We start from the raw sequence: 57,671 nt of genomic DNA, 5'->3' as shown, positions 1-57,671 counted from the left end.
CGCGCGAACGAGGCCGTCAGGAAGAAGGCCGAGATCATCAGGAAGACGTCGACGCCGCCCGAGACGCGCCCGAACCACACGTGGTACACGACCACGAGAAGGATCGCCAGGGCGCGCAGACCGTCGATGTCGGCGCGGTAGGTGGCGCGGTCCCCGGGCCCTGCAGAATCCATCGGCCTCAGGCGAGGTGATTGTTCCACATCGACAGCGCGGATCCGATGGCCATGTGCATGTCGAGGTACTGATAGGTGCCCAGTCGACCACCGAAGTGCACGTCGCGCTCACCCTGGGTGAGGTCGCGGTAGGCGAGGAGCCCTGCCCGGTCGTCGGGGGTGTTGACGGGGTAGTAGGGCTCGTCCTCGCGGGTCGCGAAACGGGAGAACTCCCGCATGATCACGGTCTTGTCCGTCGGGTACCGACCCGCTCGTTCGGGGTGGAAGTGCTTGAACTCGTGGATGCGGGTGTACGGGACATCCGCATCGGCGTAGTTCATAACGCTCGTCCCCTGGAAGTCGCCGACCTCCAAGACCTCTTCCTCGAAGTCCAACGTCCGCCACGACAGCTCGCCCTCGGCGTAGTCGAAGTAGCGATCCACCGGCCCCGTGTACACGACGGGGACCTGGCCCACCGTCGCCTTCTTGTTCAGCGGCTGCGACTCGTCGAAGTAGTCCGTCGACAGGCGCACCTCGATGTTCGGGTGATCGGCCATCCGCTCGAGCCACGCCGTGTACCCATCGGTCGGCAGGCCCTCCCACGTGTCGTTGAAGTACCGGTTGTCGTAGGTGTACCGCACCGGGAGGCGGCTGATGATCTCCGCCGGCAGCTCCTTCGGATCGGTCTGCCACTGCTTCGCGGTGTAGTCGCGGATGAACGCCTCGTACAGGGGGCGCCCGATGAGCCCGACACCCCGCTCCTCGAGGTTCTGCGCCGACTTCGGGTCGAACTCCCCCGCCAGCTCGTGCACCAGCGCACGCGCCTCGTCCGGCGTGTACGCGGCCTGGAAGAACTGGTTGATCGTGCCCAGGTTGATCGGCAGCGGGAACACGACGCCCTTGTGGTTCGTGTACACCCGGTGCACGTAGTCCGTGAACGTCGTGAACCGGTTCACGTACTCCCACACCGTGGCATTCGAGGTGTGGAACAGGTGCGCACCGTACCGGTGCACCTCGATGCCCGTGGTCGGCTCGTCCTCGCTGTAGGCGTTCCCGCCGATGTGATGACGGCGATCGATGACGGTCACCTTCCGCCCCGCGGCCGCCGCCCTCTCCGCGATCGTGAGGCCGAAGAATCCGGAGCCGACGATGAGAAGATCCATGCGCTGTGCCGTTCGTCGAGGGAGGGATGCACGGGACATCGGCTCAGGAAACCGGTCGACCGTCAGCGACGAGTTTAGCCCACCGCCCCTCCGGACCCCGCCGGGACCGCACCGGAGGCTCCGCAGGAGGAGGACCGGGCGCCCAGGCGGAGCCGGATATACTCCTTGACGCCGAGAGCCGGTGGGCCGCACCCGCGCTGTGACGGCCCCTCGCGTTCAGCCGTCGAGATGATCCGAAAGGGCGTGAGATGACCGGGACCATCGACGTGATGCTGCCGTACTTCGGCGACAGCCCGCACTTCCGACAGGCCGTCGAGAGCGTGCGCGCTCAGACCTTCACGGACTGGCGACTCGTCTGCGTAGAGGATGCGAGTCCCCGGGGCGATGCCGGCCCGTGGTTGGCGGAACTCGGCGATGACCGCATCGTGCATCTGCGCAACGACCGGAACCTGGGCGTCGCCGGGAACTTCGCGCTCTGCCTGACGCTGGTCGAAGCGGACCACTTCGTGATGATGGGCAGCGACGACCTCATGCTCGCGAACCACCTCGCCGTCCTCGACGACGCGCGCCGCCGGCATCCGGAGGCGGACCTCATCCAGACCCGGGTGGAAGTCATCGATGATGCCGGCCGTGTGGCACGGCCCCTTCCGGACGTGGTCAAGGCCGTTCTGCGCCCTCGGACGAGACGAGGAGATCGGGAGCTCTCGGGAGAGTCGTTCGCGTCCAGTCTGACCCGCGCCGACTGGGCGTACTTCCCTTCGCTGCTCTGGCGCACGGACAGGGCGCGCCGACTCGGTTTCGATCAGCGCTATGCGATCGCGCTCGACCTCGGCCTGATCCTCGACATCGCCCTCGACGGCGGCCGGATGGTCGTTCTGGATCCGCTCACCTTCCGCTACCGCCGTCACCGAGCATCCGCCTCCATGGCGGCCGCGCGCACCGGCGAGCGGTTCGAACAGGAGCGGGCGTTCTTCCTCGCCTATGCGACCCGGTTCGCGGAGCACGGCTGGCGCCGAGCCGCTCGGATCGCCCGGTGGCACGTCGTGTCGCGCCTGAACGCGGCGAGCGAGGTGCCCGGCGCCCTTCTCCATGCCCGCGCGGGCGGAGTGCCGCGCCTCATCGCGCACGTCTTCGGCTAGCGGGCCGGGCGGCCGTCGCGCCTCCCGCTCGTCACCCCGCCGGAGCGAGGTACGCGGCGAGCGCGTCCTCGGTCGGAGTCAACCGGGCACCGGCGGCCTCGATCCGCGCCGTCGACAGCACGCTGTTGCGGGGCCGAGGCGCCACAGGGCCCTGCGCCGACGCGAAGTACTCCTCGGTCGAGACGCCGGTCACGCGTGCCGGGTCGTGCCCGGTGATCTCGAAGACCCGCCGCGCGATGTCGGCCCAGGACTGCGGGTCGCCGGCGCCGGTCAGGTTGTACGTCCCGTACTCCGCGCCGGTCTCCACGAGGTGGCGGATGCCCCGGGCGATGTCGTCCGTGAACGTGAGCCGTCCGACCTGGTCGTCGACGACCTTCGGGTCGATTCCGCGCTCCGCGAGAGAGGCCATGGTGCGGACGAAGTTTCCGCCCTCGCCGATGACCCAGCTGGTGCGGACGATGTAGTGGCGAGGCACCGTGGCGACGACCTGGTCGCCCGCCGCCTTGGTCTGCCCGTAGACGCCGAGCGGGCAGACGGCGTCGTCCTCGGTGTACGGACTGTCCGAGGTCCCGTCGAAGACGTAGTCACTCGAGACGTGCACGAGGGTGACCCCGTGCGCAGCGGCGATCCGCGCGAGGGCGGAGACGCCGGCGACATTGGCGGCCCAGGCATCCCGGCGGCCCTCGGGGGTCTCGGCGAGGTCGACCTTGGTGTACGCGGCGGCGTTGACGATGGTCCCGTAGTCCCGCCAGCGCCGCGCGGCGGCCAGGTCGGGAGACGACAGATCGAGGGTCGTACGGTCCGCGTATTCGATGTGCGGGGCGCCGCCGTACTCGGCGCGCAGCGCGCGGCCGAGCTGACCGTTCGCACCGAGGACGAGGATCCGCTTCGGCGGGATCGGCGTCACGTCCTGAAGGCGCGGGTGCGCGAGGTCCTTCGGGGAGATCTCGACATCGGCGAGCGGAATCGGCCAGGCGATCGCAGCGGTCTCGTCCGCGAGATTCAGGAACGAGTACGCGGCATCCGGCGACCAGTGGTCGTTGACGAGATAGGTGTACGCCGTGTCCGGCTCGAGCGTCTGGTACGAGTTGCCCACGCCGCGCGGGACGAAGATCGCCTTCGACGGGTCGAGCTCGGTCGTGTAGACGGCCCCGAACGAGGGCCCCTCCCGCAGATCCACCCAGGCGCCGAAGATGCGTCCGGTGGCGACGGAGACCCACTTGTCCCACGGCTCCGCATGGATGCCGCGAGTGGTGCCGACCGCGTCGTTGAAGGAGATGTTGTTCTGGACGGGGCCGAAGTCGGCCAGCCCCTGCGCCGTCATCTTCTCGCGCTGCCAGTTCTCCTTGAACCATCCGCGCGCGTCGCCGTGCACCGGCAGATCGAAGACGACGAGTCCCGGGATCGTCGTCTCGGTGACCGCGAGCTGCTTGCCGTACTCGGTCACCGCCGTCACTGCCCCTTGCTCGCGTAGAACGCCTCGACGCCGTCCTTCGCGGGGGCCCACCACGCTTCGTTCGCCTTGTACCAGTCGATGGTGGCGGCAAGCCCCGCCTCGAAGTCGCGGTACTGCGGTGTCCAGCCCAGCTCGGTGCGCAGCTTCGTCGAGTCGATCGCGTACCGGAGATCGTGACCGGCACGGTCGGTGACGTGATCGTAGGCGTCGGCCGGCTCGCCCATGAGGGAGAGGATCAGCTCCACGACCGTCTTGTTGTCCTTCTCGCCGTCGGCGCCGATGAGGTAGGTCTCGCCGATCTCGCCCCCCTCGAGGATCGTGAGGACGGCGGACGAGTGGTCATCCGCGTGGATCCAGTCGCGGACGTTCTCTCCCGCGCCATACAGCTTGGGTCGGATGCCGCGGATCACATTCGTGATCTGGCGGGGGATGAACTTCTCGACGTGCTGATACGGCCCGTAGTTGTTCGAGCAGTTGGAGATCGTCGCCCGCACGCCGAACGAACGCACCCACGCTCGCACCAGCAGGTCCGAGCCCGCCTTCGTGCTGCTGTACGGCGAGGACGGGTTGTACGGCGTCGCCTCGGTGAACCGCTCGGGGTCATCGAGCTCCAGATCCCCGTAGACCTCGTCGGTGGAGATGTGGTGCAGGCGCGTATCGTGCTTGCGCGCCGCCTCGAGGAGCGTGTAGGTGCCGATGATGTTCGTGTCCAGGAACGGGCGCGGGTCGTTCAGGGAGTTGTCGTTGTGCGACTCCGCCGCGTAGTGGACCACGGCATCCGCGCTCGCGAACAGGGAGTCGACGAGCGCCGCATCGGCGATGTCCCCCTCGACGAAGGTGACGCGGTCCTCCGGCAGCCCGGCGAGCGAGGTCCGGTTGCCTGCGTAGGTCAGCTTGTCGAGCACGGTGACGTGATCGTCGGTGTGCTCCACCACGTGGTGGACGAAGTTGGAGCCGATGAAACCGGCGCCGCCGGTGACGAGCAGTCTGCGCATCAGTGTCCTCTTTCCAGGGACTCGAGGAGGTAGGTGCCGTAGCCGGACTTGACGAGCTTCTCCGCGCGCGTGCGGAGTTCGCCGTCCGACAGGAAGCCCTGTCGCCACGCGACCTCCTCCGGCACGCCGATGGAGAGCCCCGTGCGGCGCTGGATGGTGCGGACGTACTCGGCGGCATCCGTCATCTGGTCGAACGTGCCCGTGTCGAGCCAGGCGGTGCCGCGCGGCAGCACCTCCACCTGCAGCTTCCCGGCCTCGAGGTAGGCGCGGTTGACGTCGGTGATCTCGTACTCGCCGCGCGGACTCGGCTGCAGGCCGCGGGCGATCTCCACGACGTCGTTGTCATAGAAGTAGAGACCGGGGACGGCGTAGTTGCTCTTGGGGTGCGCGGGCTTCTCCTCGAGGGAGACCGCGCGGCCCTGCTCGTCGAACTCGACGACTCCGTAGGCGCTCGGCTCGGCCACCCAGTAGGCGAACACCGCGCCGCCGTCGATGTCGGCGTAGCGCTTCAGCTGGGATCCGAGTCCGGGCCCGTAGAGGAGGTTGTCGCCGAGGACCAGCGCGACGCTGTCGTCCCCGATGAAGTCGGCGCCGATCGTGAACGCCTGCGCGAGACCGTCGGGAGAGGGCTGCTGGGCGAAGGTCAGGCGGATGCCGAACTGGGATCCGTCGCCGAGGAGCCGCTCGAAGAACGGCGCGTCGTGCGGCGTCGTGATGACCAGGATGTCGTCGATCCCCGCGAGCATCAGCGTCGACAGCGGGTAGTAGACCATCGGCTTGTCGTACACGGGGATCAGCTGCTTGGAGACGCCCAGCGTGATCGGATGCAACCGGGTGCCGGAGCCGCCCGCGAGAATGATGCCCTTCATGATCACCGATTCTTCCATGAGCGGCGAGGTCGGCGTGTCGTCGTCTTCCCGGCGTCCGCAGCGGTGCCCCACGACGGGCGCCGACGTCGGCGGCGTCACGCTCGGGGGTCTGACAGGTCCGCTGGGATACGCTTGACAGCTGTGGTCCGCCGCGAGCGGCATGTCATTCCCGCCAACCGAAGGATCTCATGACTGACGTGACACCGTCTGAAGGGCGGCAGTGATGTCGTGGCTCTCCCTGATCGCCGTCGCCGTCGTCACCGTCGTGGTGCTGATCGTGATCGGCTACGCGCTCGCCCGCATCATCGGGCTGCGCGGGTTCACCGCGATCGCGGTCGCCCCGGCGTTCACGATGACCGTGATCGCGATCGCCTCCGTGATCCTGCCGTGGGTCGGTGTCCCGTGGGCGACGCCCGGCGTCCTGGTCGTGGCCGTCGTCCTCGGCGGCGTCCTCGCCGCGGCGCGATGGGCGACCCGGCGGTGGAGACCGACCGTGGAGGCTCGACCCCGACCGGAGTTCGACGCGTGGCTGCTCGTCGGGCTCCTGCTCGCCGTCGCGCTCCTCTCCGCCCGGGTGATCGGCGCGATCCAGGAGCCCGACCGGATCTCGCAGACCTACGACAACGTGTTCCACCTGAACGCCGTGCGCTGGGTGCTCGACACGGGGTCTGCCTCGGCGCTCGACATCGGCTACATGACGAACCCCGCCGGGCCGCCCTCCTTCTACCCGTCGGCCTGGCACGGCCTCGTCGCGCTCGTCGCGCAGCTCACCGGCGCCACCGTGCCCGTCGCGATCAACGGGGTCGTCCTCGCGATCGCCGCCGTCGTCACGCCGCTCGGACTCCTCCTGCTCACCCGGACGCTTTTCGGGCGCTCCCCCGTGCTCTCGATCGCTGTCGGCCTCGTCACGGCATCCGTACCGCTCTCGCTCCTCCTCATGGATTACGGCGTCCTGTACCCGTTCCAGCTCGGGGTCGCGCTCCTGCCGATCGCCCTCGCACTCACCGTTCGACTTCTGCGTCTGGTGCCGTCGACGGACGACGTCGGCACGCTGTGGTGGGGGATCGCCCTCCTCGGCCTCATGCCCGGGATGGCGCTCGTGCACCCGGGCGGGCTCATGGCGTGGCTCGCCCTGTCGGTGCCGATGGCGGTGATCTTCGTCGTGACGCAGTGGCGCAGCCACCGGTCTCCGCGCCGCCGGACGATCCTGCTCGTCGGGAGCGCGCTCTACCTGGTCGTCGGCGCAGCGATGGTGTATCTGCTCCGCCCGCCCGCACTGGCGCGGGGGTGGCAGCCCGAGATCAACGCGAATGACGCCGTCGTCCGCATCCTCACCGCCCACCCCTGGTACCCGTACGCCCCCGTGGTCATCGCGGCCGCCGTCCTGGCGGGGGTGGTCGCCGCCGTCATCCGTCGCGACCGTGCCGCGGTGACGACCGTCGGCGTGTACGCCGTCGCGGCGATCCTCTACTTCGTGGTCGCCGCCGTGCCGTTCCCGTTCCGCGATCTGTTCACCGCCCCCTGGTACAACAACGTGCCGCGGATCGCCGCGCTCCTGCTCGTCGCCGTCGTCCCGCTCGCCGCGTTCGGGCTGGCGGAATCCTGGCGGTTCCTGGTCCGTACGCGGGGCGGCGGCCGGATGACGGCCCGCGCGGCGCAGGCCACCGCGATCGCCGTCGCCGTCGCGGTCGCCGTCCTCACCCAGATCGGGCCCCTCTCAGCGATGCCGCAGGCGCAGCGCGCCGCGTCGGCATCCTTCGCGCTGACACCGGACTCCCCCCTGCTGAGCACGGACGAGGCTGCTCTGCTCGCCCGCCTGGACGAGCACGTGCCCGCGGATGCCGTCATCGCCGGCAGTCCCTGGACGGGAACGTCGGTCGCCTACGCCCTCACCGGTCGTCACGTCCTGATGCCCCACATCCAGATGGTCATCTCCGACGACCTGGAGGCGGTGAACGACGACCTCCGCGATGCGACGCCGGGTTCTCCCGTGTGCTCCTCGATCGCGGATCTCGGCGTGCAGTACGTGCTGGACTTCGGCTCGCGCGAAGTGCACGGTGCCACGCACGTGTATCCGGGCCTGGAGGATCTGAAGGACTCGACCGCGGTGCGCCTCGTGGACAGCGAAGGGCAGGCGCGCTTGTATCAGGTCGTGGGGTGTGAGCGATGAGCGTCGGCACGGGCGGGCCTGAGACCGGGAACCGGCAGGAGGGTGCGGGGACGCCGCGCACGCTCATCATCGTTCCGGCGTGGAACGAGGAGAGGAACGTCGGCGCGACGGTGACCGAGATCCTCGCCGCCCGCCCCGGGTACGACGTCGTCGTCGTCGACGATGGGTCCACGGACGGCACCGCCGGGGTCGCGCACGACGCCGGCGCCACCGTGATCACGCTGCCGTTCAACCTCGGCGTCGGCGGCGCGATGCGGACGGGCTTCACCTACGCGAAGCGCCGCGGCTACCAGCGCGCCATCCAGGTCGATGCCGACGGCCAGCACAATCCGGCCGACATCGACGCCGTGCTCGACGGCCTCACGCGCGCCGACATCTCGATCGGGGCACGCTTCGCCGACGTCGGAGACTACGACGTCCGCGGTCCGCGACGGTGGGCCATGATCGTCCTCGCGAAGGCGCTCTCCCGCGTCACCGGGACACGCCTCACGGATGCCACGAGTGGATTCCGCGCAGCCGGGACCCGCGCGATCGCACAGTACGTCGAGTACTACCCTGCCGAGTACTTCGGCGACACCCTGGATTCCCTCGTCGCCGCCTCCCACGCCGGGCTGACCGTCACGCAGGTGCCGGTCGCGATGCGCCCGCGGATGCACGGAACCTCGACGCAGGGGACCTGGGGTGCGATGGTCTACCTCCTGCGCGCGGTCTTCGCCCTGACCCTCGCCGTGGTGCGCCCGGGCCGCCGCGGTCCCCGCGAGACGGAGAACCCACAATCATGATCGTCTTCTTCGGCGTGATCCTGGCCCTGATCATCCTGGCCGTCGTCATGCGCATGCTGCTGAAGCGGTCGCTCCGCGAGAAGTACGCGGTCATGTGGCTCGTCATCGGGCTCGCTGTCCTGATCCTCGGCCTGTTCCCCCAGCTCCTGACGGCGATGACCGATCTGCTCGGCGTTCAGCTGCCCTCGAACCTCCTGTTCGCGCTCGCCATCGTGCTCCTGCTCGGTGTCGCGCTGCACCTGTCGTGGGAGCTATCGCAGGCGGAGGACGAGATCCGACGGCTGGCGGAAGAGGCGGCGATCTCCGAGGCCACCGTGTCGCAGCTGGAGTCCCGCATCGCCGCCCTCGAGGCCGCCTCCGCGCACCCCCGGCGGGCCGATCCCGAGTGAGCTCGCTGGAATCGGCGCGATCGAGCTCCGTGGAATCGGTCTGGGCCGTCGTCACCTCGTTCCATCCCGACGACCTCGGGCCGGGCATCGCCCGTCTCGCCCCGCAGACCGACGGGGTGATCGTCGTCGACGACGGCAGCGGCCCCGCCGCGGCGGAGCAGCTGGACCATGCGCGCGCCAGCGGCGCCGAGGTCGTGGCGCTTCCTGAGAACAGGGGCATCGCCGCGGCCCTCAACGCCGGCATCCGCCGAGCGTTCGAGCGTGGCGCGGATGCCGTCGTCACATTCGATCAGGATTCCTCCGTCGACGCCGACTTCGTCTCGACGCTCGTCACGCTCCACGATGACCTCGTCGAGAGCACCCCCGGCGGCGTCGCCGTCGTTCCCCAATTCTTCGCGGGCGTCGATCAGACGGTGGTGCGCGCGGCCGACGGTCGACTGGCGGCGCGGAACCCGATCCAGTCCGGAATGCTGCTCCCGCGCTCCGTCGTGGATGCCGTGGGACTCTTCCGCGAGGACTTCTTCATCGACCTCGTCGACACGGAGTACGCGTTGCGGTGCGCCTCGGCGGGTGTCGCGGTGATGGGTGCACCGGGGCTGCGTCTGCACCATCGACTCGGAGCCCGCTACCGGGCGCACGGGTGGCCGCTGCGCCGCCTCGGCGTCCTCACGCTGAGCGCGCCGTTCCGCTACTACTACCGGATGCGCAACCGCATCCTGCTCGAGAAGGAGTATCTCCCCCGCTTCCGCTCGCGCCTGCTGCGCGACGGACTCATCGACCGCGCGCACTTCCTCATCGTGCTGCTCCTCGCACGCCCGCGGTCGGCGATGTGGGACACCCTCCGATCCGCCGCACGCGACGGGCGACGCGGGGTCGGAGGCAGGATGCCGGCCGCCGCCGCCGCGCGCGCTCGCGCCATCTCCTGGGACGCGACGCGCGACGACGAGGACTGATCAGGCCGCGGGAGCAGGGCGGACGCGGCGCAGCTCCGTCAGCGCCGGTCCCGCGAGCACGATCAGCGCAGTGAGCTCGGATGCCGCGACCCCCGCCGCGATGACGGGCGCGGATCCGACGTGCGCGCCGCTCAGCATGACGGTCAGACCGATGACCGCAGCCGCGATCGTCGCGACGAGGACGACGCGGAACCGGCCGGCGGGGATCAGCAGGTTGCGGATCAGCGGGGTCGCGAGCGAGATGCAGACGAACGCGACGGCGTACAGGGCACTCGGCACCGGCTGCGCCGCGACCTGGGGCCCGAAGACGAGGCCGGTGGCCCACGGCCCGAGCGCGGCGATGGCGACACCGCCGAGCAGTCCGAGCACGCCATGGGTGGCCAGGGCGAGGAGGTTCCTGCGGTGCGGGTCGGCTGCGCCGTTCTCCAGCACCCACGCCTGGAAGGCGTTGGCGACCGCGACGACCGCGAGCGTGCCGATCCGGTACACGCGGTCCGCGGAGGCGAACGCGCTCGCATCCGCCGGGCTGAGTCCCGCCGTCGCGATCGGGATCGCCGTCGACCCGTACGCGTTGCCGGTCGCATCGATCGCAGCGGTCGGGACGAGGCTCCGGAGGACCTGGCCCACCGGGAGCGGGTGGTAGTCGGGGTGGGCATGCTCGCGGACGGTGAGCCACGCGTGCAGCGAGAACGCCGGGAGGGTGAACAGCGCCAGCAGGATCGGGTACCACAGCACCTGGCCCGAGAAGCCGATGATCGGCAGCGCGACGAGGGAGGCGCCGAGCTTCGGCAGGGCGTCGTAGACCATGACGCCCCGGGGGTTGCCCTCCCCGATGCAGAACCACGCCGGCGTCAATCCGCCGAGCGCCATCGCCACGGCAACGGCCACGGACTCGATCCGGTAGGCCTCCGAGCAGATGAGCCAGGTGACGACGCCCACCACCGGAACGACGACCGCGGCAAGCAGCAGCCGCGACCGGAGGCTCTCCCGCAGGATCAGCGCCTTCTCGTGGTCGGAGCCCGACCGCGCGACCCGGACGGGGCCGAGCACTCCCCAACCGAACAGGATGCCGACCATGCCGAGGATGCCGATCGACTGCCCCGCGGAGAAGTTCGCCCATCCGCCATCCCCCACGACCCGTGAGACGACGGGAAGTATGATGAACGGAGCGAGCGCCGAGATGATCGGCGCCCCGGTGAAACCCGCGAACCTGAAGATGAGCGAGCGCACCGGGCAAGTGTACGTGCGTCATCGCCACGTCCCCAACCCGGAAGGCGGCGGAGTCCGTGGATCAGCGTGTGAGCGTGTGCATGGCCACGTACAACGGAGCGTCCTACGTCACGGAGCAGCTCGGCTCGATCCTCGCCGAGATCGGCGCCGACGACGAGGTCGTCGTGGTCGACGACGCGAGCACCGACGACACCGTCACCGTCATCGAGGCGATCGGCGATCCCCGCATCCGCATCGTCCGCAATGAGACCAACCGGGGTTACGTCCGCACGTTCGAGCGCGCGCTGGGCGAGGCCGCCGGCGATGTCCTGATCCTCTCCGACCAGGACGACGTGTGGGTTCCCGGCCGTCGCGACCTCCTCCTGCAGGCCGCGACGACGCGCGGGATCGCTGCGTCGAACCTCGTCCTGCTGGGCTCGGACGAGCCCTTGCGCTCTCCCCTCACCGGACGGCCCTGGCTCCTGAGAGAAGCGGACTCCCGTCGGCGCTGGCGGAACGAGCTGCTCATCCTCGCGGGCGACATCCCGTACTTCGGCTGCACCATGGCGATCCGCCGCGACGCGCTGGAGCGCGTCCTGCCCTTCCCCGCCTACCTGACCGAATCGCACGATCTGTGGATCGCGACGGTCGCGAACAGGCACGGACTGATGACGCACGTCGAACCCCCCACGCTCCGTCGCCGCGTCCACGCCGCGAACGCGTCCACCCCGAAGCCGCGTTCGGCCGGCAAGGTCCTCGCCGCGCGCTGGATGCTGCTGCGCGCGTTCTTCTCGGCAGGGCGGCGCTGAGGGGTGCGGAGAAGCTCCCACCAAAATCCCCAGTAGTTCACGGGCGCCTCATAAGTCACAATAGGAACGTGACTACGATTGCGCACCATTCTCTTCGCCTGTGGGCCGCCGCCGTCGTCGTCGCATCGGCCCTCGTCCTGGCCCTGGGGATCGCGCCCGCGCACGCGGCCCCTGCGGTGGAGAGCACGACCGTCGACACCGGGATCCAGATCGACGCCGGGATCCAGAAGGCGGCCGACCTCGGATCGTTCCGTCCGGGCAACATCATCAGCGACGCCGTGTTCTTCAACTCGATGTCCATGAGCGAGGCGCAGATCCAGGCGTTCCTCGAGTCGAAGGTGTCCGAGTGCCGACGGGGCTACACCTGCCTGAAGGACAAGTACGACACGACGCGCTCCATCCCCCAGGATGCGATGTGCGGGGCGTACGCGGGCGGAGGATCCGAGCGCGCGTCGCGGATCATCTTCAAAGTCGCTCAAGCCTGCGGCATCAACCCTCAGGTGCTCCTGGTGACGCTGCAGAAGGAGCAGGGTCTCGTCACCGACACCTGGCCGACGGCCGGTCAGTACCGGGCATCGATGGGTCAAGGGTGTCCGGACACCGCCGCCTGCGACTCGACCTACTACGGGTTCTTCAACCAGATGCAGGGCGCAGCTTGGCAGTTCAAGCGCTACGCCAATCCTCCGGGGACGAGCAGGTTCTTCACCTGGTACGCCCCGGGCAAGACCTGGAACGTGCGATTCCACCCGAACGAGGCCTGCGGGACATCACCCGTGTACATCGAGAACCAGGCGACTGCGAACCTCTACTACTACACGCCGTACCAGCCGAACGGCGCCGCCATCCGCGCGGGCTACGGTCTCGGCGATGGGTGCTCGTCCTACGGCAACCGCAACTTCTACAACTACTTCGTCGACTGGTTCGGAAGCACCCAGAGCTCCTACGGTCCGATCGTCACAGGCCCGGCCCGGGACCGGGTCTACCTCGTCAACGGCGGAGTGAAGTACCCCGTCGCGACCTCGACGGATCTCACCGCGCTGGGCGCCGGACTGGGCGGGCTGCAGGTCGTCCCCTCCGCCTACCTCGACTCCCTGCCCACGGGACGGACCATGAGCCGGTATGTGCACGACGCGCGGAGCGGCACTCTCTATCTTCTCGAGCTCGACGGCACGAAGCACCGGTTCACCTCCGGTGATCAGATCGCGATGTTCGGCTACGCGTTCTCCTCGTACGTCAACCTCGAACCCGGTCTCGTCGACGCCTTCGCGACCGGAGAGGAGGTCGGCACCTTCTCCCGGTCCAGCGGAGGCAAGGGCGAGGTCTACTACCTCGAGAACGGCCTCCTCCGCTACGTCTACGACACCCCGGCCTATGCCTTCGCTGCGCGGGACAAGAGCAGCTACATCGCGACCATGGATGCCGGGGCCTTCAAGCGGATCCCCCGCGGTCCGACGTTCTTCGCGCCGAACACCCTCGTCCGCGCGACGACGTCGGGCGACGTGTACATGACCACCCCCACGTCGACGGTCATCCATATCCCGAGCTTCGCCCTGGCGGCGGAATACGGCGCCACGTCGTACAAGGTGGTGCCGGATGCCACGATGGCCAAGAGCGTCGCGAAGAACGGGATGCTCACTCCCGTCGTGATGTGCGGCGATGATCAGTACATCGCGGCGGGCGGTGCGCTGCGCCCGCTGAGCGGTTCGACCGGCCTCGCGACGATCCGGCTCTCCCCCGCGGAGTGCGCCGCATTCCCGAGGGGCGGGGCGGTGTCGACACCCGTGTTCGTTCAGCCTGCCGGGGCCCCCGAGATCTACGTGATCTCGGCCGGCAAGCTGCAGCACGTGCGCACGCCCGGACAGCTCTCCGCACTCAACGGGGGGCGACCCCTCGTCATCCTCCCGTGGCAGAAGGCGACCGTGGACGCCGTGGGGCTCACGGCCCCTGCGCTGGAGAGCGGGGCGTTCGTCCAGTTCGACGGTCAGCCCGAGGTCTACTGGAACTCGGCGGACAGCCTTCGCCACGTGGTTGATTTCGGAAGCCTCGTCGCCCTCGGCGGGGGTCGTGTGCCCACGATCTCGCGCCTGCCTGCGTCCTTCGCCAAGGCCTACACCTATGGCGACGAGATCGGCGACGTCCCCCTGCTGGCTGAGAACTCGTTCGCGCAGATCACGGGCGGCGACGAGGTGTATCGCTTCGTGGAGGGCGAACTCCATCACATCACCGACTACGCGACGCTCACCTACCTGGGGGGCGGCCGCGTCCCCTCGATCGCCATCGTCCCGCGCGCGGCCGCCCCGGCATTCCCCACCGGAACGCCGATCGCCGCTCGGACCCCGCAGCCCGACGGCGCGTTCGTCCAGTTCGCCGGCTACGCGCAGGTGTACCTCGTCAGCGGGGGGAAGCTCCGGCACGTCCAGCGGGTGGAGACGCTCATCGCCCTCGGCGGAGGGCGCATCCCGTCCATCCGGCAGCTGGCATCGGAGGAACGGCTCGCCTGGCTGCTGGGCGCCCCGGCCTGACGCCGGCGACGTCTGCAGGCATCGATCAGTCGCTCAGGGTCCGTCGGATACACTGAATCCTCGTGCCCGCCGACAGTCGGCGTCACCGCGCTACATCAGGGGTCTACCGAGTGTCGAATCATCGCGAGCGAGTCACCGTCGTCATCAGAACGAAGAATCGCGAGCAGCTCCTCTCGCGGGCCCTCGACGACGTCATCGCCCAGACCCTCCCCGACTGGCGTCTGGTCATCGTGAACGACGGCGGCCGACCCGGACCTGTCGACGCGCTCATCGCCCAGCGTGAGAGCTCCTTCGACGGTCGCGTCGAGGTCATCCACGTCGATGGCGGAACCGGATCGATGGAGGCCGCGGCCAACCTCGGAGCCCAGCGGGCGAACGGCGAGTTCGTCATCATCCACGACGACGACGACACCTGGGATCCCACCTTCCTCGAGGTGATGGTCGATGCCCTGGATGCCGACCCGGATGCCGTCGCGGCGGCCGCACGCACCGAGATCGTGTTCGAGCGGGTGAGTCCGGACCGCGTCGTCGAGCTGGGCCGCGCGCCCTTCGTTCCGCCGGGCGAGATCGTCACGATCTACGATCTGCTCCAGACCAACCGCGTGGTGCCGATCAGCCTCCTGGTCCGCCGCCGCATCTACGACGAGATCGGCTGGTACGACCCTGCACTGAAGGTCGTCGGCGACTGGGAGTTCAATCTGCGGCTGATCCGTCACGGCCGCATCCTCTTCGTCGGAGAGACGCCCCTCGCGTTCTGGCATCAGCGACCGCACGCCACCGGCGCGGCGTCGAACAGCGTCTTCGGCGAGAGCCTGGGACACATGCAGTTCGATCGCATGGTCCGTGACGAGGCGCTGCGCGAATACATCGATCGCAACGGCATCGGCGGGCTGCTGTACCTCTCGAAGTACATCGAGGAGACGGTGCGCCACTATTCTCTCCAGCAGACGATCCGCCGCGCCCTGCACCGTCCGCTCTCGAAGCTGCGACTGCGGCGCCGATGAATCCGCACCCGTCCTCCGAGAAAGGCCCCTCCGTGTCCCAGCGCGTTGCCGCAGTGGTCGTCACCTTCAACCGGCTCGAGAAGCTGAAGACGGTCCTGAGTTCGCTCGCCGCCCAGTCGACTCCGCCCGAGTGGGTCGTCATCGTCGACAACGCGTCCGACGACGGCACCGCGGAATACCTGGCAGGGCTCACGGAGCCCTCTCTCGACATCACGCGCCTCGAGGAGAACACCGGCGGCGCCGGCGGGTTCGCCACGGGGATGAAGCGCGCGTACGACCTCGGAGCCGACCTGTTCTGGCTGATGGACGACGACTGCTATCCCGAGCCGGAAGCGCTCGAAAAGCTCGTCGACGGGTACGACCAGGCGATGGAGGCCATGCCCGGAGGTGTCCCCTTCGCCTGCTCGCTCGTGCACTTCGACCACAACGAGCTCGCCGAGATGAACATCGCCGCTCCCGACTGGAAGTGGGCGCGACTGTGGGTGCAGGGTCAGCGGGCATTCCTCGTGCAGACCTGCTCGTTCGTCTCCGCGCTGTATTCGCGCGAGACCGTCGAGCGCATCGGCCTCCCCCTACGCGAGTACTTCATCTGGTTCGATGACGCCGCCTACGCACGGATGGCGAGCGTGGGCATCGGACCGGGCGTCTGCATCCTCGACAGCAAGGTCATCCACGACACCCCGACCAACGTCGCAGGCGACTTCTCCCGGGTCGACGATCAGAACATCTGGAAGTTCGCCTACGGGGCGCGCAACGAGGCGTCGTACCACCTGCACCACGAATCGCTCCTCTCGTACCTGCGCTTCGTCGCACGGGTGGAGATCCTCATGCACCGCGGGCGCGTCGCGTGGCACCTGCGCCGCCGCATCACCGGTCGCCTCCTGGCGGCGATCAGATTCAACCCGAAAGCCGAGCAGGTCTCCCCCGCGCTCGCGCGCACCCACTGACCGACGATCCGCCCCGCCGAGCCGTCGTTGCCCCCCACATTCCTGCCCGAAATCGGGAACCACCTGCACTCCGGAGGTATCCATGCGACGCGACGCGAGTGACGCCGTGCTCGAGGAGCCAGGCCGCAGCAGGGGCCTGAAGGACGTCCTCCTTCGCCGCCACCTGCTGAACCTCATCGTGCGCAAGGAGATCCAGATCCGCTACCGCGGGTCGATCTTCGGATGGCTCTGGTCGTATGTGAAGCCGCTCGTCCAGTTCCTCGTGTTCTACGTCGCCCTGGGCGTCTTCCTCGCGCTGAACAAGAGCATCGACTTCTACGCGATCTACATCCTGGCCGGCATCACCATCGTCACCTTCTTCAACGAGGCCTTCTCCAACGGGACCCGGTCGCTGGTGGACAACGCCGCGCTCATCAAGAAGATCTACCTCCCGCGCGAGATGTTCCCCGTCTCCAGCATGCTCGTCGCGCTCATCAACACCGTTCCGCAGATCGTCGTCGTCATCGCCATCGCGTTGATCTTCGGATGGGCTCCGACCGTGGTGCAGATCGCCGCTCTCCTGCTCGGACTGCTGATCGTCGCGCTTCTGGCGACCGGACTCGGGATGCTCTTCGGGGCGATCAACGTGACCTTCCGAGACGCGCAGAGCTTCGTCGAGATCATCGTGATGTGCGCCGTCTGGGCTTCGCCGGTCATGTATCACTGGCAGATGGTCGCCTCGCAGGTGCCCGACTGGCTGTTCACGATCTACCGACTCAACCCGCTCACGCCCGCCGTCGAGCTCTTCCACTACGGAATCTGGTTCCCCCTGAACCCGAAGGGGGCGGAACCCCTGCCGGGAATGTGGGGCTTCGCCGGGTGGGCGCTTCTGATCTCCGTGCTGATCCTGGCTCTGGGCCAGGCCGTGTTCCGTCGTCTGGAGGGTCGCTTTGCCCAGGATCTCTGACAGCGGGATGCCCCGCATCATCGTCGACGACGTCCACAAGGACTTCAAGCTGCGACACACGCACTCGATCAAAGAGACCTTCGTCGCCGCCCTCAAGCGCAAGCCGCTCACGACGGACTTCCACGCGCTGAGCGGCGTCGGCTTCGAGATCGGCGAGGGCGAATCCGTCGCCCTCCTCGGATTCAACGGGTCCGGCAAGTCGACGATGCTCAAGCTCATCTCGGGCGTGCTCACGCCGGACGAGGGGAAGGTGCTCACGCGCGGCAGGGTCGCGGGTCTCATCGAGGTCGGCGCCGGTTTCCATCCCGACCTGTCGGGCCGCGAGAACATCTACCTGAACGCGGCGATCCTCGGAATGACGAAGAAAGAGACCGACGAACGCTTCGACGAGATCGTCGAGTTCAGCGAGATCTCGCAGTTCATCGACACCGAGGTGAAGCACTACTCCTCGGGGATGTTCCTGCGGCTCGCGTTCTCCGTCGCGATCCACACCGAGGTCGACATCCTGCTCATCGACGAGATCCTCTCGGTCGGCGACGAACCGTTCCAGAAGAAGTGCCTGGCGCGCATCCGCGAGCTCCACAGCCAGGGCAAGACGCTGGTCGTCGTCAGCCACGACCTCGACATGGTGTCGTCGCTGTGCGAGCGCGGCATCCTCCTGCGCGGCGGGGCCATCGCGTTCGACGGCCCGAGCAAGGAAGCCGTCGCCCTGATGCGCGCCTGAGTCGGCGTCCCTGGGGCCCGCTGTGCGCCGGGTCGCCTCCGCGGAGATAGTCTCGTGGGATGGCTAAGTGGAACCCGATGACGAGAGCCAGGAACTTGGTCACGCGACTTCGCGTGATGAGCGAAGGAATCATCGCCCTGCGCGAAGGGGCCGATGACGCGCGCGCGGAGATCGCGCAGATGCGGGCGGCGAGCGACCGTCGCCTGGAGGAGCTGGAAGCGCGGGTGTCCGCCTTCCCCGCGTATGTCGCACACGTGCGCGCATCCGCCGACCGGGCTGCCCGCCGCGGGACGCTGCGGCGTCAGGCGCTGCGCATCGTGTTCCTCGCCCACAATAAGGACGCCTGGGACTCCATCGGCGAGGTCGTGGAGATCATGCGCGCGAGCGAGGACTTCGACCCCGTCGTCGTGAGCGTTCCCCACCATTACGGGGGCGAGGCGCCGCCGCGCGGGGAAGGGCGCATGCACCGGTTCCTGACGGAACGCGGCATCCCGCACCTGCGGCTGCGCAAGGACGAGCACATGTGGGCCGAGGAGCTGCTGCGCGCCCTCGATCCCGACGTCGTCTTCCGGCAGTCGCAATGGGATGCCGATGTGAACCCGGCGTTCTCCGCGGACAGCCTCGGGTGGACCCGCCTGGCCCTGATCCCCTACGAGACGGTCAATCCGACCCGGAATGTCCCCTGGGACGACCCGCCGGTCGACAGCGCCCTCGACCAGCACTGGCACCGCGCCGCGTGGTTGGTGTTCTGCGCGAACGACGATGTCCTGGAGATCGCGCGCCATCGCACTCTCACCGGCGGCCGGCAGTTCCGCGCCGTCGGGCACCCCAAAGCCGATGCGCTCCGCCGGGCGGCGCCGTTCTGGCCCTTCGCCGACGACGCGGCGGGGCCGACGAAGGTGGTCTGGTCGGCACACCACTCGATCCTCGACGGATGGAACGATTTCGGCATGTTCCCCCGGGTGAAGGACGACATGCTCCGATGGGCGGAGGAAGAGCCGGACACGCAGTTCGTCTTCACGCATCACCCCTACCTGCGAGGCACGATCCGCAGACCCGAGAGCGGCCTCAGCGCGACCGACTTCCGCGATTGGCTCGATGCCTGGAACGCGCTCCCGAACACCGCGTACTGGCGCGGTGCGTACGCCCCCGTCCTGGCCTCCACCGACGTCGTCATCACCGATGGGCCGAGCATGATCACGGAAGCGCAGGTACTGGGGAAGCCGACGGTCTTCCTGGAACGGGCGGAGCACATCGAGTTCAACGATGTCGGCAAGCGCCTCGTGCGCGGCGTCCATCGCGTCGCCGACGTCGCCGGCGCCCGGAGCGCCGCCTCCGAGATCTTCGTGGACGGCGATCGCCTCGCCGTCATCCAGCGTGAGAACGCCGACCATCTGTTCGGCGCCCCCGGCGCAGCGCAGCGTATCGTCGACACCATCCTGGCCGAGGCCCGTGCCGAGGTGGCGCGGGGCTGAGGCAGCCCCTGGCGGGGTCTGTCAGCGCAGACGGGTCCCTACAGGTCGGCGTGCAGCTGCCAGACCCGCTCAGCGGCTCCCGCCCAGGAGAACGCGCGTCCGCGGTCGGCGGCGACCACACCGTAGCGCTCGACCGCCGCAGCGGATGCCAGGACTTGCGCCAGCGCCTCACCGAGAGCGCCCTCGTCCGAGGCCGCGGCCAGAACACCGCCGTCCCACACCACCTCGCGGTGGGTCGGCGTGTCCGTCGCAACGATCGGCACTCCTGCGGAGAGCGCCTCGACGACGCGCCACGGGAACGCCGACAGATCCGACGGCGCCAGCAGCGCGATCGCTCCCCCGAGGACGGCCGCGCGGTCGGCATCCTCGAGCGGTCCGCGCACCTGCACCCGACCCTCCCCGAGACCGGACGCCGCAGCGAGCTCGGCGACGGCAGGCTCGTCCCCCTCCGGGACGTCGATCACGACGACCGCGGCGTCCAGCGCCGCGCCGATCACCGCGCGGAACGCCTCCGCCAGCCCGGACGACGCCGCGGAGGACCCCGCGACGAGCACGTACCCCTCGGGCAGGTCGAGAGCGCGTCGGCGTCCGATCTCGTCGACCGGCACGGCGAATCCCCGCGGAGCCGCTCCGGCGATCACGCGGATCCTGTCACCGAAGGGTCCGAGGTCGGTCAGCCGCTCCGCCATCGCGTGCGTGGGCACCACGACGGCATCCGCGTGCTTGGCGGCACGCTTGAGCATCGCACGGTGCCAGGCGACCGCCGGCTTGGGCATCTCCGCAGCGCGCTCCCAGGCGTCCAGGTCCCACAGGGTCGCGACGATCTGGTCGTGCGCGTGCACCCGGTCGTGCCGGACGAGCGGCGCCATCAGCGTGGGCGAGTGGATCATGCCGCCACCCACGCCGGGCGCGACGCCGAGCTGCCACGAGGCCGCGAGCTCACGACGCGGCAGGGCCATCCGCGAGAGGGCGACGAGGCCGGGCACGGCCCCCTCGACGGTGCCCGCGACGTCGGCCGCGGCCGGGACGATGCCCTCGACGGCGCAGCCCTCCGGCGCGCCCGCGACGAGGGCTCGCGACAGCTCCCGTGAGGCCATCGCGAGGTCGGGGCTCGTCGCGGCGACGACTTGGTCCAGCACGACTCTCAGCACCGCGGTCATGGCCTCAGCCTTCCGAAGTCGGTGACGGCGACGGCGGGTAGAGCGCCTGCTGCACGAGGGCGCGCACGCCGGCGTACTCCTCGTCGGTCGGCTCGTCGGTGTCGATCCCCGCCCCTTCGGGGGTGAGTTCGAGCGTCTGCACCGGAAGCTCCTTGGCCTTCGCGGCGAGCGGAACGAGGAACGACAGCAGCCCGTTCGGGATGTCCGTCTGCACGAGATCCTCACCGGCGGCGGCGACCTGCTGGAAGCGCAGGAGCACGTTCGCGGGGTTCGCCTGGGCGAGGATCGCCTGCTGGAGCTCACGCTGGCGCCGCATCCGGTCCCAGTCGCTGGTGGTGTACCGCGAACGCGCGTACCACTGCGCGGTGTCGCCGTTCATGTGCTGGGGCCCCGCCTCGATCCATCCGATCGCCCAGTCGTCTGCGGGCTCGCCCTCGTAGGACGGGCCGCCGCCCTCGGGCAGGCGCTCCTGCACCGTGATGTCGACGCCGCCGAGCGCGTCGACGATGTCGGCGAAGCCCTTCATGTCGACGAAGACGTAGTAGGGGATCTCGATGCCGAGGATGCCTTCGGCGGCCGACTTGGTGGCTTCGATCGCGGGCGTGGAGGAGTGCGCCGCAGCATCCGGGTACAGGCTCGCGCCGTCGTCGTCGCTGCAGATCTCGACGGCGTTCATGAGCTGGTTGATCCCCGGGCCCCAGCCGCACGACTCCGAGTAGTGACCCTCGAAGCCGTCGGGGTACGCGTCGTGCATCGGCCCCTCGGAGAAGGGCGCGTAGGCGAGGTCGCGCGGGATGCCGGTGATGTGGACGCCGCCGGTCTCGGCGTTCACCGACACGACCGAGATGCTGTCGAAGCGCATCGAGTCGCGCCCGAGCCCGGAATCCGCGCCCAGCAGAAGGAAGTTGTAGTACCCGTTCGACGGCGGGACGGGCGGATCGTTGTTGGTGAAGATGGACGCCAGCGCCTCGCGCGCCGGCGCGAGCAGCTGCTGCGCGGCATACGTCACGCTCCCGCCGCCGATCACGAGGCCGGCGATCGCGACCACCGCCACCACCGGGCGCGCCTTCGGCCGGAGCTTCACGAGCCGCACGATGCGCAGGGTGTCGATCGTGAGGACCACCCAGAGCACCGCGTAGGCGAGCAGCACGATCTGGACGAGGAGCAGGAAGAACCCGTTCGTCATCAGCGAGGTGAGCAGCGACGGCGAGACGAGGGTGATGCCGATCCCGACGATGACGAGAAGCCACATCACGAGCGTCGCCGTGAGCCCGATGCGGGCGAGCCGGCGGCTGCCCGCAAGGGACTGCGCCGACCCCGGGAGGAGGAAGTTCAGGGCGACGAGCCACCAGGCGCGGCGCGTCATGACCTGCGGGGAGCGCGTGTCGGGGCGACGGATCGGCTGCTCGCCGAGGATGACGCCCGCGTCCTCGGACGCCGGTCGGCGGGGGGCGCCGGGCTGCGGGCGCGGCGGCGCGGAAACGCTCACAGGGACTCCTTCAGGAGGCGGTTCTTCTCGTCCACCTGCGCGCGGAGGTCCCGCGCGTACTGCTCGACCCGGTCCGCGAGGTCGCCGTCGGCCGAGCCCAGGATGCGTGCGGCCAGCAGCCCCGCGTTCTTGGCACCGTTGATCGACACCGTCGCGACCGGGATGCCGGCGGGCATCTGCACGATGCTCAGCAGCGAATCCATGCCGTCGAGGGTCGCCAGCTGCACGGGGACGCCGATGACGGGGAGGGCGGTGACGGATGCCAGCATGCCGGGCAGGTGCGCCGCACCCCCGGCGCCGGCGATGATCACGCGGAGGCCGCGGGAACGGGCCTCACGCCCGTACGAGAGGAGCTTGTCGGGGGTGCGGTGGGCGGAGACGACCTCGACCTCGTGCCCGATGCCGAAGTCGGTGAGCGCCTGCGAGGCATCGCTCATCACACGCCAGTCGGAGTCCGAGCCCATGACGACGCCCACGAGCGGAGACGGGGAGGAATGCAGGGGCGAGGTCATCCGTCAAGGGTAGGGCGGCACCCTGACAATCCCCCGGAACGGCGCGCGTCGGCCCCCGGTTCGGCGGGACGCAGGCCGCGCCCGCGGCTCAGTCGGCGAAGAACGCCGCGGCGGCGCGGGCCTCGTACACCACGGCGTCCAGATCCTCGCCGGTCGCGTTCACGTGGCCGACCTTGCGGCCCGGTCGCGGCGCCTTGCCGTACGTGTGGACCTTGGCCTCCGGGTGTGCGGCGAGCGCCGCCGGGAATCGGCTCTCGAGGGTGCCCTCGACCGGCCCGCCGAGGATGTTGACCATGACCGCCCACGGCTGGCGCGGTGAGGGGTCGCCGAGGGGCAGATCGAGGACGGCGCGCACGTGCTGCTCGAACTGTCCGGTGACGGCGCCGTCCTGACCCCAGTGCCCACTGTTGTGCGGGCGCATCGCGAGCTCGTTGACGAGGAGGCGCTCGTCGGTCGTCTCGAAGAGCTCGACCGCGAGCATCCCCGTGACGCCGAGCCCCTCGGCGATGATCGTGCCGATCTGCGCCGCGACCTCGGCGAGTCGCAGCGCACCGTGGGGTGCGGGCGCGATGACCTCGGCGCAGACGCCGCCCCGCTGCACCGTCTCGACGACGGGATACGCGACGAGGTCGCCGGACGGGCGCCGCGCGATCTGCTGGGCGAGCTCGCGCGAGAAGTCGACGAGCTCCTCGGCCAGGAGCGTCCCGTCCGCGAGCCAGTCGGCGACCTCGTCGGGGTCGGAGACGACGCGGACGCCCTTGCCGTCGTACCCGCCGCGCGGGGTCTTCACGACGACGCGGCCGCCGTTGGCGTCGAGGAAGGCCTGCAGCCCCGCGGCATCCGCGACGGCCGCCCACTCGGGCTGCGGGATGCCGAGCTCGGCCAGGCGCGCGCGCATGAGCAGCTTGTCCTGCGCGAACTGGAGGGCATCGGGCCCCGGGTGCACGGCGACCCCGGCGGCCACGAGCGCACGGAGCACGTCCTGCGGGACGTGCTCGTGGTCGAAGGTGAGGACGTCGACCCCCTCTGCGAAGCTCTGCACGGTGGCGAGGTCGCGGTAGTCCCCGGTGGCGGTCGCCGCGAGCGCCGCCGACATCCCGGCCTCCTCCGCGAGCACGCGCACGTCGATGCCGAGCTCCACCGCCGGCGCGATCATCATGCGCGCGAGCTGGCCGCCTCCGACGATCCCGAGTGTCAACGCCATGGCATCCCCTTCCGTCGGCATCCATCTTCCCAGGTCGCCGGCCGGCATCGTGCCGTCAACGTCCGGGCGGCAGCGGGGGCGGCCCGGGGATCACGGGCATCGCGTGAGAGTCGCGGTGCGCGAGGATCTGGCTCACCTCGACCTGGTCGGCGAGGGCCTCGTTCACGAGGCGCACCGAGGGGATGTCGACCATGCGCAGCGGAGCGTCGACGCCGTTAGACAGGCTCAGCGTGCCCGCCCCCCACATCCGCTGGACCGGTCCGCGCCGTTCGCTGATCGTGTAGCCGCGCGCGTGACCGATCTCGGTGCGGGTACGCCGGAAGAGGCCCGACTGCGCGATGACGCGGCGCGTGGTCACGGTGTAGGTGCGTGAGAACCAGCGCACGAACGGGATGACGACCAGCACCAGCACCACGAGCCCGGCGGCGGACCACAGCATCCAGTCCTCGAACGGAGCCGGGAGGTTGCCCGTGAAGTATCCGACGGCGCCACACACGGCGATCAGCACGAGCGCCGACCACGTGAGGCGCCGCGCATGCGACCGCACGCGGGCGACCCGCAGTTCGCGCACCTCGGCGCCGGGCGCCGGCGTGATCGGACGCCCCGTGTACGCGGTGGGCTGGGTCACGCCTCCATTGTGACGGGCGGGCGTGCCGAAAGCAGGCTCATTCGACCGATTCGCGGTGTTTCGCGTCGCGTGCGCGCGATCCGCCCTTCTTTCGCGACGGCACGGCGCGGCGGCACGGGTCGGCGGCGAGGGTCGGCGTCGGCCGCGGCAGGAGCGGGGGCGTCGGGGATCAGCGCACGTGGAGGATGTCGCCGGCGCCGACCACGGTCTCCACGCCCTCCGCCTCGATCACGAGGCGGCCGGCCGGATCCAGCCGCACCGCGCGGCCCCGGAGCGTCGTGTCGTCGGGGAGGGACACCGCGACGTCGAGCCCGAGCGTGCTGCAGTGCGCGGCCACCCGCTCGGCAACCGCGGCGCCGCCGCCGACCGCGAGGTCGGCGATGCCGTCGCGCAGTCCGGTCAGGAAGTCGGCGAGCAGCCGATCCTCGTCCGCCGTGACGCTCTGGTCGGCGAACGAGGTCGCCGTCGGCACGGGAAGGTCGACGGGCTCCATGGTCGTGTTGATCCCGACGCCGACGACGACGGTCTGGGGATCGGAGGGGACCACTTCGACGAGGATGCCGCTGATCTTCCGCGCCCCCGTCCCGGCTCCCACGAGCACGTCGTTGGGCCATTTGAGGCTCACCTCGGCGTCCGGCAGCTGCGCGGCGACGGCGTCGCGGAGCGCGGCACCCGCGACCAGCGGGATCCAGCCGCGATCGGCGAGCGTGACGGCGCCGACCCGCAGGAGCACGGAGACGGCGAGCGCGGTCCCCGGCGGCGCCGTCCAGACCCGGTCGAGGCGCCCGCGTCCCGCCCGCTGATCACGGGTGACGACGAGGGACAGGTGCGGATGCGAGTCGGGATCCGCCGCGGCGTCCCGGACCAGCTTGGCGTTCGTCGAGTCGATCTCGTCCAGCACGTGTACGCGGGGGCTCACGGCCGCGGCGAGGGGGTAGCCGTCTGAGGAGATCGTCATACCGGTCACCCTACGCCGACCCCCGGGCGAGCGCGGGGCGGGGCGCAGCGGGGACCGGGGGTCGGGGACCGGTGGGGGCTGCCCCTCGACGAGCTCGGAGACCGGAGGAAGCGCACAGGGGATTCGCGGAGCCGTTGTGCCGGAGCGCCAAGCCCTCGGGCGAGTCGCTCGCTAGGGTGGGATGCGTGCCAGACCAGAGCAAGCTCTCCACGACCGCCGGCAAGATCGCCGACCTCCGCGCGCGCTACCAGGAAGCCGTCGTGGATGCCGAGGTCACCGCGCAGCAGAAGCAGCACGCCAAGGGCAAGATGACCGCCCGTGAGCGCATCGAGCTCCTCGTCGATCCCGGGTCGTTCGTCGAGCTCGACGAATACGTCCGTCACCGCACGACCGCGTTCGGGATGGACCGCTCGCGCCCCTACGGCGACTCCGTCGTCACCGGCGTCGGCACGATCCACGGCCGCACCGTCGCGGTCTACGCGCAGGACTTCACGACGTTCGGCGGCTCGCTCGGCGAAGCCGCCGGCGAGAAGATCATCAAGGTCATGGAGTTCGCGATGCGCGGCGGGATGCCGATCATCGGCATCCTCGACTCGGGCGGCGCCCGCATCCAGGAGGGCGTCGTCGCGCTCGGCAAGTACGGCGAGATCTTCCGCCTCAACACGGCGGCGTCGGGCGTCATCCCGCAGATCTCCCTCATCATGGGCCCCGCGGCCGGCGGCGCGGTCTACTCCCCCGCCCTCACCGACTTCGTCATCATGGTCGACAAGACCTCGCAGATGTTCGTCACCGGCCCCGACGTCATCAAGACCGTCACCGGCGAGGACGTCGGGATGGAGGAGCTCGGCGGCGCGTACACGCACAACACCCGCTCGGGCGTCGCGCACTACCTCGCCGAGGACGAGGACGATGCGATCGACTACGCGCGCACGCTCATCGGGTTCCTGCCCGACAACAACATGTCCGAGATCCCGGTGTACGAGAACGCGTTCGAGTGGGAGACGACGGATGCCGACCGCGTGCTCAACACCGTCATCCCCGACTCCCCGAACCAGCCCTACGACATCAAGCAGGTCATCTCGCACATCGTCGACGGCGGCGACTTCCTCGAGGTCCAGCCGCTGTTCGCCCCGAACATCTCCATCGGATTCGGCCGCATCGAGGGCCGCACGGTCGGCATCATCGCCAACCAGCCGTCGCAGATGGCGGGCACCCTGAACATCGAGGCGGGCGAGAAGGCCAGCCGCTTCGTCCGCTTCTGCGACGCCTTCTCGATCCCGATCCTGACCCTCGTGGACGTCCCCGGCTATCTGCCCGGCACCGATCAGGAGTGGACCGGCGTCATCCGCCGCGGAGCGAAGCTCCTCTACGCGTATGCCGAGGCGACGGTCCCGCTCGTGACCGTGATCCTGCGCAAGGCCTACGGCGGCGCCTACATCGTCATGGGCTCCAAGCAGCTCGGCGCCGACATCAACCTGGCCTGGCCCACGGCGGAGATCGCCGTCATGGGCGGTCAGGGCGCGGTGAACATCCTCTACCGCGGCGAGATCAAGAAGGCCGAGGAGGCGGGCGAGGACGTCGCCGCCGTCCGCACGAAGCTCGCCAACGAGTACACCTACAACGTGGCCTCCCCGTTCCTCGCCGCCGAGCGCGGCGAGCTCGACGGGATCATCGAGCCGGCGCAGACCCGCGTCTCGATCGCGAAGGCCCTGCGAGCCCTCCGCGGCAAGCGTGCCAGCCTGCCCGCCAAGAAGCACGGGAACATCCCGCTGTGAGCGCCGAGCCCGCCGGCGACGGCCCCACGGAGGCGGTGCGCGTCGACATCCGCCGCGGCGAACCGACGCCCGAGGAGCTCGCCGCCGTGGTCTCCGTCGTCTCCGAGGCCTACACCCGCGAAGCGGCGGATGCCGTGGCCGAGCCCGAGCCGCGTCCGTCGGCCTGGCAGGTGTCGGCGCGCGCGCTGCGCGAACCGCTCCGCCCTGAGATCGGATGGGGTCGCTTCGGCGGCTGAGGCTTGTCCCCCGAAATACCTACAGACAGGTGTTGCGGGCTGAGTGAGACTGAAGGAGCTGAAACGCTTCTGCGTTCGGTGCATGCGCCCGCCTCGCGTGGCGCGCCGCACCCTCGCGGGCTGGTTTTCGGGTAACCGGCTCGCACGGCGAGGGGCGGGCGGCTTCGCCGCCCCTCGCCTCCTCTTCCTCCGCGGGCCACGTCCCCGCCGTCACGCCTCGCGCGGCGCATCCTCCGCGATGTCCGTCTGCGGGAGGACCTGCCCATCGGCATGCTCCGCCGACTCCGCTGACTCCGGCGGCCGACGGACCTCGTGCCAGAGGTCGACCGTGTCCTCGCCGTCCGCGCCCTCGGACCTGCCCACGACCGTCACGGCGACGTCGGCGTGCGTCGAGCTCCGCACGAACAGCCGCTCGGACCGTGCCGACGCGAGAACGGCCGCGAGCTCCGCACGGAGCGTCTCGCGGGCCTCGGCGGCGACGGCATCCAGACCGCCCTCGTCGACGACCGAGACGACTGCACCGCGCCCGCGCGCCGCGGCGAGCGCCGCGCGGACGTCGTCATCGAGGAGCGCCGCGCCGCGCAGCTCGTCGCGCAGGGATGCCTCCGCGACGCGTGCGAGCGCGCGCTCCCGCCCATCGAGGTGACCGCCGACGGCGATCGTGTGGGCGAGGACCGGCCCCGCGACGGCGAGGGCCCGCTGGATCTGCGTGCGGCGCTCCCGGCGTGCGCCCTCCTGCGACGCGAGCCATTCGGAGGCCTCGCGCTGCGCATCCGTGAGCTGGGCGGCGTCGCGCGCCATGCGGTCGACGAGCCAGGACATGAGCTGGGCGACCCCGACCCAGAGGACGGCGCCGACGACGCCGAGCGCCATCGCCTGGCGCGGCCCGATCCACATCGACGCCGCGATGGCCGCGACGGCGACGCCGGCCCAGGCGGTCAGGGGACGACGGCGCACCATCACGACGGCCATGAGCGCGCCGACCGCCCCCAGCCCCCACGTCGCGAAGCTGTCGAGCCGTCCCGATGCGCCGGCCGCGTACCAGCTCGCGTTCGGGACGATCACCGCGCACGTCAGAGCGAGGACCGCCGCCCACAGGGGCAGGGGTCGACGCTCGCCGATGCGCGTCCGCACCGGGTCGGGGGCCGGAGCGCTCCGCGCGTCCCAGAAGATGCACACCCACGTCGTGGAGAGGTACATGACCACCGCCGCGACCTGCACGATCGGATGCTCGGGCGGGGTCGTCCACAGCAGCGCGCCGGCAGCGAGGTAGGCGGTGAAGGCGATCGCGAGCACCGACAGGGCGATCCGGAAGGGGCCTTCCGGCGCGCCCTCGCGCTCCCCCCGCGCCCGTTCGCTCATCGCGGCCGCTCCCACTCGAGGATGACGGTCGTCCCCTGCCTGCCGGTCGCGACCCGCGCGCGGCCTCCGACGGCGGCCATCCGGGCGACGATCGAGCCCCGGATGCCGAGGCGATCAGCCCCGACGGCGGCCGGTTCGAACCCCGCGCCCCGGTCGGCGATCCGCACGGCGACGGTCCGGCGGCCGGCCCGCACGTCGACCGCGAGGCCTCGTCCCCCCGCGTGCTGGATCGCGTTGGCGACAGCCTGCGTGGTGGCGAGCACGATCGCGCGGGCCACGCGGCCGGGGATCTCTCCGGCGTCCGCCTCGACGGCGACGGTGACGGGAACCCGACCCGCACCCGTCGCGGCGGCGTTCTCGACGGCGCGGGCCAGCGCCGTCGCGGCGACGGACTCGTCCGACCCCTCCCCGGCATCCAGCTCCGCGTTCGCGAGCCGCGTCAGAGCCTCACGCGCCATCGCGACGGCCAGCGCGTCCTCCCGCGGCGTCTCGGCCCGCTCGGCGGCGATGAGCGCGGCCAGCACGCTGTCGTGCATGAGCGCGGCCACGGCGACGCGCTCCGCCTCCGCCGCATCCGCCTCGGCGGCGGCGGCGTAGGAGCGGACGGCATCCCGTCGCGCGTCGTCGATCCCGACGGCGACCGAGCGCAGGATCCAGCCCAGGGCGACGATCACACCGCCGAGGATGAGGGCGAACGAGGAGTCGAGCACGACCTCGACGACCGAGGCGCGGTCGAGCCCCACCTGCCACAGTCGGCTGGCCGTGTAGAGCACCGGGATGAAGACGACCCAGCCGATCTGCACCGCGAGCGGGAAGGCCATCGCCGCGGCGGCCGTGGCGACGTTGAGGAGGTACCAGATCCACGGGTCGGAGGTGGCGGGAGAGGTCGATCCGGATGTCGCGGCCGGCCAGCACAGGAGCGCCGCGGCGATGGCCACCGCGCACACCCCGCTCGCGAGGCGCACGAGGACCCCCGAAGCGAGGGCGATGACCATGAGCCCGAGCGGGACGAACACGCCGATCAGCAGCGGGGCGTGCCAGTGGAGGGTCTCCTGCGTGGAACCGAGGGCGTTGAGGAACGACTGCGCGCCCAGGACGCCGCTGCCGAGCGCGACGACGAGGGAGAGGATCCGCTCGACACGTCGCTGGGTGAACCGCTCGGTCGCCGTCGAAAGCTCCGCCGGGACGCGGCGCGGGATCGCGGCGACGGGCGGCGACTCAGCGTGTCCCGGCGTCGTCACGCGCGTCCCGGCGTCGCTCGTCGACGAGGCCGTCCTCCATCGCCCGGCGCAGCAGGTCGACCTTCGTCGGGGCGGGCCGGCCCACCTCGACGTACTTCACCCGGATGCGCGTGATGTTCTCCTTGGCGGTCGAATAGGCGATGCCGAGGCGATCCGCCACGGCCTTCAACGGCAGGCCGGCCGCATACAGCCGCAGCACCTCGCGCTCGCGGTTGGCCAGCTGCGCGTCCGCGAAGGCGTGGTCTCCGTCCACAGCGCTCGCCCATTCCAGGTTCTCCAGGGGCTGCCCCTGCGCGATCGTCCGGATCGCCGCGATGACGTCGTCGGTGCGGGAGGCTTTGCTGATGACGCCCGCGGCTCCCGCGGAGAGCGCCTCCCGCACGGCGGCGGGGCGGTCCGCGACGCTGTGGATCAGCACGGGCGACCCGTCGGCGACGAGGGCGGTGACGTTCTCGGTGACGGTGGCGCCGTCGCCGAGCATCAGATCCAGGACGACGACGTCGGCCCGCGGCGCCTGTGTCGCCGCACGCCAGGCGAGGTAACCCCGCACGGTCGCTCCGGAGTAGACCACCTCGCCGACGCCGGCTCGGGCGCACGCGGCCTCGAGTCCGAGTCGGACGGACTCGTGGTCATCGATGAGCGCGACGCTGGACACGCTCCGAGCCTAGCGAGCGGGGGCGCCCGTCGCCTGGAGGACCGCGACCGTCTCGAGGTGGTGCGAGTGCGGGAAGAGGTCGAACGCGTCCAGTCGCACGGGATCGTAGCCGAGCTCGCGGAACGTGCCGAGGTCGCGGGCGAGGGCGACGGGGTCGCACGCCACGTAGACGACGGACGCCGGGGCGAGCTGCGCGATCGCCTCCACGACCGCGCGACCCGCGCCCGCGCGCGGCGGGTCCAGCAGCACGGCGCCGCGAGCGAGACGGGCCCGTTCGGCGGCGGAGCCGTCCTTCACAAGACGCGCCAGATAGCGGTCGGTCCGGTCGGTCTCGGCGCGGGCGCCCACCCACTCGGCGAGGTTGGCGCCCGCATGCTCGGTCGCGCGCGCATCCGCCTCGACGCTCGTCACGCGGGTGCCCGGTCCCCCCGCCTCGGCGATGGCGGCGGCGAAGAGGCCGACGCCTCCGTAGAGGTCCAGGTGGTGGGCCGACGGATCGACGCCTCCCGCCGTCTCGAGGGCGGACCGCACTGCGGCGGTGAGCGTGGATGCGGCGAGGCGGTGAACCTGCCAGAACCCCCCGGCATCCACCTCGAACTCCCGGCTCCCGACGCGTTCGATGATGACCTCTCGCGCGGTCGGGTCCGCCCGGAACGCAGGGGCGGCGCCCACCCGGCGCGCGGGGCGGCGACCGCCGCGACCGGGGCGTCCCTGCGGGGGACGCGCATCGGCGCCTCGTCCCGATCCGCCACGGGGCCGCTCAGGACGGACGATGACGCGGATGCCGCCCTCCGACGGCTCGACGAGGTCGACGCGGCCCGGCTCGAAGCCCTCGAGGCCACGGGCGACGTCCGCGATCGCGGCGGTGGCCAGGGGGAGATCGGGGGTCTCGATCACCCGATGGCTGCGAGCGGCGAAGGGCCCGATCCTGCCGGCCTCGTCCACGTGCAGGCTCACGCGCGTCCGCCAGCCGAGCCCGTCCGCGCGGTCGGTCTCGGCGCCGCCCGTGACACCGGTCTCCCCGGCAGCGCCCGCGGGGGACATCGTCGTCGCCGGGTCCGGGATGCCGGCGAAGCGGCGGAGCGCGTCATCGAGCACCTGCTGCTTCAGCACGCGCTGATGAGCGAGGCCGATGTGTCCGAAGTCGGCGCCGCCGGGGCGCGCCTCGGGCGGCACGGCGACATCCGCAGCGGCCCAGACGTGGGGGCGGCGGTGCGGGGAGGCATCCCGGACCTCGAGCGTGTCGGCGCGCCAAAACGCGGCCTTCGAGGTGTCGGTCAGCTCCACCGTCACGCGCTCGCCCGGGATCGCGCCCTCGACGAAGACGACCCGCCCGTCGTGCCGCGCCACGAAGACTCCTCCGTGCGCGACGTCGGTGATCTCGAGGTCGAGTCGTTCGCCATCCTGCATCCCCCGATGCTCCCACACCCGCCCGTACGCTGGAGCCCATGCGCGTCTGCCTCGCCTCCACCTCGCCCGCCCGCCTCATGCTCCTGCGGCAGGCGGGCATCGAGCCGCTCACCCGGTCGCCGCAGGTCGACGAGGAGGCGGTCATCGCGGCCGTCGAGGCCGCGGAGGAGCGCACCCTGGCCCCCGACGAGCACGTCCTGCTTCTCGCCCGACGGAAGGCGCAGGACGTCGCCGCGGCGCTCGCCGCGGAGTCCCCCGACTTCGACGGGATCGTGATCGGGGGCGATTCGATGTTCGAGCTGGGAGGTGAGATCCTCGGCAAGCCGCACCGGCCCGACGTCGCGATCGCCCGGTGGCGCGAGATGCGCGGCCGCACCGGCATCCTGCACTCGGGGCACAGCGTCTTCCGCCTCTCGCCGGGCGCCGCACCCCGAGAGGCGCACGCCGTCGCCGCGGCGTCCGTGTCCTTCTCCGCGGATGTGACGGATGCCGAGATCGACGCGTACGTCGCCACCGGCGAACCGCTGCAGGTCGCGGGCGCCTTCACCGTGGACAGCCTCGGCGGCGCCTTCATCGAGCGGGTCGACGGCGACCCCTCGACCGTCGTCGGGATGTCGCTCTCGACGCTGCGCCACCTGTGCCGCGAGCTCGGCATCACGTGGACCGACCTGTGGAGCACGCCCGCACCTTCGTAGGTCACCGCACACGTTCGCGGAGAGATCTTGTGCGAGTGATCCAAAATGAGCGGGGGCGTGCTGGGTAGGCTGGCATCCATGCCGCTTTCCGTGTCCGCGCCCGACGCGCGCCCGAACGCCCCTCGACCCATCACGAAGGTCCTGGTCGCGAATCGCGGCGAGATCGCCGTCCGCGTGATCCGGGCCGCACGCGACGCCGGCAAAGGATCCGTCGCCGTCTACGCCGATCAGGACCGCGACGCGATGCACGCGAAGCTCGCCGACGAAGCGTACGCCCTCGGCGGCACGACCAGCGTCGAGACCTACCTGTCGATCGAGAAGATCCTCTCCGTCGCGCGCCGCTCCGGCGCCGACGCCGTGCACCCCGGCTACGGCTTCCTCGCCGAGAACGCCGACTTCGCGCGTGCGGTGATCGACGCCGGTCTCATCTGGATCGGTCCCGCTCCCGACGCGATCGAGGCTCTCGGCGACAAGGTCACCGCCCGCGCCGTCGCCGAGAAGGTCGGCGCCCCGCTCGCCCCCGGCACGCCCGGACCGGTCTCGGGCGCGGACGAGGTCATCGCGTTCGCCGAAGAGGTCGGCCTGCCCATCGCGATCAAGGCGGCCTACGGCGGCGGAGGCCGCGGCCTGAAGGTCGCGCGCGAGCTCGACGAGGTGGCCGAGCTCTTCGAGTCGGCGACGCGCGAGGCGATCACCGCTTTCGGCCGCGGCGAGTGCTTCGTCGAGAAGTACCTGGACAAGCCGCGTCACGTGGAGACCCAGTGCCTGGCGGATGCCGCAGGCACCGTCGTCGTCGTCTCGACCCGCGACTGCTCGTTGCAGCGTCGTCACCAGAAGCTCGTCGAGGAGGCGCCCGCGCCCTTCCTCAGCGAGGAGCAGAACCGCATCCTCTACGAGTCGTCCAAGGCGATCCTCCGCGAGGTCGGCTACGTCGGGGCGGGGACGTGCGAGTTCCTCATCGGCGCCGACGGCACCATCTCCTTCCTCGAGGTGAACACGCGCCTCCAGGTCGAGCACCCCGTCTCCGAGGAGGTCACGGGGCTCGACCTCGTCCGCGAGCAGTTCCGTCTTGCCGAAGGCGGCACGCTCGAAGACCGCGACCCCGAGCCCGTGGGCCACTCGATCGAGTTCCGCATCAACGGCGAGGACCCGGGGCGGAACTTCCTCCCCCAGCCCGGTCGGATCCATCAGTTCAAGACGTTCGGCGGCCCCGGCATCCGTCTCGACTCGGGTGTCACCGCGGGCGACAGCGTCTCGGGCGCCTTCGACTCGCTCCTGGGCAAGCTCATCGTCACCGGCCGCGACCGCGCCGAGGCGCTCGAGCGTGCCCGCCGCGCGCTCGACGAGTTCGAAGTCGCCGGCATGCCCACGGTGCTCCCGTTCCACCGCAAGGTCGTGCGCGACCCGGCCTTCACCGCCGAGGACGGTCATTTCGGCGTCTTCACGCGCTGGATCGAGACCGACTTCGAAGGCGGCATCCCGCCGTGGGACGGCGAGCTCGAATCGCCCGAGGCATCCGAGCCGCGCCACACGGTCGTCGTCGAGGTCTCCGGCAAGCGCCTCGAGGTGAGCCTGCCCGACCGCGTCGCGGTCGCCCCCGTCAAGATCGGCCGGCCGGCGGCGGCGCCGCCGTCGCGACGGTCGCACGCGACGACCGTCAACGCGGGCGCGTCGGGCGACGCTGTGAAGGCTCCGATGCAGGCGACGATCGTGAAGGTCGCCGTCGAAGAGGGCCAGCAGGTCGTCAAGGGCGACCTCGTGGTCGTCCTCGAGGCGATGAAGATGGAGCAGCCCCTGCAGGCCCATAAGGACGGGGTCATCGGGGCCATCGACGCGGCCCCCGGCACCACCGTGTCGGCGGGGCACCAGCTGCTCACGATCTCCTGAGCGGGGCGTAGCCTGGGACGGTGCTTCGCCGCCCCGCTGCGCTCCTCGCGCCCCTTCTCCTCGTCGGACTGCTGAGCGGCTGCGCATCCCTGTCGCAGCCGACGGAGGACGACCGCGCTGCGTGGGAGACCTGGTACCGCGCGGGGATGGATGCCGGGGACGGCAGCGCCGTCGGGGGCCGGTTCGCGAACGCCGCAGCCGGCGAGGCATCCGACGCCTCCGGCTCCGCGGCCGACCGGGCGCAGGTCGACCTCGACTCCGCCCGGACCTTCCGTTCGGTGGAGCTGCGGTGCATCGGCAGCGACCGGGCCTCGTTCACCCTCACCTACACCGGCTCCGCGGGGAGCACCTCCACGACGCAGGAGCTCGTCTGCCACGACGGCGCCGCCCTCACCCCCATCGCCGTCCCGACCGCGCTGCAGAGCCTCACGTCGTTCGCCGCGACCGCGACCTCGCCCGACGGCGAGGGCTTCTGGACCGCGACCCTCCAGCCCTGACCCGCTCGCCGCGCCGCCGTCTCGCCGCGCCGCCGTCTCGCCGCGCCGCCGTCTCGCCGCGCCGCGCTGGCAGCACGTCCGCTCGCCCGGACCGCTCCGGCGAGTGTCCAGGACACGCGGGCTCGAGGGGTGGCGCATCCGCGTGTTCTGGACGCTCGGCATCCGCTGCCCGCGCCGCGGGCGGGATGCCGAAGGAGGCGGCGTCGGGGTGACACCGCCTCCTCGGGCTCCCGGAGGAAGGCGTTACGCGCGCGCGCGTCGCTTCAGCAGCAGCAGCACGGCTCCGGCGAGGATCACGAGCGCGGCGCCTCCGCCCACGAGGCCGACCGTCAGGCCGTCGCCACCGGTGGCGGGCAGCGCCGGGCCCACCGCGAGCTCGTTGTGCAGCGACAGCTCGGCACGCGCACCCGGTGCGCCGGTCACGGCCACGGTCGCCAGGGCGCTGCCGGCCTCTGTGGAGACGGACACGTCATCGCCCGAGGCCGACCATGTCGCCCCGACCCAGCGCACCCGGTCGGGCAGCGTCGCGGACTTCTCCTCGACGCGGATCTCCGTGCCCAGGGGCAGATCGGCGATCTCCACCGGAACACCGACCGTGAGGCGAGCCTCGCGGGTCTGCTGCTCGCCCCGCAGATCCGTCCAGCTGATCGTCACGGGGAACTCCGTTCCGGATGCCACGGTCGCGCCCGTCACGGATTTCGTGATCGCGACGCTGCCGAGCGAGGGCACCGCCGTGTTCACGAGCGAGACCTCGGCGGTGTCCGCGGCGCCGATCGTCACCACGGCCGTCCCGTCCCCGGCGGCGACCACGCGGGTGCCGCTCCACTCCGGGGCATCCCACGTGAACTGCGCCGTGTCGTCGAGCGGCGCCTCCGTCAGCGTCACCTCGGTGCCGTGCGGAAGCGTCTCGGGGAAGACCACCGCAGTCCCGTCGGTCGGGACCGACAGCTCGCGGGACACCCGCGACTCCCCCTCGTTCCACGTGGCGACGACAGTGACCTCATCGGGGACGCCCGGGTGGTCGCCGCGGACGCCGACGATGCTCTTGGCCACCGCGAAGGTGCCGGGAGCCCACGTCGCCTCGTTCACGACGGTCACGAGGGTCACATCGCTCTGCTGCGCGGATACGGGTACCGTCGCCGATCCGTCACCGCGGTCGTCGACACCCTGACCGGAAATGGCGATCGAGCCCCAGACGACGGTGTCGAACGCGGGCCGCGTGCCCTCGGTGAGGGTCACGATCGTGCCGGCGGGCAGGTCCACGCCCAGCGGCGTCGGCTCGACCGCCGAGATCGTCAGCTCGCGCGAATGCGTGCCGCCCTCGCCGTCGGTCCACGACGCGGTGACCGGGAAGGTGGTCGATGGATCGACCTCGCCCGCCGCTTCACCCGAGAGGCCCTTGATGATGCTGATGCCTGCGGTCGAGGTCGCCGCGTGGTTCTCCAGCGCGACGGAGGCATCGGCATCCCGGCCGATCGTCACGACGGCGCTCTGGCCGTCGATCGCGACGCCGGAGCCCGACCAGGCCGGTGCGCCCCAGGCGATGCTCGACCCGTCGACCAGCGGTGTCTCGGTCAGCGTGACCTTCGTCCCGATGAGGAGGTTCTCCCCCAGCGGCACGGGAGTGCCGTCGGTCGGCACGGTGAGGGTCGTGCTGCCGGGCGTGCCCTCCTGCGTCCACGAGGCCGTCACGGTGACGTTCTCGGGAACCGCGGGGTTGCTCGCCTGCGCGCCGGTGACGGACTTCACGACCGAGAAGGTGCCGACCGTCCGTTCGACGCTGTTGCGCACGGTGATCGCGGCCGGAGCGGCGGTGTGGTCCGCGGTAATGACGACGCTCGCCGGTGTGATCTCCGGCTCGCCCCAGGTGAAGGAGTCATCATCCGTCGGACGCACCTCGCTGAGGTTCACGGTGGCGCCGATCGGGAGGTTCTCGAGGAGGACGGGCTCTCCCGCGGTGAGCTCGAGAACCCGGTCCGGCTGCGCAGGGAAGCCCGCGCCGAGGGCGCTGACGTCGATGCCCGCGGTGACCCGGTAGGTGCGGTCGGTATCGACGCGGTCCGCTGCGCCGCCCGCGAGCTCCTTCACGACGGATGCCGATCCGAGCACGGCCTCGTTGGTGAGGCGGATGCCGACGTTCGTCCCCGGGTCGACCGAGGCGACCGCGACGGTGCCGTCTTCGCTGACCGTGACTCCCGGTCCGCTCGCGAACACCGGGTTCCCGAAGACCACACCCGGAACGGGCGGGAAGCTCGGCTCCGAGAGCTCCACCGTCCAGCCGGTGCCGCGCGCATTCAGACCCTTCGCGGGGTCGCCGCCGAGCGGGACCTGCAGGTCGTACTCATTGCGGACCGTGCCGGTCGGATCGATCTCCTTGACGTGCACCGTGAACGCCGTCCCCGCGGGCACGAACTGCGCACCTACGGTGTCGGCGAGGGCCTTGTGGACCGACACCGAGCCGCGCGTCACGCCCTGTCCGGTTCCGCTGCCGCTGTTGTTCTGGGTGACGCTCGTCGAGAACGAGACGCCGTCGCCGACGATCGCGTTCGAGTAGCTCGTCCCCGGCGCATCCATCCCGCCGCTGGTCGTGCAGGTGGTGTAGGTCAGGACGTACTGGTATTCGCGGCTGAAGCCGTCGCTGGTCCCGGTCGGGATCGGCAGATCGGTCGCGGCGATGTCGAAGGTGAGGGTGTCGCCGTCGACGGACGCTGTCGTCGACCCGGTCAGGTCCACGGTGCTGAGCCCGCCGTTCTGGATCTGATCCCGGGCCTCGACCCGCAGGTTCAGACGGGCCGCGAGACCCGCCGAGGGATCGCCGGTCGCGCAGACGGTGTGCCCCGCCGACAGGGTGTCGGTCAGCGTGAGGACGTCCTCGATGCTCTCGATCGTCTGGCCGGGGATCACGACGCCCCAGTCGAGGGTCGTCTGCGGCATGTGCGACACACCGTCGATCGTCGTCGTCGCCGTGTTGATCCGACCGCTCTTGCCCTGATTGCGGTCCGGGACGGCTGCGTCGTCCGTGGCCACCACGCCGTTCACATCCACCGTGTTGGCGAACGTCGTGCCGCCCGCGGGGAGCTCGGTGGAGGTGACGCACGTCGTATAGGTGACGACGTAGCGATAGTCGGATGCCTGGAAGGCGAGGCTCTCGTCCGCGATGTCGAAACGGATCTGGAAGGCCTGGTCGCTGGAGGCGACCGTCGTCGCGGAGAGGCGATCGGTGATGTCCTGCTGCAGCTGGTTGCTCGGCCCGTAGCGTTCGGTCACCTGGATGCCGCTGATGGTGTCGGCGCACAGCTCATGGCCGGCTCCGAGCGTGTCGGTGAACGTGAAGCCGTCCGTGCCGACGAGCTGGTCACCGGGGATGACGACCGTCCACGAGATCTTGCCGTTGCGCTCAGACCCCCCGAGCACGCTGCCGGACTTGCCCAGCGTCGTCTGCCACGGACGGTTGGCGACCTCGCCGACACCGTGCCCCGACTCGCCCCAGCCCTCGACCTGCGCCGAGTTGTCGTACGTCGTGCCCTCGGGGTCGATGCGACCGTCCGGCGTGCAGGTCTGGTAGGTGATGCGGTAGGTGACGTTCGCGTCGAACGGACCCGCAAGGGTGATGTCGAAGCTGGTGTCGCCGGCGGCGCCCTCGAGCGCGGCAGTGCCGGTCACGTCGACGACGGTGCTTCCGCGCACCGTCTTCACGGAGAACCCGGCGTCGCTGCACAGGACGTGGCCTGCGCCCAGAGTGTCCGTGATGTGCGCGGTGTCGCCGCCCGCGGCCACCAGGTTCGCGCCGGGGACATCGAGCGTCCAGGTCATGGACCAGTTGTTCTGGTTCATCACGCCGGACTTGGCGACCTCGCCGGGCAGCTCGATGCCGTCGTCGATGCCGCCGCCGCCGGGCAGCGGCACCGTGACGGGGCGTCCGTTGAGGACGAAAGTGACGTCCTCCGCGGTCGTCGCCTGGACCGCATCGACCTCGAACTGCCAGGTCCCCTTGACGTTCTCGGGCGCGGCGGCGACGGCCTCGGTGAGCGTGCAGGTCGCGGTGCCGGTGGTCGGATCGGTGAGGCAGTTCCCCCAGACGACGGGGTCGCCGTTGTCATCGACGCCCAGAAGCGGGAACGGGATGCTCTCCGGGAATGCGAACTCTGCAGGCAGGCCGATCGTGAACGTGTCGCCCGCCTGCGGCATCGCGTCGGTGGCATCCCACTCCCCCGAGACCGTGAGGCGGTCGCCCACCGTGGCCTGCGTGTCGGCGGGCGTGATCGTCACGTTCTCGACGAGGATGTCGCCGTTCGGCGCAGCCAGAGCGGCGGAGGGGACCGCGACGACCGCAGTCAGGGCGATTCCCACCACAGCGGCGACGGCAGCCACGCGCCGGAGGATGCCCGCGCGCGGGCGCGCGGGGGCGCGGCGAATCTCAGGGGACATGTGTTCTCTCTTCAGCGTCGATGTCGGATGGCAGCCGTTCGGGAGGGCTACTCATCGTGATGAGAGAGAATGGGACGCGGAATATGACGCGGCTTTCGAGAATTCGCCGCAGAAAATCTTTGTGCACGCCTTTCTTCCGTTCGCGCGTCACTTCTCGTGTCGGCTCGACTCTCTCAAGGGGGTGTTGTGTGCCGTGCGGGCGGCGGACATCCCTGTCATGGGATGGATGTGCGAACAGGGGGGCGGGAGCCGATGGCGGGTGAGGCGGAGCGCGAGGCCGGCGGGATCCGGGCTCCGAGCGACGAGGAGCTGATCGAGCGCGTGCGCGCGGGCGATCTCAGCGCCTACGAGCACCTCTGGTCGGCGAACGTGCGCGCAGCGCAGCGGCTGGCATATCGATACGACCCCGCGCACGCGGAGGATCTGGTCTCCGAGGCGTTCCTCGCCGTGTACGAGCAGATCGCCGTCGTCGGCAAAGGCCCGCGATCGGCCTTCCGCGCCTATCTGTTCACCGTGATCCGCAACTCCGCCATCAAGCGGAGGCGCGAAGGAGACCTCGTCTTCTCCGATCCCGAGCTCGACACGGTGGACACCGCGGACGGCATGACGCTCGTGACCGAGACTGAGGATGCCGCCTACCTCCTGTCGGCGTTCACCGCCCTTCCCCCGCGCTGGCAGCGCGTGCTGTGGATGAGCGAGATCGAGAACGCCCCGCGGGGCGTGATCGCGCAGTCGCTCGGCATCCGCCCCAACGCCGTCTCCGCTCTCCTGCGTCGCGCTCGCACCGGGCTGCGGCGTGAGTGGCTGGCGGGCCAGGTGCCCGCCGAGCTCCGAGATGATCCGGCGCACGCCGCGCGCTTCCTGGTGGGCTACGTCACGGGGGCGACGATCGATGCCCCGCGCCGAGCCGTCCGGGCGCACCTGGACGCGTGCGATACGTGCCGGGACCTCCACCGCGATCTCCTGGGCGACTACCGGCGGATGCGCAACGTCACCCTTGCGGCGGCCGGGTTCGCCGCCCTCGCCATCACCCTCCCCGCGAACTCCCCCGTTCCGGCGGCGGCCGCGGGCGCATCGGCCGTCACCCTCTTCGGGGCGACCGCCTCCGGTGGAGCCGTCGGGATCGGCGCGATCGTCGTCGGCGGCGGCCTCGTCACGGCTCTGATCGGCGGCATCACGATGCCCGCCGCGGTCGACCCGGCCACCGCCGACGACCACGTGGTTCAGGCCCCGGCTCCGGAGGCATCGGAGTCGACCCCGCCGTCACCGGCGCCGACATCCGCGCCGACCGCGGCCCCGTCGCCGGAGCCCGACGCCGCCCCCATCGAGACGGAGCAGCCCGAACCCCTCATCCCGGGCCGGGGCAACACCTCGTCGGAGATCCCCACCCTCGATGCCGACTACTCGTTCGAGACGCTGGTGACACCGCGTCCGCAGCCCCCTGCGCGCGATCCCGTGACTCCCGCCCCGGGCGGCGAGGTGCCCGGGGCGGCGGGGACGGATGGCACGGAGGCTTCGGTCGCCCTCACGTCCGAGCCTCCCGCGACGACGTACCTCACCCCGGCGCTGACGGGCACGTCGTCGGATGCCGCGGCCGTCTTCGTCGCGCTCGGCGACGACGTCTACGACGCCGACCTCGTCGCCGCGACGGGCGAATGGCATTTCGACGCCGCCGGAGTGAGCCTGGCGGCCGCGTCGTACGACTACCGCATCTGGGCCGAGGACGCCTCCGGCGCCCGCAGCGCGCCCGTCACCGGGTCGTTCGTCATCGCGGAGCCCGAGGTCGTCGGCTTCGAGGACACGGCCGATCTGCAGATCTCTGAGGCATCCACCACCGGGATCGTGTTCACCGCGCGTGGCGTACCCGGCGGCGTGCTGTGCGTCGACAGCGACTCCGGTCAGCGCGCCGAACTGAGCCTGGATGAGACCGGGACGGTCAGCCGGCGCATCCGTTTCCTCGCCGGCGGCTTCTACACGGTGTCGTTCCGGATGTGCGCCGACGACCGCTGGGGGCCGGTGGCCGACCGCTCGCTGTTCGTCGACGATCCTTCGGTGATCTTCTCGCCCTTCGACCTCCGCGACCCGGCCATCGAGTTCAGCGACCCCGCCGAGACGTCCGGCTAGCCCCCGCCCGTCCGCCCGGCGGCCCGTCCGTCCGTCCGCCCCGCCGCCCGTCGGCCCGTCCGCCCGTCGAGTGTCCAAGACACGCGGTCAGGCATCCCCCTCCCTCCGCGTTTCCTGGACACTCGGCGGGGCGGGGCGGGGCGGGGCGCGGCGGCGGGCCGGAGCGGCGGAGCGGGCGCGGGCCGGCGCGGGGTCAGTCGAGGGCGTCGTCGTCGCGGTTGACCTGGTGCATCGCGCGGGTGGCGTCGGTGATCGAGGCCGTCAGCGAGGGGAACACCGCGAACACGCGCGAGACCTGGTCGACGGTGAGGCGCCGCTCCACCGCGATCGCAATGGGGTAGATCAGCTCGGAGGCGCGCGGGGCGACGATCACACCGCCGATGACGGTTCCCGACCCCTCGCGCGCGACGATCTTCACGAAACCGTCACTGATCCCCATCATCTTGGCGCGCGCGTTGGCCGCGAGCGGCAGCTTGTGCACGTATCCGTTGATGGCCCCCGTCTCGAGGTCCCTCTCCTGCCGCCCCACCGTCGCGATCTCCGGCGCGGTGAAGATGTTCGCGGTGATGCGGCGGCGCTCGAGCGGGATCACCGTGTCGCCGAGCGCGTGGAAGACCGCTGTCCGCCCCTGCATGGAGGCGACGGATGCCAGCGGCACGAACGTCGTGCAGTCGCCGGCGGCGTAGATGTTCGGCACCGAGGTGCGGGCGACGCGGTTCACGCGGATGTGGCCCGAGCCGGTCAGCTCGACGCCCACGTCCTCCAGGCCGATCCCAGCCGTGTTCGGGATCGAGCCGACGGCCATGAGGCAGTGGCTCCCCTCCACGGTGCGTCCGTCCGACAGGGTCACGAGGACCCCGTCGCCGACCCGCTCGACCCGCTCGGCGCGCGAACGGGAGAGCACCGTCATCCCCCCGCGGCGGAACACCTTCTCGAGCACGGCGGCGGCGTCGCGATCCTCGCCCGGCAGGACGTGCTCACGCGAGGAGATGAGCGTCACCTTCGCGCCCAGGTTCATGTAGGCCGAGGCGAACTCCGCCCCGGTGACGCCCGATCCCACCACGATGAGGTGCTCGGGCAGCGCCTTCATGTCGTACAGCTGCGTCCAGGTGAGGATCCGCTCCCCGTCGGGCTGGGCACTCGGCAGCTCGCGGGGCGCCGCACCCACCGCCACGACGAGGGTGTGCGCTTCGACGCGGTCGAAGTCGGTCCCGCCGGGACCGGTCGCGACGACGATCGAGTGGTGGTCGTCGAGGCGCCCGTGACCCGAGATGATGCGCACCCCGGCATCCACCAGCTGACCGCGCATGTCGTCGGACTGCTGCCGCGCGAGCGAGAGCAGGCGCTTGTTGACGGCCGCGAGGTTGATCGCGACCTGGGGCTTCAGCGCCCGGCCGCTCTCGCCTTTGGCGAAGAACTCCACGCCCAGATCGGATGCCTCGGAGATCGCGACAGCGGCGTCCGCCGTCGCGATCAGACTCTTCGAGGGCACGACGTCGGTGATGACGGCGGCGCCGCCGACGCCGGCGCGCTCGACGAGGGTCACCTCCGCGCCCAGCTGCGCGGCGGCGAGCGCGGCCTCGTAGCCGCCGGGGCCGCCGCCGAGGACGGCGACCGACTGGGAATGGACGAAGCTCGCGGACATCCCCCCATTCTCCCAGGCTCCCGGCCGACCTCCGGACGCCCGGTGTTTCCTCCGGGCGCCGGGTGTTTCTAGAGTGGGGTCATGTCCTCGTACAGCAACCCCCTCGACGATCCCGCCGCCGACCCGTTCGAGGTCGCCGCCCGAGCGGCATCCGACATCGCGCGTCTCACGGGCGTGCCCCAGCACGACATCGCACTCACCCTCGGCAGCGGCTGGGGCAAGGCCGCGGACCTGCTCGGCGAGACGACCACGACGATCCCCGCGACCGAGGTGACGGGGTTCTCCCGCCCGGCGCTGGCCGGACACGTCGGCTCGCTGCGGTCGATCCTCACCCCGGGCGGCACGCGCGTGCTCGTCATCGGGGCTCGCACCCACTACTACGAGGGCCACGGGGTCCGCCGCGTCGTGCACAGCGTGCGGACCGCCGCAGCGACGGGCGCGAAGACGATGGTGCTCACCAATGGCGCCGGCGGCATCAAGGAGACCTGGACGCCGGGGACCCCCGTCCTCATCAGCGACCACATCAACCTCACGGCCGACTCGCCGCTCGAAGGCGCGACCTTCATCGACCTCACCGACCTGTATTCATCGCGCCTGCGGGACCTCGCACGCACGATCGACCCGTCGCTCGACGAGGGCGTGTACTGCCAGTTCCGCGGCCCCCACTACGAGACGCCGGCCGAGGTGCAGATGGCGAAGACGATCGGCGGCCACATCGTGGGCATGTCGACCGCGCTCGAGGCGATCGCCGCTCGCGAGGCCGGCATGGAGGTCCTCGGGTTCTCCCTCATCACGAACCTCGCCGCCGGCATTCAGACGACCCCGCTCAGCCATCAGGAGGTCCTCGAGGCGGGCCAGGCCGCGGAACCCGTCATCTCCGACCTTCTCGCCCGCGTGATCGGCACGCTGTGAGCACATCTGCATCGCCCCTGGAAGCCGCCCGCGCCTGGCTCGCCCAGGATCCCGACGAGGACACCCGGGCCGAGCTCGCCCCGCTCATCGACGCCGCCGAGAGCGGGGACGCCGCGGCGTCCGCTGAGCTCGAGGACCGGTTCGGGGTGCGGCTGGAGTTCGGGACCGCCGGACTTCGCGGGCGCCTCGGTGCCGGCAGCAATCGCATGAACCGCGTGCTCGTCTCGCAGGCGGCGGCCGGCTTCGCCGCGTACCTGCGCGAGAAGGCGGCCGAGGGCTCGCGCCCGACCGTCGTCATCGGGTACGACGGGCGGCGCAACTCGGACGTGTTCGCCGCCGACTCCGCAGCGATCTTCGCGGGGGCGGGGCTGCGCGCCGTGATCCTGCCGCGCCTCCTCCCGACTCCCGTGCTGGCCTTCGCCGTGCGGCATCTGGACGCCGCGGCAGGGGTCATGGTCACCGCCTCGCACAATCCGCCGGACGACAACGGGTACAAGGTGTACCTCGGCGGCGACGACCACGGTTCGCAGATCGTCGCCCCCGCCGATGCGGAGATCGCCGCGCACATCGAGCGCGTCGCGGAGACGACGACCGTCGCGGACATTCCGCGCGGGGAATACGAGGTCGCCGACGAGTCGGTCGTCCGGGCGTACGTCGCCGCGACGGCGACCGTCGCCCCGGCCCCCGCCGGCGCCGCGGGCATGAACTGGGTCTACACCGCCATGCACGGCGTCGGGTACGAGACGCTCAGCGCCATCCTGCAGCTGGCCGGGTATCCGCTTCCCGTCGTCGTCGAGGAGCAGATCGAGCCCGACGGCCGCTTCCCGACCGTCGCGTTCCCCAACCCGGAGGAGCCGGGCGCGATGGACCTCTCCTTCGCGACCGCACGGGCGGCCGGGGCGGAGTTCGTCCTCGCCAACGACCCCGACGCCGACCGCCTCGCCGTGGCGATCCCCGACGACAGCGCCGACGGCGGATGGCGCCGCCTCACCGGCAACGAGACGGGGCTCCTCCTCGGCTGGCGCGCCGCCGAGCGCGCGGCCGCGGCGGGTGCCGCGGCGTCTGATCCCGCGGACGGGTCGGCGAGGGCATCCCTCGCCTGCTCGCTCGTGTCGTCCCCCGGCCTGGAGGCCGTGGCCGCTCACTACGGACTGGACTTCCATGCGACCCTGACGGGCTTCAAGTGGATCTCGCGAGCCCCGGGGATCGTCTTCGGATTCGAGGAGGCGCTCGGCTACCTCGTGAACCCCGAGACGGTGCGCGACAAGGACGGGATCTCCGCCGCGGTCGCGATCCTCGGAATGATCGCCGAGGCGCGGGAGGAGGGACGCACACTCGCTGACGTGCTCGACGGGTTCGCCGCGACATTCGGCTTCTTCCAGTCCGGCCAGGTGTCGCTGCGCGTCGCCGACACCGCCATCATCGGCCGCATCATGTCGGCCCTGCGCGACTCCCCGCCCGCGGAGATCGGCGGGGTCGTCGTCGACCGGATCGAGGACCTGCTGACGGGCGTGGACGGCTACCCCCCGGGGGACGTCCTGCGGCTCTGGCTGGCGGACGGCTCGCGCGTGATCGTCCGCCCGAGCGGGACCGAGCCCAAGTTGAAGGCGTACCTCGACGTGCGCGGGACCTCGGCCGAGGATGCCGCGGCGCGGCTCGCCACGCTCGATTCCGGCGCCCGCGCCCTGATCGCCGCGGCCCAGGCCTGACCTCGCCCGGTCACGGGTCACACCCGTACCGTTTGCAGGATGGATGCCGCGGCGCGGCAGCCACCGTCCGCGCGCCGGCGCGCGGACGGCGCCGGATCGTGTGGTCTGATCCTGCGAACGGTACGCGCGGACGCCGTAGGCTCGATCCTGTGCTGCTGACCGATCCCGTCACCCTCGAGAACGCCCACGTCCGCCTGGAACCGCTGGATGCCGCGCACACCGGCGACCTCGAGGCGGCCCGCGAGGGCCTCGACTACGCCTGGTACACGTCGGTCCCCGCCTCCGTCACCGACGAGATCGCGTGGCGGCTGGCGGAGCGCGACGCCGGGCGGATGAACCCCTTCGCCGTGGTCGCGGGCGGCCGCGCGGTGGGGATGACGACGTTCTGCAACATCGATCAGCACAATCTCCACGTCGAGGTGGGCCACACCTGGCTGTCCCCCACGGTGCAGCGGACGGCGGTCAACACGGCGGCCAAGCGGCTCATCCTGGGCCACGCATTCGAGGAGTGCGACGCGATCGCCGTCGAGCTGCGCACCCACTGGCACAACCGACAGTCGCGGGCGGCGATCGAGCGACTCGGCGCCAAGCAGGACGGCGTCCTGCGCAACCACCGCCTCGGCCCCGACGGCACGCTCCGCGACACGGTCGTCTACTCGATCCTCCCGCACGAGTGGCCGGCCGTCCGGCGCGGCCTCGATGAGCGGCTCGCCGCGCGCTGAGCAGCACGCTGGCCGTGGCTGAGCAGCGCGGAAGACGGGCTCAGCCGTCGACGACCGCGACGAGCTCGTCGAGGAACGCGTCGAAGGTGGCGCTGCGGCGGATGATCCGCTGGACGCTGTCGCGCTCGCTGAACACCTCGACGAGCTGCTCGAACACGGTCTGGAACGCCTCCCGGTCGCTGGCGGAGAAGGCCACCATCGCGACGACGTGCACCCGCCCGTCCCCCCAGCTCACGGAGGGGTCGGCGATGCCCACCGCGATCGCCGTCCGGGTGGCGGTCATCCCGAGCGCGTGCGGCACGGCGAGGGCGTCCGTGAAGGCGGTCGAGGAGAGGTGCTCGCGTTCCAGCGTGCGCTCGACGTAGTCGCCGTCGATGACGCCCTGGGCCACGAGGCGGGCGCCGAGGGACCGGATGATCTCGTCCGGCGTCGCCGCGGAGTCGATCCGCGCGACGAACGCGTCCGCGGAGAAGTACCGCCCGAGCTCCGCGCGCAGTCGCGCCAGCCGACGTCCCCGGCGCACACGACCGGCGGCGGTCTGGACGCGCTCGACATCGCTCTCGGTGAGGAAGGGCTGGATGCGCACGATGCGCTCCGACAGGATCGGCGGATCGATCGTGGTGAGGATGAGGTCGGTGTCGATGGCGTCCCAGTCCGGATCCACCCGCGTCTCGACCCCGACCACGTCGACCGCCTGGCCGAGCGAGCGGTCGACGCTCGAGCGCAGGAGCTCGTGCAGCTCGTAGTATCCCGGGCACACGATCGTCGCCGTGAGCACCGCCCCCGCGTGCCGGCTCCGCTCGAGGCGACCGCCGACGTGCATCGCGATGTAGGCGATCTCGTCATCCATGAGCGGGATGCCGAGGAGATCTCCCAGCCCGTCCGCGATGAACACCGCGATCTCGAAGATCATCGGATAGGTCGTTTTCAGCGATCGGGTGAGGGGGTTGCGCGACCACGCCTGCTCCTGGGCGCGCAGGCGCAGGTTCTGGACGTGCAGCGCGAGCCGCAGCACGAAGTCATCGTGGTCGAGGTCCACCAGGTAGGCGCTCGACGCGCGCTGCACGACGTCGCGCACGGCCGCCTCGACGTCCGGCAGCAGACGTGAGCGGATGTCGGATGCCGCCTCCCCCGCCCCCGGCGCCACGACCCGGCTCATCACGAGCGCCGCGAGGTGACGACGGTCACCGGCCCCCAGACGGACGTCGAGGTACTGCGCGCACAATCCGTCCACGAGTGCGCTCACCCGCTCGTAAGCGGGCGGCGGCGGCACGTCGATCGTGACCTCGAGCGCCCGGCCGTGCGCGACGCGGTCGGCGGTGATCGCGATGTGCAGCATGACGTCGGCGATGCCGAACTCGTTGACGAAGTACCCGAGCTCGCCCAGCCCGCCCACGAGCGCGGATTTGAACGGGCCGAAGACGGCCGCGCCGATCGAGCCCTCGCCGAGGGTGCGGCGCACGGCGGCCAGATCGAATCCGACCTCGTCGGTCTCCTCGTGCACGAGGGTCGACAGCAGGCGACGCTGGGCCATCTCGGTCCCCCGCAGTCGCGCCCGTGCGCCGCGCCGCTCGAGCACGAGTCCGCTGCCGCCCAGCAGCCCCCGGACGCGCCCGAGGTCTCCCTCGAGCGTCGCGGCGCTCACGTGGAACCGCTCCGCGGTCTCGAACACGTCGATGCCGTCCGGATCGGCGGCGAGGGCGCGGACGATGCCGTGCACCCGTTCCCGGGGCGAGTCGGCGTCGGTCTGGGTCCGCAGCGCCGCCGCGGCATCCGCGCCGGCCCGATACCCGAGCGGGCCCGACTCCACGACTGCGCCGCCGGGAACCCGCGCGCCGAGCGCCGAGACATAGGTGCGGATGCTGCGCGGGGTCACCCCGACGATGTCGGCGAGCTCCGCGGCGGTCACCCACTCGCCGCTGCGCACCAGCACGCCGATCACCCGGTCCTGGCGCGCTCTGCTCACCGGTCCAGTCAACCACGGCGAAGCCCGCCCTCTTCCGCCCCCGCGGAAGGCAGACTGGTTGTCTCTTCCCAGCGCTTTCACAAGAATGGCGGAATGGAGGCGGATCGATGAGGATCCTCGTGGTGTGCGGCGCGGGAGCGTCGAGCACGTTCGTGGCGCAACGCGTCCGGCACGCCGCTCACGCGGCCGGCCGGGACATGAGCGCGGTCGCCGGCACGGAGCAGTCCCTGCCGATCGACCTGGATGCCGCGGATGTCGTGCTCGTCGGACCCCATCTGCACCATGCGCTGGACCGCATCCGTCGTGAAGCGTCGCATCGCGACGCGCTCGTCGTGCTCATGCCGACGGACGTGTTCACCGACATGGACGGCACGCGCACCCTCGCGCTGGTCGATCAGGCTCTGCGCGAACGAGAGAACCCCACGGAGAGGAACCCCGCATGACCGAGGTCAGCCGCACGATCCGCGTCGGATCGTCGAACGGACTGCACGCCCGCCCCGCGAAGCTCTTCGCGCAGGCGGTCAAAGACGCCGGCATCCCGGTGACGATCTCCAAGGGCTCGGGAACGCCGGTGAACGCCGCCAGCATCCTCGGGGTGATCTCGCTCGGGGCGGAGAAGGGCGACTACGTCACCCTCACGACCGACGGCGACCAGGCTGTCGAGATCCTCGACCGCCTCGCTGAGCTGCTCACCACCGACCACGACGAGGCCTGAGCGGGCCTCGGACACCCAGACGCACGAGAACGATCGAAGGAGACTACGGACATGACCGAACTGCGCGGAGTGGGCATCGGCCTCGGCGTCGCCCAGGGGCCCGTGGCCCGCATGGCGGAGCCGCTGCCGGCCCCCGCCGACACCCCGTCGACGCTGACCCCTGCCGAGGAGCTCGCACGGGTGCGCGAGGCCGTCCAGGTCGTCGCCCGCGAGCTCGAGGAGCGCGGGTCGAAGGCCGGCGGCCTGGCGCGCGAGGTGCTCGAAGCGCAGGCGATGATGGCCGAGGACCCGACTCTGGATGCCGAGGTCGAATCGCGCACCTCCGCCGGCAAGACGGGCGAGTTCGCGGTCTCGGACGCGTTCGCGAGCTTCCGCGACACCCTCGCGAAGATGGGCGGCTACCTCGGCGAGCGCGCCGCCGACCTCGACGACGTCGCGCAGCGCGTCATCGCGCGCCTGCGCGGCCTGCCGGCCCCCGGCGTGCCCGACCCGGGCCACCCGTTCGTGCTCGTCGCGAAGGACCTCGCCCCGGCCGACACCGCGCTCCTCGACCTCGACAAGGTGCTCGCGCTCATCACGACCGACGGCGGCCCCACCTCCCACACCGCGATCCTCGCGCGCGAGAAGTCGATCGTGGCCATCGTGGGCGCGGCCTCGGCGAAGGGCCTCGCCGACGGCGAGACGGTGATCGTGGACGCCGCGAAGGGCGTCGTCACGACCGACCCGAGTGAGGACGAACTCGCTCAGGCGCAGCACCGCGCCGACGCGCGCGCCGCGGCATCCTCGGCCCCCCTCACTCCGGGCGCCCTCGCGGACGGCACGGCCGTGCCGCTCCTCGCGAACCTCGGCAAGCCCGGCGGCGCCGCCGAGGCCGTCGAGCTCGGCGCCGAGGGCGTCGGCCTCTTCCGCACCGAGTTCCTCTTCCTCTCCTCGACGCAGGCGCCGACCGTCGACGAGCAGACGGCCGCGTACACCGAGCTGCTGCAGGCGTTCCCCGGCAAGAAGGTCGTCGTCCGTGCGCTGGATGCCGGGGCCGACAAGCCCCTCGCGTTCCTCAACGACGCCCACGAGGACAACCCGGCGCTGGGCCTGCGCGGCCTGCGCGCCCTGCGCGCGAGCGAGGACATCCTCCGTGAGCAGCTGACCGCGCTCGCGAACGCCGACAAGGCGACCGACGCGGACCTGTGGGTCATGGCGCCGATGGTGGCGACCGTCGAGGAGACGGAGTACTTCGTCTCCATCGCGCGGGAGTACGAGATCAAGATCGCCGGGGTCATGGTCGAGGTGCCCTCCGCGGCGCTCCTGGCCGACCGGGTGCTCGCGATCGCGGATTTCGCCTCGATCGGCACGAACGACCTCACGCAGTACACGATGGCCGCCGACCGCCTGCTGGGGTCGGTCGCCTCGTTCCAGGACCCGTGGCATCCCGCGGTCCTGCGTCTGATCAAGGCGACGGCGGACGGGGGCAAGGCCAACGGCAAGCCGGTCGGCATCTGCGGCGAGGCCGCCGCCGATCCGCTGCTCGCCGTCGTCCTCGTCGGTATGGGGGCCACGACGCTCTCGATGGCCCCGACCGCCCTGGCCGATGTGCGCGCGTCGCTCCTCACGCACACCCTGGCCGACGCGCAGCGCATCGCCGCCGCCGCCCTCGCCGCAGACGATGCGGCATCCGCCCGATCGGCCGCACAGGCGGCGGCCGAGAACGCCGCATAGCCGCGGCATACCCGAAAGAGAGAGACAGATGACAACGGCGTCTACACCGACACCTCGCGCGGGAGGTGCACGGGTCGCGGTCCAGCGATTCGGCACCTTCCTCTCGGGCATGATCATGCCCAACATCCCCGCACTCATCGCGTGGGGGATCTTCACGATGTTCTTCATCCCGAAGGGCTTCACTCCGAACGCCGACCTATCCACCATCGTCGGTCCCTTCATCCACTACCTGCTGCCCCTGGTCATCGGCTACACCGGCGGCTACATGGTCTACAAGCAGCGCGGTGGCGTCGTCGGCATCATCGCCACGATGGGCGCGATCGCCGGGTCCGACCTGCTGATCGCCCAGTTCAACGCCGCCGCCCTGGCCGCCAACCCCGACGCGAGTGAGCTCGGTCAGGTCCACATGTTCATCGGAGCGATGATCCTCGGCCCGCTCGCGGCGTGGTCGATGAAGCGCCTCGACGCGCTGTGGGACGGCAAGGTCCGCTCCGGCTTCGAGATGCTCGTCAACATGTTCTCCGCGGGCATTTGGGGCTTCGTGATGGCGATCATCGGCTTCTACCCCATCGCCTGGCTGGTGAACGGCCTCATGACGGTGCTGAGCTCTGCGGTGAACTGGCTCGTCTCGCTGAACCTGCTGCCCCTCACGAGCATCCTCATCGAGCCGGCGAAGGTGCTGTTCCTGAACAACGCCATCAACCACGGCGTGCTCACCCCGCTGGGTCTGACGCAGTCCGAGGCCGAGGGCAAGTCGATCCTGTTCCTCCTCGAGGCGAACCCCGGTCCGGGTCTCGGCCTCCTCCTCGCCTTCGCGGTGTTCGGGATCGGCGCGGCGCGCGCATCCGCGCCCGGCGCTGCGGTGATCCAGTTCCTCGGTGGGATCCACGAGGTGTACTTCCCGTACGCGCTCATGAAGCCGAGCCTCATCCTCGCCCTCATCGCGGGCGGAATGACCGGCGTCACCACGAACATGCTGCTCGGCGGCGGACTCGTCTTCCCCGCAGCCCCCGGCAGCATCTTCGCCGTCAGCGCCGCCGCGGTGGCGGCGGGCGTGCCGAACCTGCTCGTGGTGCTCCTGTCGGTCGTGCTGGCTGCGACGGTGACCTTCCTCGTCGCCGGGATCATCCTGCGGGCCTCGCGCAAGCGCGACCTGCTGGCGCAGGATCAGTTCGAGGCGGCCGTCGACAAGACCGCGGCGAACAAGGGCAAGTCCTCCGAGGCGCTCGCGGGTCTCCGTTCGGGTGCGGCCGCGAACGCCGCGGTCGGCGCCGGTCAGGCGCCCGTCCAGGCGGACCTCGCGGCGGATTCGATCGCGACCGGCGCTCTCTCGGCGACCCGGCGGATCGAGAACGTGGTGTTCGCCTGCGACGCCGGGATGGGGTCGTCCGCGATGGGCGCCAGCGTCCTGCGCAACAAGATCAAGAAGGCGGGGTACGGCGACGTCTCGGTGACTAACAAGGCGATCGCGAACCTCGACGGCAGTGAAGACCTCGTCATCACGCAGCAGCAGCTGACGGATCGCGCCCGCGGGCGCACCCCGGACGCCGTGCACGTGTCGGTCGACAACTTCATGAACTCGCCGAAGTACGAAGAGGTCGTCGACCTCATCCGTGATCAGCACGAGAGCTGACCGCCACGCGTGGGCCGGGGACTCTCCCCGGCCCACGCGGACCATTCCCCAGACATCCAGAAGGAGAGACCATGAGCGTGTTGGGCCTCGGACAGATCCGCATCCACTCGGGTTCGGCCAGCAAGGAAGACGCGATGGCGGAAGCGGCCGGCATCCTGCAGGATGCCGGGGCGGTGACGGGGGCCTACCTCGACGCCATGCGCCAGCGGGAGATGACGGTGTCCACCTACATGGGCAACGAGCTCGCGATCCCGCACGGCACGAACGAGACGAAGGACGCGATCCTCGATTCGGCCCTGTCGTTCGTCCGCTACGACGGCGGCGTGGACTGGGACGGTGAGCACGTGACGTTCGTCGTGGGCATCGCCGGAAAGGGCGACGAGCACCTCGACATCCTGTCGCAGATCGCCCTGATCTTCTCCGAGGAGGACGAGGTCGAGCGCCTGAAGGCGGCCGACAGCCCCGAGGATCTCCTCGCCCTGCTCGGCTCCGTGAACGATTGAGGTCGTGAGATGAAAGCCGTCCACTTCGGCGCGGGCAACATCGGCCGCGGATTCGTCGGGCTCCTCCTGCACGAGGGGGGATACGAGCTGGTGTTCTCCGATGTCGCGACCGCCCTCGTCGACGCCCTCAACGCCGCCGACGAGTACACGGTGCACGAAGTCGGCGAAGGAGGCACGGACAAGGTCGTGACGGGGTTCCGCGCGGTCGACAGTCAGGCGGATCCCGCGGCGGTCGCCGACGAGATCTCCACGGCCGACGTCGTCACGACCGCCGTCGGCCCGAGCGTCCTGCGGTTCGTGGCCCCGCACATCCTCGCCGGTCTCGCGCTGCGCGACCCTGCCCGTCCGCCGCTGCAGGTGATGGCGTGCGAGAACGCGATCGGCGCGACCGACCTGCTCCACGACGAGGTCCGCCACCAGGCGGGCGACGGGTGGGATGGGCTCGCGGCGCGCGCGGTCTTCGCCAATACGGCCGTCGACCGGATCGTCCCCGCTCAGCCGCCGGGCGAAGGCATCGACGTGACCGTCGAGCCGTTCTTCGAGTGGGCCATCGAGCGTGGTCCCTTCGGCGACGACCCGCCGCACATCCCCGGCGCGCACTTCGTCGACGACCTCGCCCCGTTCATCGAGCGCAAGCTCTTCACCGTGAACACCGGGCACGCGACGACGGCGTATTACGGCGCGCAGGCCGGCATCGAACGGATCTCGGACGCCCTCGCCGACCCGGAGATCGCGGCGCGCGTCGAGGCGACTCTCGAGGAGACCTCGGCCCTCCTGGAAGCGGTGCACGGGCTGGATGCGGCAGACCTCGCCGCCTACCGTGCCACCATCCTCCGCCGCTTCGCGAACCCGGCGCTCCCCGACACCGCGCAGCGGGTCGGGCGCCAGCCGCTGCGCAAGCTCTCCCGACACGAGCGCTTCGTGGGCCCCGCCGCCGGTGCCGCCGAACGGGGCCTGTCCACGGCCGCCCTCGTCGCCGCGATGGGCGCCGCCCTCGCCTTCGACGACGCGGAGGACCCGCAGTCCGTCGAGATGCAGGAGCGGCTCCGCACGGAGGATGCCGAGGCGTTCACCGCGGCCGTCACCGGCCTCGAGCCGGGGCATCCGCTGTTCGCCCCCGTGCTCGACGCGGTTCGCGCCCGCCAGGCGTCGCTCTGACCCGGGTCCGCGGGCGCCTCTCCGCAGGCGCTCGCGGACCGGTGCGGACGGGGCGCACGTAGACTGACGGCGTGCCGCCGAAACGCCCCCGATCCCGCGCGCGTCGCGTCCTCGGCTGGACGTTCGGGATCCTCGGCGGCCTCATCGTCGCCGCCGTCGTCGGCATCCTCGTCTACAGTCAGGTCGGGGTCATGGGCGCTGAACCCGAGCCTCTGGCCGCCGTCCGCGCCGATGAGCGGATCGCGATCAGCGACGAAGGCGGCGCGATCGTCCTCGCCCCCGCCGGTGCAGGGCAGGAGCGCGTCGGCGTCGGGCTGGTGTTCATCCCCGGCGCGAAGGTCGACGCGTGGGCGTATGCGTCGATCCTGTCCGGACTCGTCACCGAGGACGGGATGACCGTCGTCATCACGAAACCCTGGCTGAACCTGGCCTTCTTCGACCTGCGGCCTCTGTCGAGCTTCACCGATCTCGCATCGGACACCGACCATTGGATCGTGGGCGGCCACTCCCTCGGCGGCGTCCGCGCGTGCCAGCTGGCATCGGATGCCGACGCGCTCGTCCTCTTCGGCTCGTACTGTGCGAACGACCTCTCGGCATCATCGCTGCCGGCGCTGAGCATCACCGGCACGGAGGACGGGCTGTCGACCCCCGAGAAGGTCCACGCGGCACGGCCGCTCCTCCCGACCGGCGCGACTCTCGTCGTCATCCCGGGCGCCTCGCACGCCTCGTTCGGCGACTACGGACCACAGCCGGGCGACGGCACGCCGACTGCGACCGACGCACAGGTCCGCGCCGTCGTGACCGAGCAGGTGGGCGACCTCGCCGCCACGATCCGCTGACGGCCCCGTCACCGGCCCCGACCCGGAATCCCCGGGTCAGCCGCCGAAGCCCTCGCCGATCAGCTCGATGAGCTCCTCGCGCTCCTCGACCGACAGGAAGGCGCCGGCGGCGGCGTTCAGCTGGAAGGCCTCGAGATCCTCGAGGCGATAGTCGAAGGTCTCGGCCAGCAGGGAGAGTTCGCGGGTCAGCGACGTCCGGCTCATGGTGCGGTTGTCGACGTTGACCGTGACGGCGAAGCCGAGCTGGTAGAGCAGGTCGAAGGGGTGATCCTCGAGGGTCGTCCCCCACTTCGCGACCGCTCCGGTCTGCATGTTCGATGAGGGCGAGAGCTCGAGCGGGATCTCCCGGTCGCGCACCCACCGCGCGAGATCGCCGAAGGTGACGAGGACCTCGTCGCCCTTCTGCTGCACGACCTCGAGGTCCTCGGCGATCCGCACCCCGTGTCCGAGGCGCAGAGCGCGGCCGTCGATGAGCGCCGAGCGGATCGAGGCGAGCCCGGCCGCCTCCCCCGCGTGCACGGTCACCGGGAAGAACTGGGATGCCAGGTAGTCGAACGCCGGACGGTGGTTCGAGGGCGGGAAGCCGTCCTCGGGGCCGGCGATGTCGAACCCGACGGCGCCGCGCCCCCGGAAGGCGACGGCGAGCTCCGCGATCTCGAGGGACCGGTCGGTGTGCCGCATCGCGGCGATGAGCTGACCGACGCGGATGTCGCGACCCGTTCCCGAGACCGCGTCCTCGCCCTCCTCGAGGCCCTCCTGCACCGCCTCGACGGCATCCTCGAGCGTCAGCCCCCCGGCGAGGTGCTGCTCGGGCGCCCAGCGCACCTCGCCGTAGATCACGCCGTCGGCGGCGAGGTCCTCGACGAATTCGCGCGCGACCCGGCGGAGACCGTCGGCGCTCTGCATGACCGCCGTCGTGAGGTCGAAGGTCTTCAGGTACTCCACCAGCGACCCCGAGTCGCTCTGCTCCTCGAACCAGTCCGCGAGGTCCTCGGCGTCGTCCGTCGGCAGATCCAGATCGATCTCGTCGGCCAGCTCGAGGATGGTCTGCGGCCGCAGCGCACCGTCGAGGTGGTCGTGCAGCGAGACCTTCGGGAGCGAACGGATCGAGACGCCTTCGATCCGGGCGTCGCCGTGCTGTTCGATGGCCATGGGGTGCTCCTTCGGGTGGAGTGCGGGTGGCCCTGCGACAAGCTCAGGGACCGATGTCAGGGGCGATCAGGCGGTGATGCGCTCGAGGACGAGCGGAGTGGACGCCGGGGCATCCGCGCCGATCGCGTAGGCGTCCTCGAGGGCGTCGAGAGCGCGCGCGAAGCGCTTGTCATCCTCCGCCGACAAGGTGAACAGCGGCTGTCCGGGCGCGACCTCGTCGCCGGGTCGCACATGGAGGTCGATCCCCGCCGCGTGGACGACGGGGTCCTGCGCGCGGGCGCGCCCGGCGCCCAGACGCCAGGCGGCCACGCCGAACGGCAGGGCGTCGAGGCGCTCGACGACGCCGCCGGCACTCGCGGTCACCGTGTGGGTCTCGCGGGGCGTCGGCAGCGGGGCGTCGGGGTCGCCGTCCTGGGCGCGGATCATCTCGCGCCAGGCATCCATCGCCCGCCCGTCCTGCAGGGCCTTCTCGACGTCGGCGTCCGGCTGGCCCGCGAGGGCGAGCATCTCGCGCGCCAGCGCGACGGTCAGCTCGACCACGTCGGCAGGGCCACCGCCGGCGAGGACCTCGACCGACTCGCGCACCTCGTTGGCGTTGCCGATGGCGAGGCCCAGCGGGGAGTTCATGTCGGTGAGGAGCGCGGTCGTCGCAACGCCCGAGTCGGTGCCGAGGGCGACCATCGTGCGGGCGAGCTCGCGCGCCTTGTCGACGTCGCGCATGAAGGCTCCGGAGCCGAACTTCACGTCCAGGACGAGGGCATCGGTCCCCTCCGCGATCTTCTTCGACATGATGCTCGAGGCGATGAGCGGGATCGCTTCGACGGTGCCGGTCACGTCGCGCAGCGCGTACAGCCGCTTGTCGGCGGGCGCGAGCCCGGACCCGGCGGCGCAGATGACCGCGCCGACCCCCTCCAGCTGCGCGAACATCTCGTCATTGGACAGCGCGGCGCGCCAGCCGGGGATCGACTCGAGCTTGTCGAGGGTGCCGCCGGTGTGACCGAGTCCGCGACCCGACAGCTGCGGCACGGCGACGCCGAAG

49 protein-coding genes (2 of these 49 cut by a window edge) are annotated in these 57,671 nt (G+C 70.9%); 28 read left to right on the top strand and 21 right to left on the bottom strand.

The window, feature by feature from the left end:
* Positions 1 to 173, bottom strand: the beginning of a protein-coding gene (locus J0P97_RS09100; protein ID WP_215487468.1) for an acyltransferase family protein. Its footprint begins 1,840 nt before the window's first position; only the first 173 of its 2,013 coding nucleotides appear in the window; the start codon lies at positions 171 to 173; the stop codon falls past the left edge of the window.
* Between the two features lie 5 nt (positions 174 to 178).
* Positions 179 to 1,315 carry a UDP-galactopyranose mutase gene (gene glf / locus J0P97_RS09095; protein ID WP_215487467.1) on the bottom strand — a complete coding sequence of 379 codons (1,137 nt, stop codon included), beginning with the start codon at positions 1,313 to 1,315 and terminating at the stop codon, positions 179 to 181.
* A 248-nt stretch (positions 1,316 to 1,563) separates the two neighbouring features.
* On the opposite strand from glf, the gene J0P97_RS09090 reads away from it, so the two are divergent.
* Positions 1,564 to 2,454: a glycosyltransferase family 2 protein gene (locus J0P97_RS09090; RefSeq protein ID WP_215487466.1), complete on the top strand. Its 891-nt coding sequence runs from the start codon at positions 1,564 to 1,566 to the stop codon at positions 2,452 to 2,454.
* A gap of 31 nt (positions 2,455 to 2,485) precedes the next feature.
* On the opposite strand, the gene J0P97_RS09085 is transcribed toward J0P97_RS09090, so the two are convergent.
* Genes J0P97_RS09085 through rfbA form a run of 3 tightly spaced genes read right to left on the bottom strand, consistent with a single transcriptional unit; the run spans position 2,486 to position 5,774 of the window.
* Complete coding sequence (locus tag J0P97_RS09085) at positions 2,486 to 3,901, bottom strand: sugar nucleotide-binding protein (RefSeq protein ID WP_215487552.1); 1,416 nt, start codon at positions 3,899 to 3,901, stop codon at positions 2,486 to 2,488.
* 5 nt (positions 3,902 to 3,906) lie between these two features.
* On the bottom strand, positions 3,907 to 4,905 hold the full coding sequence (gene rfbB / locus J0P97_RS09080; protein WP_215487465.1) for a dTDP-glucose 4,6-dehydratase: 999 nt from the start codon (positions 4,903 to 4,905) through the stop codon (positions 3,907 to 3,909).
* Positions 4,905 to 5,774, bottom strand: a complete 870-nt coding sequence (rfbA, locus tag J0P97_RS09075) for a glucose-1-phosphate thymidylyltransferase RfbA (RefSeq protein WP_215487464.1) — start codon at positions 5,772 to 5,774, stop codon at positions 4,905 to 4,907. Before rfbA ends, rfbB begins: the two co-directional genes overlap by 1 nt.
* A 223-nt stretch (positions 5,775 to 5,997) precedes the next feature.
* Here rfbA and J0P97_RS09070 point away from each other — a divergent pair, with 223 nt between their 5' ends.
* The 4 genes from J0P97_RS09070 to J0P97_RS09055 are packed head-to-tail and all read left to right on the top strand — an operon-like array spanning position 5,998 to position 10,068.
* Positions 5,998 to 7,944 (top strand): DUF6541 family protein, encoded by a 1,947-nt coding sequence (locus J0P97_RS09070; RefSeq protein ID WP_215487463.1) that lies wholly within the window; start codon positions 5,998 to 6,000, stop codon positions 7,942 to 7,944.
* Positions 7,941 to 8,726 (top strand): glycosyltransferase family 2 protein, encoded by a 786-nt coding sequence (locus J0P97_RS09065; protein ID WP_215487462.1) that lies wholly within the window; start codon positions 7,941 to 7,943, stop codon positions 8,724 to 8,726. The genes J0P97_RS09070 and J0P97_RS09065 overlap by 4 nt, the downstream gene beginning before the upstream one ends.
* Positions 8,723 to 9,115 carry a DUF2304 domain-containing protein gene (locus tag J0P97_RS09060; RefSeq protein ID WP_215487461.1) on the top strand — a complete coding sequence of 131 codons (393 nt, stop codon included), beginning with the start codon at positions 8,723 to 8,725 and terminating at the stop codon, positions 9,113 to 9,115. Before J0P97_RS09065 ends, J0P97_RS09060 begins: the two co-directional genes overlap by 4 nt.
* The gene (locus J0P97_RS09055) at positions 9,112 to 10,068 is read left to right on the top strand and encodes a glycosyltransferase family 2 protein (RefSeq protein ID WP_215487460.1); all 957 of its coding nucleotides are present in this window, start codon (positions 9,112 to 9,114) and stop codon (positions 10,066 to 10,068) included. The genes J0P97_RS09060 and J0P97_RS09055 overlap by 4 nt, the downstream gene beginning before the upstream one ends.
* On the opposite strand, the gene J0P97_RS09050 is transcribed toward J0P97_RS09055, so the two are convergent.
* The gene (locus tag J0P97_RS09050; protein WP_215487459.1) at positions 10,069 to 11,298 is read right to left on the bottom strand and encodes a polysaccharide biosynthesis protein; all 1,230 of its coding nucleotides are present in this window, start codon (positions 11,296 to 11,298) and stop codon (positions 10,069 to 10,071) included.
* 56 nt (positions 11,299 to 11,354) lie between these two features.
* Between J0P97_RS09050 and J0P97_RS09045 the strand changes: the two genes are divergently transcribed.
* The 7 genes from J0P97_RS09045 to J0P97_RS09015 all read left to right on the top strand — a co-directional run bounded on the left by J0P97_RS09045 (position 11,355) and on the right by J0P97_RS09015 (position 19,704).
* On the top strand, positions 11,355 to 12,086 hold the full coding sequence (locus J0P97_RS09045; protein WP_308163530.1) for a glycosyltransferase: 732 nt from the start codon (positions 11,355 to 11,357) through the stop codon (positions 12,084 to 12,086).
* A 68-nt stretch (positions 12,087 to 12,154) separates the two neighbouring features.
* Positions 12,155 to 14,608, top strand: coding sequence for a LasA N-terminal domain-containing protein (locus J0P97_RS09040; protein WP_215487457.1), 2,454 nt, complete (start codon positions 12,155 to 12,157; stop codon positions 14,606 to 14,608).
* Between the two features lie 110 nt (positions 14,609 to 14,718).
* On the top strand, positions 14,719 to 15,612 hold the full coding sequence (locus tag J0P97_RS09035; protein ID WP_215487456.1) for a glycosyltransferase family 2 protein: 894 nt from the start codon (positions 14,719 to 14,721) through the stop codon (positions 15,610 to 15,612).
* A 32-nt stretch (positions 15,613 to 15,644) separates the two neighbouring features.
* Positions 15,645 to 16,559, top strand: a complete 915-nt coding sequence (locus tag J0P97_RS09030; RefSeq protein WP_308163529.1) for a glycosyltransferase — start codon at positions 15,645 to 15,647, stop codon at positions 16,557 to 16,559.
* Positions 16,560 to 16,641: 82 nt separating this feature from the next.
* Complete coding sequence (locus J0P97_RS09025) at positions 16,642 to 17,505, top strand: ABC transporter permease (protein WP_215487454.1); 864 nt, start codon at positions 16,642 to 16,644, stop codon at positions 17,503 to 17,505.
* Positions 17,506 to 17,512: 7 nt separating this feature from the next.
* Complete coding sequence (locus J0P97_RS09020; RefSeq protein ID WP_215487453.1) at positions 17,513 to 18,229, top strand: ABC transporter ATP-binding protein; 717 nt, start codon at positions 17,513 to 17,515, stop codon at positions 18,227 to 18,229.
* Between the two features lie 116 nt (positions 18,230 to 18,345).
* Positions 18,346 to 19,704: a glycosyltransferase family protein gene (locus tag J0P97_RS09015; RefSeq protein ID WP_215487452.1), complete on the top strand. Its 1,359-nt coding sequence runs from the start codon at positions 18,346 to 18,348 to the stop codon at positions 19,702 to 19,704.
* 38 nt (positions 19,705 to 19,742) lie between these two features.
* Here J0P97_RS09015 and J0P97_RS09010 read toward each other — a convergent pair whose 3' ends face one another.
* The 6 genes from J0P97_RS09010 to J0P97_RS08985 form a co-directional block, all read right to left on the bottom strand.
* Positions 19,743 to 20,864, bottom strand: coding sequence for a glycosyltransferase (locus J0P97_RS09010; RefSeq protein WP_215487451.1), 1,122 nt, complete (start codon positions 20,862 to 20,864; stop codon positions 19,743 to 19,745).
* A 4-nt stretch (positions 20,865 to 20,868) separates the two neighbouring features.
* Positions 20,869 to 22,353, bottom strand: coding sequence for an LCP family protein (locus J0P97_RS09005; RefSeq protein ID WP_215487450.1), 1,485 nt, complete (start codon positions 22,351 to 22,353; stop codon positions 20,869 to 20,871).
* Positions 22,350 to 22,817, bottom strand: a complete 468-nt coding sequence (purE, locus tag J0P97_RS09000; protein WP_215487551.1) for a 5-(carboxyamino)imidazole ribonucleotide mutase — start codon at positions 22,815 to 22,817, stop codon at positions 22,350 to 22,352. Before purE ends, J0P97_RS09005 begins: the two co-directional genes overlap by 4 nt.
* Positions 22,818 to 22,953: 136 nt before the next feature.
* A complete protein-coding gene (locus tag J0P97_RS08995; protein ID WP_215487449.1) occupies positions 22,954 to 24,069 on the bottom strand; it encodes a 5-(carboxyamino)imidazole ribonucleotide synthase in 1,116 nt (371 codons plus the stop codon).
* A 55-nt stretch (positions 24,070 to 24,124) separates the two neighbouring features.
* Positions 24,125 to 24,697, bottom strand: a complete 573-nt coding sequence (locus tag J0P97_RS08990) for a PH domain-containing protein (RefSeq protein WP_215487448.1) — start codon at positions 24,695 to 24,697, stop codon at positions 24,125 to 24,127.
* 169 nt (positions 24,698 to 24,866) lie between these two features.
* The gene (locus J0P97_RS08985) at positions 24,867 to 25,655 is read right to left on the bottom strand and encodes a biotin--[acetyl-CoA-carboxylase] ligase (RefSeq protein ID WP_215487447.1); all 789 of its coding nucleotides are present in this window, start codon (positions 25,653 to 25,655) and stop codon (positions 24,867 to 24,869) included.
* Between the two features lie 185 nt (positions 25,656 to 25,840).
* Here J0P97_RS08985 and J0P97_RS08980 point away from each other — a divergent pair, with 185 nt between their 5' ends.
* Together J0P97_RS08980 and J0P97_RS08975 are read left to right on the top strand one after the other, a co-directional pair.
* Positions 25,841 to 27,430, top strand: coding sequence for an acyl-CoA carboxylase subunit beta (locus J0P97_RS08980; RefSeq protein ID WP_215487446.1), 1,590 nt, complete (start codon positions 25,841 to 25,843; stop codon positions 27,428 to 27,430).
* Positions 27,427 to 27,666: an acyl-CoA carboxylase subunit epsilon gene (locus J0P97_RS08975; protein WP_215487445.1), complete on the top strand. Its 240-nt coding sequence runs from the start codon at positions 27,427 to 27,429 to the stop codon at positions 27,664 to 27,666. Before J0P97_RS08980 ends, J0P97_RS08975 begins: the two co-directional genes overlap by 4 nt.
* 210 nt (positions 27,667 to 27,876) lie before the next feature.
* Here the strand turns inward: J0P97_RS08975 and J0P97_RS08970 are convergent, their stop codons facing one another.
* From J0P97_RS08970 to J0P97_RS08955, 4 genes are read right to left on the bottom strand one after another with little or no spacing between them, the layout of a single operon-like run.
* A complete protein-coding gene (locus J0P97_RS08970) occupies positions 27,877 to 29,028 on the bottom strand; it encodes a hypothetical protein (protein ID WP_246540114.1) in 1,152 nt (383 codons plus the stop codon).
* Entirely contained in the window at positions 29,025 to 30,269 is a 1,245-nt protein-coding gene (locus J0P97_RS08965; protein WP_246540112.1) for a sensor histidine kinase, read from the bottom strand. The genes J0P97_RS08970 and J0P97_RS08965 overlap by 4 nt, the downstream gene beginning before the upstream one ends.
* On the bottom strand, positions 30,247 to 30,924 hold the full coding sequence (locus J0P97_RS08960) for a response regulator transcription factor (protein ID WP_215487444.1): 678 nt from the start codon (positions 30,922 to 30,924) through the stop codon (positions 30,247 to 30,249). Before J0P97_RS08960 ends, J0P97_RS08965 begins: the two co-directional genes overlap by 23 nt.
* Before the next feature lie 9 nt (positions 30,925 to 30,933).
* Positions 30,934 to 32,334 (bottom strand): class I SAM-dependent RNA methyltransferase, encoded by a 1,401-nt coding sequence (locus J0P97_RS08955; protein WP_215487443.1) that lies wholly within the window; start codon positions 32,332 to 32,334, stop codon positions 30,934 to 30,936.
* Positions 32,335 to 32,372: 38 nt separating this feature from the next.
* Between J0P97_RS08955 and J0P97_RS08950 the strand changes: the two genes are divergently transcribed.
* The 3 genes from J0P97_RS08950 (at position 32,373) to J0P97_RS08940 (ending at position 35,413) form a co-directional block, all read left to right on the top strand.
* The gene (locus J0P97_RS08950) at positions 32,373 to 33,029 is read left to right on the top strand and encodes a Maf family protein (RefSeq protein ID WP_215487442.1); all 657 of its coding nucleotides are present in this window, start codon (positions 32,373 to 32,375) and stop codon (positions 33,027 to 33,029) included.
* A gap of 78 nt (positions 33,030 to 33,107) precedes the next feature.
* On the top strand, positions 33,108 to 34,916 hold the full coding sequence (locus J0P97_RS08945; RefSeq protein ID WP_215487441.1) for an acetyl/propionyl/methylcrotonyl-CoA carboxylase subunit alpha: 1,809 nt from the start codon (positions 33,108 to 33,110) through the stop codon (positions 34,914 to 34,916).
* 20 nt (positions 34,917 to 34,936) lie between these two features.
* Positions 34,937 to 35,413, top strand: a complete 477-nt coding sequence (locus J0P97_RS08940; RefSeq protein WP_246540111.1) for a hypothetical protein — start codon at positions 34,937 to 34,939, stop codon at positions 35,411 to 35,413.
* Positions 35,414 to 35,656: 243 nt separating this feature from the next.
* On the opposite strand, the gene J0P97_RS08935 is transcribed toward J0P97_RS08940, so the two are convergent.
* Positions 35,657 to 39,841 (bottom strand): DUF5979 domain-containing protein, encoded by a 4,185-nt coding sequence (locus J0P97_RS08935; protein WP_215487440.1) that lies wholly within the window; start codon positions 39,839 to 39,841, stop codon positions 35,657 to 35,659.
* Between the two features lie 222 nt (positions 39,842 to 40,063).
* On the opposite strand from J0P97_RS08935, the gene J0P97_RS08930 reads away from it, so the two are divergent.
* A complete protein-coding gene (locus J0P97_RS08930) occupies positions 40,064 to 41,965 on the top strand; it encodes an RNA polymerase sigma factor (RefSeq protein ID WP_215487439.1) in 1,902 nt (633 codons plus the stop codon).
* Between the two features lie 193 nt (positions 41,966 to 42,158).
* On the opposite strand, the gene J0P97_RS08925 is transcribed toward J0P97_RS08930, so the two are convergent.
* Positions 42,159 to 43,610: an NAD(P)H-quinone dehydrogenase gene (locus tag J0P97_RS08925; protein WP_215487438.1), complete on the bottom strand. Its 1,452-nt coding sequence runs from the start codon at positions 43,608 to 43,610 to the stop codon at positions 42,159 to 42,161.
* Between the two features lie 81 nt (positions 43,611 to 43,691).
* On the opposite strand from J0P97_RS08925, the gene J0P97_RS08920 reads away from it, so the two are divergent.
* The 3 genes from J0P97_RS08920 to J0P97_RS08910 all read left to right on the top strand — a co-directional run bounded on the left by J0P97_RS08920 (position 43,692) and on the right by J0P97_RS08910 (position 46,953).
* Positions 43,692 to 44,522: a purine-nucleoside phosphorylase gene (locus tag J0P97_RS08920; protein WP_215487437.1), complete on the top strand. Its 831-nt coding sequence runs from the start codon at positions 43,692 to 43,694 to the stop codon at positions 44,520 to 44,522.
* Positions 44,519 to 46,231 (top strand): phospho-sugar mutase, encoded by a 1,713-nt coding sequence (locus tag J0P97_RS08915; protein ID WP_215487436.1) that lies wholly within the window; start codon positions 44,519 to 44,521, stop codon positions 46,229 to 46,231. Before J0P97_RS08920 ends, J0P97_RS08915 begins: the two co-directional genes overlap by 4 nt.
* 149 nt (positions 46,232 to 46,380) lie before the next feature.
* Positions 46,381 to 46,953, top strand: coding sequence for a GNAT family N-acetyltransferase (locus tag J0P97_RS08910; protein ID WP_215487435.1), 573 nt, complete (start codon positions 46,381 to 46,383; stop codon positions 46,951 to 46,953).
* A 40-nt stretch (positions 46,954 to 46,993) separates the two neighbouring features.
* Here J0P97_RS08910 and J0P97_RS08905 read toward each other — a convergent pair whose 3' ends face one another.
* Positions 46,994 to 48,919: a BglG family transcription antiterminator gene (locus J0P97_RS08905; protein WP_215487434.1), complete on the bottom strand. Its 1,926-nt coding sequence runs from the start codon at positions 48,917 to 48,919 to the stop codon at positions 46,994 to 46,996.
* Positions 48,920 to 49,026: 107 nt separating this feature from the next.
* On the opposite strand from J0P97_RS08905, the gene J0P97_RS08900 reads away from it, so the two are divergent.
* The 7 genes from J0P97_RS08900 (at position 49,027) to J0P97_RS08870 (ending at position 55,480) form a co-directional block, all read left to right on the top strand.
* Positions 49,027 to 49,362, top strand: a complete 336-nt coding sequence (locus tag J0P97_RS08900) for a PTS sugar transporter subunit IIB (RefSeq protein WP_215487433.1) — start codon at positions 49,027 to 49,029, stop codon at positions 49,360 to 49,362.
* Positions 49,359 to 49,634: an HPr family phosphocarrier protein gene (locus J0P97_RS08895; RefSeq protein ID WP_215487432.1), complete on the top strand. Its 276-nt coding sequence runs from the start codon at positions 49,359 to 49,361 to the stop codon at positions 49,632 to 49,634. The genes J0P97_RS08900 and J0P97_RS08895 overlap by 4 nt, the downstream gene beginning before the upstream one ends.
* 51 nt (positions 49,635 to 49,685) lie before the next feature.
* Complete coding sequence (gene ptsP / locus J0P97_RS08890) at positions 49,686 to 51,347, top strand: phosphoenolpyruvate--protein phosphotransferase (protein ID WP_215487431.1); 1,662 nt, start codon at positions 49,686 to 49,688, stop codon at positions 51,345 to 51,347.
* Between the two features lie 28 nt (positions 51,348 to 51,375).
* A complete protein-coding gene (locus tag J0P97_RS08885) occupies positions 51,376 to 52,980 on the top strand; it encodes a PTS mannitol transporter subunit IIBC (protein ID WP_215487430.1) in 1,605 nt (534 codons plus the stop codon).
* A 71-nt stretch (positions 52,981 to 53,051) separates the two neighbouring features.
* Positions 53,052 to 53,483 (top strand): PTS mannitol transporter subunit IIA, encoded by a 432-nt coding sequence (locus J0P97_RS08880; protein ID WP_215487429.1) that lies wholly within the window; start codon positions 53,052 to 53,054, stop codon positions 53,481 to 53,483.
* 9 nt (positions 53,484 to 53,492) lie between these two features.
* Complete coding sequence (locus J0P97_RS08875; RefSeq protein WP_215487428.1) at positions 53,493 to 54,641, top strand: mannitol-1-phosphate 5-dehydrogenase; 1,149 nt, start codon at positions 53,493 to 53,495, stop codon at positions 54,639 to 54,641.
* 71 nt (positions 54,642 to 54,712) lie between these two features.
* Positions 54,713 to 55,480, top strand: coding sequence for an alpha/beta hydrolase (locus J0P97_RS08870; RefSeq protein WP_215487427.1), 768 nt, complete (start codon positions 54,713 to 54,715; stop codon positions 55,478 to 55,480).
* A 36-nt stretch (positions 55,481 to 55,516) separates the two neighbouring features.
* Here the strand turns inward: J0P97_RS08870 and J0P97_RS08865 are convergent, their stop codons facing one another.
* Positions 55,517 to 56,632 (bottom strand): adenosine deaminase, encoded by a 1,116-nt coding sequence (locus tag J0P97_RS08865; RefSeq protein WP_215487426.1) that lies wholly within the window; start codon positions 56,630 to 56,632, stop codon positions 55,517 to 55,519.
* Between the two features lie 66 nt (positions 56,633 to 56,698).
* Positions 56,699 to 57,671, bottom strand: partial view of a thymidine phosphorylase gene (locus tag J0P97_RS08860; protein WP_215487425.1) — the 3' portion only. It continues 347 nt past the right edge of the window; only the last 973 of its 1,320 coding nucleotides appear in the window; its start codon lies off the right edge, out of view; it ends in the stop codon at positions 56,699 to 56,701.

It is taken from the genome of Microbacterium flavum (genome assembly GCF_018717645.1).
Classification (GTDB): Bacteria; Actinomycetota; Actinomycetes; order Actinomycetales; family Microbacteriaceae; genus Microbacterium; species Microbacterium flavum.
The sequence above is the reverse complement of the archived record's forward strand: the minus strand, read 5'-3'. Positions and strand labels throughout refer to the sequence as shown.

What these genes read in the sequence shown, in the direction of transcription:
- J0P97_RS08985 (WP_215487447.1), bottom strand. Translation starts at nt 25,655, where the DNA reads ATGACGATCTCCTCAGACGGCTACCCCCTCGCCGCGGCCGTGAGCCCC.
- J0P97_RS08920 (WP_215487437.1), top strand. Translation starts at nt 43,692, where the DNA reads ATGTCCTCGTACAGCAACCCCCTCGACGATCCCGCCGCCGACCCGTTC.
- purE (WP_215487551.1), bottom strand. Translation starts at nt 22,817, where the DNA reads ATGGGCTCGGACTCCGACTGGCGTGTGATGAGCGATGCCTCGCAGGCG.
- J0P97_RS09015 (WP_215487452.1), top strand. Translation starts at nt 18,346, where the DNA reads ATGAGCGAAGGAATCATCGCCCTGCGCGAAGGGGCCGATGACGCGCGC.
- J0P97_RS09090 (WP_215487466.1), top strand. Translation starts at nt 1,564, where the DNA reads ATGACCGGGACCATCGACGTGATGCTGCCGTACTTCGGCGACAGCCCG.
- J0P97_RS08865 (WP_215487426.1), bottom strand. Translation starts at nt 56,632, where the DNA reads ATGGCCATCGAACAGCACGGCGACGCCCGGATCGAAGGCGTCTCGATC.
- rfbB (WP_215487465.1), bottom strand. Translation starts at nt 4,905, where the DNA reads ATGCGCAGACTGCTCGTCACCGGCGGCGCCGGTTTCATCGGCTCCAAC.
- J0P97_RS08880 (WP_215487429.1), top strand. Translation starts at nt 53,052, where the DNA reads ATGAGCGTGTTGGGCCTCGGACAGATCCGCATCCACTCGGGTTCGGCC.
- J0P97_RS09025 (WP_215487454.1), top strand. Translation starts at nt 16,642, where the DNA reads ATGCGACGCGACGCGAGTGACGCCGTGCTCGAGGAGCCAGGCCGCAGC.
- J0P97_RS08950 (WP_215487442.1), top strand. Translation starts at nt 32,373, where the DNA reads ATGCGCGTCTGCCTCGCCTCCACCTCGCCCGCCCGCCTCATGCTCCTG.
- J0P97_RS08925 (WP_215487438.1), bottom strand. Translation starts at nt 43,610, where the DNA reads ATGTCCGCGAGCTTCGTCCATTCCCAGTCGGTCGCCGTCCTCGGCGGC.
- rfbA (WP_215487464.1), bottom strand. Translation starts at nt 5,774, where the DNA reads ATGAAGGGCATCATTCTCGCGGGCGGCTCCGGCACCCGGTTGCATCCG.
- J0P97_RS08970 (WP_246540114.1), bottom strand. Translation starts at nt 29,028, where the DNA reads ATGAGCGAACGGGCGCGGGGGGAGCGCGAGGGCGCGCCGGAAGGCCCC.
- J0P97_RS08930 (WP_215487439.1), top strand. Translation starts at nt 40,064, where the DNA reads ATGGATGTGCGAACAGGGGGGCGGGAGCCGATGGCGGGTGAGGCGGAG.
- J0P97_RS08995 (WP_215487449.1), bottom strand. Translation starts at nt 24,069, where the DNA reads ATGGCGTTGACACTCGGGATCGTCGGAGGCGGCCAGCTCGCGCGCATG.
- J0P97_RS09060 (WP_215487461.1), top strand. Translation starts at nt 8,723, where the DNA reads ATGATCGTCTTCTTCGGCGTGATCCTGGCCCTGATCATCCTGGCCGTC.
- ptsP (WP_215487431.1), top strand. Translation starts at nt 49,686, where the DNA reads ATGACCGAACTGCGCGGAGTGGGCATCGGCCTCGGCGTCGCCCAGGGG.
- J0P97_RS08895 (WP_215487432.1), top strand. Translation starts at nt 49,359, where the DNA reads ATGACCGAGGTCAGCCGCACGATCCGCGTCGGATCGTCGAACGGACTG.
- J0P97_RS08875 (WP_215487428.1), top strand. Translation starts at nt 53,493, where the DNA reads ATGAAAGCCGTCCACTTCGGCGCGGGCAACATCGGCCGCGGATTCGTC.
- J0P97_RS08945 (WP_215487441.1), top strand. Translation starts at nt 33,108, where the DNA reads ATGCCGCTTTCCGTGTCCGCGCCCGACGCGCGCCCGAACGCCCCTCGA.
- J0P97_RS08900 (WP_215487433.1), top strand. Translation starts at nt 49,027, where the DNA reads ATGAGGATCCTCGTGGTGTGCGGCGCGGGAGCGTCGAGCACGTTCGTG.
- J0P97_RS09070 (WP_215487463.1), top strand. Translation starts at nt 5,998, where the DNA reads ATGTCGTGGCTCTCCCTGATCGCCGTCGCCGTCGTCACCGTCGTGGTG.
- J0P97_RS08935 (WP_215487440.1), bottom strand. Translation starts at nt 39,841, where the DNA reads ATGTCCCCTGAGATTCGCCGCGCCCCCGCGCGCCCGCGCGCGGGCATC.
- J0P97_RS08885 (WP_215487430.1), top strand. Translation starts at nt 51,376, where the DNA reads ATGACAACGGCGTCTACACCGACACCTCGCGCGGGAGGTGCACGGGTC.
- glf (WP_215487467.1), bottom strand. Translation starts at nt 1,315, where the DNA reads ATGGATCTTCTCATCGTCGGCTCCGGATTCTTCGGCCTCACGATCGCG.
- J0P97_RS09065 (WP_215487462.1), top strand. Translation starts at nt 7,941, where the DNA reads ATGAGCGTCGGCACGGGCGGGCCTGAGACCGGGAACCGGCAGGAGGGT.
- J0P97_RS09010 (WP_215487451.1), bottom strand. Translation starts at nt 20,864, where the DNA reads ATGACCGCGGTGCTGAGAGTCGTGCTGGACCAAGTCGTCGCCGCGACG.
- J0P97_RS08955 (WP_215487443.1), bottom strand. Translation starts at nt 32,334, where the DNA reads ATGCAGGATGGCGAACGACTCGACCTCGAGATCACCGACGTCGCGCAC.
- J0P97_RS09020 (WP_215487453.1), top strand. Translation starts at nt 17,513, where the DNA reads ATGCCCCGCATCATCGTCGACGACGTCCACAAGGACTTCAAGCTGCGA.